General features: G+C 71.5%; 51 protein-coding genes. 32 read left to right on the top strand and 19 right to left on the bottom strand.

Annotated features, from left to right (window positions below; translation table 11 throughout):
• Nucleotides 1-223: 223 nt before the first annotated feature.
• Together ABZT02_RS37990 and ABZT02_RS37985 are read right to left on the bottom strand one after the other, a co-directional pair.
• Nucleotides 224-997 carry a hypothetical protein gene (locus ABZT02_RS37990; RefSeq protein ID WP_356026132.1) on the bottom strand — a complete coding sequence of 258 codons (774 nt, stop codon included), beginning with the start codon at nt 995-997 and terminating at the stop codon, nt 224-226.
• A 127-nt stretch (nt 998-1,124) separates the two neighbouring features.
• On the bottom strand, nt 1,125-2,798 hold the full coding sequence (locus ABZT02_RS37985) for a PucR family transcriptional regulator ligand-binding domain-containing protein (RefSeq protein WP_356026129.1): 1,674 nt from the start codon (nt 2,796-2,798) through the stop codon (nt 1,125-1,127).
• A 344-nt stretch (nt 2,799-3,142) separates the two neighbouring features.
• On the opposite strand from ABZT02_RS37985, the gene ABZT02_RS37980 reads away from it, so the two are divergent.
• The 5 genes from ABZT02_RS37980 (at nt 3,143) to ABZT02_RS37960 (ending at nt 9,797) form a co-directional block, all read left to right on the top strand.
• Nucleotides 3,143-4,033, top strand: a complete 891-nt coding sequence (locus tag ABZT02_RS37980) for an FAD binding domain-containing protein (RefSeq protein WP_356026127.1) — start codon at nt 3,143-3,145, stop codon at nt 4,031-4,033.
• Complete coding sequence (locus tag ABZT02_RS37975; RefSeq protein ID WP_356026125.1) at nt 4,033-4,575, top strand: (2Fe-2S)-binding protein; 543 nt, start codon at nt 4,033-4,035, stop codon at nt 4,573-4,575. The genes ABZT02_RS37980 and ABZT02_RS37975 overlap by 1 nt, the downstream gene beginning before the upstream one ends.
• A 1-nt stretch (nt 4,576) precedes the next feature.
• Nucleotides 4,577-6,967: a molybdopterin cofactor-binding domain-containing protein gene (locus ABZT02_RS37970; RefSeq protein WP_356026122.1), complete on the top strand. Its 2,391-nt coding sequence runs from the start codon at nt 4,577-4,579 to the stop codon at nt 6,965-6,967.
• Between the two features lie 171 nt (nt 6,968-7,138).
• A complete protein-coding gene (locus ABZT02_RS37965) occupies nt 7,139-8,596 on the top strand; it encodes an NCS2 family permease (protein WP_356026120.1) in 1,458 nt (485 codons plus the stop codon).
• Between the two features lie 46 nt (nt 8,597-8,642).
• On the top strand, nt 8,643-9,797 hold the full coding sequence (locus ABZT02_RS37960) for an XdhC/CoxI family protein (RefSeq protein WP_356026118.1): 1,155 nt from the start codon (nt 8,643-8,645) through the stop codon (nt 9,795-9,797).
• On the opposite strand, the gene ABZT02_RS37955 is transcribed toward ABZT02_RS37960, so the two are convergent.
• Together ABZT02_RS37955 and ABZT02_RS37950 are read right to left on the bottom strand one after the other, a co-directional pair.
• The gene (locus ABZT02_RS37955) at nt 9,749-11,062 is read right to left on the bottom strand and encodes a lanthionine synthetase LanC family protein (RefSeq protein ID WP_356026115.1); all 1,314 of its coding nucleotides are present in this window, start codon (nt 11,060-11,062) and stop codon (nt 9,749-9,751) included. The two genes, ABZT02_RS37960 and ABZT02_RS37955, sit on opposite strands and share 49 nt — an antisense overlap.
• 22 nt (nt 11,063-11,084) lie before the next feature.
• Nucleotides 11,085-11,516 carry an SRPBCC family protein gene (locus ABZT02_RS37950; RefSeq protein WP_356026113.1) on the bottom strand — a complete coding sequence of 144 codons (432 nt, stop codon included), beginning with the start codon at nt 11,514-11,516 and terminating at the stop codon, nt 11,085-11,087.
• 272 nt (nt 11,517-11,788) lie between these two features.
• Between ABZT02_RS37950 and ABZT02_RS37945 the strand changes: the two genes are divergently transcribed.
• Complete coding sequence (locus ABZT02_RS37945; protein WP_356026110.1) at nt 11,789-12,361, top strand: HAD-IIIA family hydrolase; 573 nt, start codon at nt 11,789-11,791, stop codon at nt 12,359-12,361.
• 3 nt (nt 12,362-12,364) lie between these two features.
• Here ABZT02_RS37945 and ABZT02_RS37940 read toward each other — a convergent pair whose 3' ends face one another.
• From ABZT02_RS37940 to ABZT02_RS37930, 3 genes are all read right to left on the bottom strand, one after another.
• Nucleotides 12,365-12,673, bottom strand: a complete 309-nt coding sequence (locus ABZT02_RS37940; protein ID WP_356026108.1) for a DUF3040 domain-containing protein — start codon at nt 12,671-12,673, stop codon at nt 12,365-12,367.
• A 424-nt stretch (nt 12,674-13,097) separates the two neighbouring features.
• The gene (locus ABZT02_RS37935) at nt 13,098-13,709 is read right to left on the bottom strand and encodes a DUF305 domain-containing protein (RefSeq protein ID WP_356026105.1); all 612 of its coding nucleotides are present in this window, start codon (nt 13,707-13,709) and stop codon (nt 13,098-13,100) included.
• A 53-nt stretch (nt 13,710-13,762) separates the two neighbouring features.
• A complete protein-coding gene (locus ABZT02_RS37930) occupies nt 13,763-14,149 on the bottom strand; it encodes a DUF6153 family protein (RefSeq protein WP_356026102.1) in 387 nt (128 codons plus the stop codon).
• A 429-nt stretch (nt 14,150-14,578) separates the two neighbouring features.
• Here ABZT02_RS37930 and ABZT02_RS37925 point away from each other — a divergent pair, with 429 nt between their 5' ends.
• Complete coding sequence (locus tag ABZT02_RS37925) at nt 14,579-15,442, top strand: isocitrate lyase/phosphoenolpyruvate mutase family protein (RefSeq protein ID WP_356026099.1); 864 nt, start codon at nt 14,579-14,581, stop codon at nt 15,440-15,442.
• On the opposite strand, the gene ABZT02_RS37920 is transcribed toward ABZT02_RS37925, so the two are convergent.
• From ABZT02_RS37920 to ABZT02_RS37905, 4 genes are all read right to left on the bottom strand, one after another.
• A complete protein-coding gene (locus ABZT02_RS37920) occupies nt 15,405-16,043 on the bottom strand; it encodes a hypothetical protein (RefSeq protein ID WP_356026097.1) in 639 nt (212 codons plus the stop codon). The genes ABZT02_RS37925 and ABZT02_RS37920 overlap by 38 nt on opposite strands.
• Before the next feature lie 92 nt (nt 16,044-16,135).
• Nucleotides 16,136-16,831 carry a DUF1775 domain-containing protein gene (locus ABZT02_RS37915; RefSeq protein ID WP_356026094.1) on the bottom strand — a complete coding sequence of 232 codons (696 nt, stop codon included), beginning with the start codon at nt 16,829-16,831 and terminating at the stop codon, nt 16,136-16,138.
• Between the two features lie 68 nt (nt 16,832-16,899).
• Entirely contained in the window at nt 16,900-17,526 is a 627-nt protein-coding gene (locus ABZT02_RS37910) for a hypothetical protein (protein ID WP_356026092.1), read from the bottom strand.
• Between the two features lie 73 nt (nt 17,527-17,599).
• On the bottom strand, nt 17,600-17,824 hold the full coding sequence (locus ABZT02_RS37905; RefSeq protein WP_356026090.1) for a twin-arginine translocase TatA/TatE family subunit: 225 nt from the start codon (nt 17,822-17,824) through the stop codon (nt 17,600-17,602).
• 226 nt (nt 17,825-18,050) lie between these two features.
• Here ABZT02_RS37905 and ABZT02_RS37900 point away from each other — a divergent pair, with 226 nt between their 5' ends.
• From ABZT02_RS37900 to rox, 5 genes are all read left to right on the top strand, one after another.
• Complete coding sequence (locus ABZT02_RS37900) at nt 18,051-19,367, top strand: hemolysin family protein (protein ID WP_356026088.1); 1,317 nt, start codon at nt 18,051-18,053, stop codon at nt 19,365-19,367.
• A complete protein-coding gene (locus tag ABZT02_RS37895) occupies nt 19,364-20,386 on the top strand; it encodes a hemolysin family protein (protein ID WP_356026085.1) in 1,023 nt (340 codons plus the stop codon). The genes ABZT02_RS37900 and ABZT02_RS37895 overlap by 4 nt, the downstream gene beginning before the upstream one ends.
• A 145-nt stretch (nt 20,387-20,531) precedes the next feature.
• Complete coding sequence (locus ABZT02_RS37890; protein ID WP_356026083.1) at nt 20,532-21,863, top strand: hemolysin family protein; 1,332 nt, start codon at nt 20,532-20,534, stop codon at nt 21,861-21,863.
• Entirely contained in the window at nt 21,860-22,876 is a 1,017-nt protein-coding gene (locus tag ABZT02_RS37885; protein ID WP_356026080.1) for a hemolysin family protein, read from the top strand. Before ABZT02_RS37890 ends, ABZT02_RS37885 begins: the two co-directional genes overlap by 4 nt.
• A 187-nt stretch (nt 22,877-23,063) precedes the next feature.
• On the top strand, nt 23,064-24,503 hold the full coding sequence (rox, locus tag ABZT02_RS37880; RefSeq protein ID WP_356026078.1) for a rifampin monooxygenase: 1,440 nt from the start codon (nt 23,064-23,066) through the stop codon (nt 24,501-24,503).
• A gap of 438 nt (nt 24,504-24,941) precedes the next feature.
• Here rox and ABZT02_RS37875 read toward each other — a convergent pair whose 3' ends face one another.
• Nucleotides 24,942-26,588 carry an allantoin permease gene (locus ABZT02_RS37875; RefSeq protein WP_356026075.1) on the bottom strand — a complete coding sequence of 549 codons (1,647 nt, stop codon included), beginning with the start codon at nt 26,586-26,588 and terminating at the stop codon, nt 24,942-24,944.
• Between the two features lie 289 nt (nt 26,589-26,877).
• Nucleotides 26,878-27,228, bottom strand: a complete 351-nt coding sequence (locus ABZT02_RS37870; RefSeq protein WP_356026072.1) for a helix-turn-helix domain-containing protein — start codon at nt 27,226-27,228, stop codon at nt 26,878-26,880.
• A 126-nt stretch (nt 27,229-27,354) separates the two neighbouring features.
• Between ABZT02_RS37870 and ABZT02_RS37865 the strand changes: the two genes are divergently transcribed.
• Complete coding sequence (locus ABZT02_RS37865; RefSeq protein ID WP_356026070.1) at nt 27,355-28,074, top strand: ANTAR domain-containing protein; 720 nt, start codon at nt 27,355-27,357, stop codon at nt 28,072-28,074.
• A gap of 108 nt (nt 28,075-28,182) precedes the next feature.
• Here the strand turns inward: ABZT02_RS37865 and meaB are convergent, their stop codons facing one another.
• From meaB to ABZT02_RS37850, 3 genes are read right to left on the bottom strand one after another with little or no spacing between them, the layout of a single operon-like run.
• Entirely contained in the window at nt 28,183-29,169 is a 987-nt protein-coding gene (gene meaB, locus ABZT02_RS37860; RefSeq protein WP_356026067.1) for a methylmalonyl Co-A mutase-associated GTPase MeaB, read from the bottom strand.
• Nucleotides 29,166-31,358 carry a methylmalonyl-CoA mutase gene (gene scpA, locus ABZT02_RS37855; protein ID WP_356026065.1) on the bottom strand — a complete coding sequence of 731 codons (2,193 nt, stop codon included), beginning with the start codon at nt 31,356-31,358 and terminating at the stop codon, nt 29,166-29,168. The genes meaB and scpA overlap by 4 nt, the downstream gene beginning before the upstream one ends.
• On the bottom strand, nt 31,358-33,166 hold the full coding sequence (locus ABZT02_RS37850) for a methylmalonyl-CoA mutase subunit beta (protein WP_356026063.1): 1,809 nt from the start codon (nt 33,164-33,166) through the stop codon (nt 31,358-31,360). Before ABZT02_RS37850 ends, scpA begins: the two co-directional genes overlap by 1 nt.
• Before the next feature lie 104 nt (nt 33,167-33,270).
• Between ABZT02_RS37850 and ABZT02_RS37845 the strand changes: the two genes are divergently transcribed.
• The gene (locus tag ABZT02_RS37845; protein WP_356026060.1) at nt 33,271-33,621 is read left to right on the top strand and encodes a DUF1801 domain-containing protein; all 351 of its coding nucleotides are present in this window, start codon (nt 33,271-33,273) and stop codon (nt 33,619-33,621) included.
• Here ABZT02_RS37845 and ABZT02_RS37840 read toward each other — a convergent pair.
• Nucleotides 33,618-34,997, bottom strand: a complete 1,380-nt coding sequence (locus ABZT02_RS37840; RefSeq protein WP_356026058.1) for a glutamate decarboxylase — start codon at nt 34,995-34,997, stop codon at nt 33,618-33,620. The two genes, ABZT02_RS37845 and ABZT02_RS37840, sit on opposite strands and share 4 nt — an antisense overlap.
• Before the next feature lie 243 nt (nt 34,998-35,240).
• Here ABZT02_RS37840 and ABZT02_RS37835 point away from each other — a divergent pair, with 243 nt between their 5' ends.
• Nucleotides 35,241-35,684 carry a hypothetical protein gene (locus ABZT02_RS37835; RefSeq protein ID WP_356026056.1) on the top strand — a complete coding sequence of 148 codons (444 nt, stop codon included), beginning with the start codon at nt 35,241-35,243 and terminating at the stop codon, nt 35,682-35,684.
• Between the two features lie 83 nt (nt 35,685-35,767).
• Here the strand turns inward: ABZT02_RS37835 and ABZT02_RS37830 are convergent, their stop codons facing one another.
• Nucleotides 35,768-36,163, bottom strand: a complete 396-nt coding sequence (locus ABZT02_RS37830) for a RidA family protein (protein WP_356026148.1) — start codon at nt 36,161-36,163, stop codon at nt 35,768-35,770.
• A gap of 145 nt (nt 36,164-36,308) precedes the next feature.
• Between ABZT02_RS37830 and ABZT02_RS37825 the strand changes: the two genes are divergently transcribed.
• The 17 genes from ABZT02_RS37825 (at nt 36,309) to hypE (ending at nt 53,238) form a co-directional block, all read left to right on the top strand.
• A complete protein-coding gene (locus ABZT02_RS37825) occupies nt 36,309-37,280 on the top strand; it encodes a WYL domain-containing protein (protein WP_356026053.1) in 972 nt (323 codons plus the stop codon).
• Between the two features lie 259 nt (nt 37,281-37,539).
• Nucleotides 37,540-37,854: a DUF6400 family protein gene (locus ABZT02_RS37820; protein ID WP_356026051.1), complete on the top strand. Its 315-nt coding sequence runs from the start codon at nt 37,540-37,542 to the stop codon at nt 37,852-37,854.
• Nucleotides 37,841-38,098 carry a hypothetical protein gene (locus tag ABZT02_RS37815; RefSeq protein WP_125189208.1) on the top strand — a complete coding sequence of 86 codons (258 nt, stop codon included), beginning with the start codon at nt 37,841-37,843 and terminating at the stop codon, nt 38,096-38,098. The genes ABZT02_RS37820 and ABZT02_RS37815 overlap by 14 nt, the downstream gene beginning before the upstream one ends.
• A gap of 194 nt (nt 38,099-38,292) precedes the next feature.
• Nucleotides 38,293-40,074: a hydrogenase maturation protein gene (locus tag ABZT02_RS37810; protein ID WP_356026048.1), complete on the top strand. Its 1,782-nt coding sequence runs from the start codon at nt 38,293-38,295 to the stop codon at nt 40,072-40,074.
• Nucleotides 40,075-40,137: 63 nt separating this feature from the next.
• Nucleotides 40,138-41,226: a hydrogenase expression protein HypE gene (locus tag ABZT02_RS37805; protein ID WP_356026045.1), complete on the top strand. Its 1,089-nt coding sequence runs from the start codon at nt 40,138-40,140 to the stop codon at nt 41,224-41,226.
• Between the two features lie 85 nt (nt 41,227-41,311).
• Nucleotides 41,312-43,096, top strand: a complete 1,785-nt coding sequence (locus tag ABZT02_RS37800; RefSeq protein WP_356026043.1) for a nickel-dependent hydrogenase large subunit — start codon at nt 41,312-41,314, stop codon at nt 43,094-43,096.
• Nucleotides 43,093-43,611 (top strand): hypothetical protein, encoded by a 519-nt coding sequence (locus ABZT02_RS37795; RefSeq protein WP_356026041.1) that lies wholly within the window; start codon nt 43,093-43,095, stop codon nt 43,609-43,611. Before ABZT02_RS37800 ends, ABZT02_RS37795 begins: the two co-directional genes overlap by 4 nt.
• Nucleotides 43,608-44,249, top strand: coding sequence for a DUF5947 family protein (locus ABZT02_RS37790; RefSeq protein ID WP_356026039.1), 642 nt, complete (start codon nt 43,608-43,610; stop codon nt 44,247-44,249). Before ABZT02_RS37795 ends, ABZT02_RS37790 begins: the two co-directional genes overlap by 4 nt.
• Nucleotides 44,246-44,929, top strand: coding sequence for a DUF6084 family protein (locus ABZT02_RS37785; RefSeq protein WP_356026037.1), 684 nt, complete (start codon nt 44,246-44,248; stop codon nt 44,927-44,929). The genes ABZT02_RS37790 and ABZT02_RS37785 overlap by 4 nt, the downstream gene beginning before the upstream one ends.
• Nucleotides 44,926-46,356, top strand: a complete 1,431-nt coding sequence (locus tag ABZT02_RS37780) for a hypothetical protein (RefSeq protein WP_356026034.1) — start codon at nt 44,926-44,928, stop codon at nt 46,354-46,356. Before ABZT02_RS37785 ends, ABZT02_RS37780 begins: the two co-directional genes overlap by 4 nt.
• Nucleotides 46,353-46,901: a hydrogenase maturation protease gene (locus ABZT02_RS37775; protein ID WP_356026032.1), complete on the top strand. Its 549-nt coding sequence runs from the start codon at nt 46,353-46,355 to the stop codon at nt 46,899-46,901. Before ABZT02_RS37780 ends, ABZT02_RS37775 begins: the two co-directional genes overlap by 4 nt.
• Nucleotides 46,902-47,162: 261 nt before the next feature.
• Nucleotides 47,163-47,564 (top strand): hydrogenase maturation nickel metallochaperone HypA, encoded by a 402-nt coding sequence (locus tag ABZT02_RS37770; RefSeq protein ID WP_356026029.1) that lies wholly within the window; start codon nt 47,163-47,165, stop codon nt 47,562-47,564.
• A gap of 3 nt (nt 47,565-47,567) precedes the next feature.
• A complete protein-coding gene (gene hypB, locus ABZT02_RS37765; RefSeq protein WP_356026027.1) occupies nt 47,568-48,317 on the top strand; it encodes a hydrogenase nickel incorporation protein HypB in 750 nt (249 codons plus the stop codon).
• Nucleotides 48,314-50,701 (top strand): carbamoyltransferase HypF, encoded by a 2,388-nt coding sequence (hypF, locus tag ABZT02_RS37760; RefSeq protein ID WP_356026025.1) that lies wholly within the window; start codon nt 48,314-48,316, stop codon nt 50,699-50,701. Before hypB ends, hypF begins: the two co-directional genes overlap by 4 nt.
• A 32-nt stretch (nt 50,702-50,733) precedes the next feature.
• Entirely contained in the window at nt 50,734-51,042 is a 309-nt protein-coding gene (locus ABZT02_RS37755) for a HypC/HybG/HupF family hydrogenase formation chaperone (protein WP_079072410.1), read from the top strand.
• Nucleotides 51,039-52,166, top strand: a complete 1,128-nt coding sequence (gene hypD, locus ABZT02_RS37750) for a hydrogenase formation protein HypD (protein ID WP_356026022.1) — start codon at nt 51,039-51,041, stop codon at nt 52,164-52,166. The genes ABZT02_RS37755 and hypD overlap by 4 nt, the downstream gene beginning before the upstream one ends.
• Entirely contained in the window at nt 52,159-53,238 is a 1,080-nt protein-coding gene (gene hypE / locus ABZT02_RS37745; RefSeq protein WP_356026020.1) for a hydrogenase expression/formation protein HypE, read from the top strand. The genes hypD and hypE overlap by 8 nt, the downstream gene beginning before the upstream one ends.
• Nucleotides 53,239-53,296: 58 nt before the next feature.
• Here the strand turns inward: hypE and ABZT02_RS37740 are convergent, their stop codons facing one another.
• Nucleotides 53,297-53,671 (bottom strand): hypothetical protein, encoded by a 375-nt coding sequence (locus ABZT02_RS37740; RefSeq protein ID WP_356026018.1) that lies wholly within the window; start codon nt 53,669-53,671, stop codon nt 53,297-53,299.
• Nucleotides 53,672-54,091 lie beyond the last annotated feature (420 nt).

Below are 54,091 nucleotides of genomic sequence, written 5' to 3'. Positions count from 1 at the left end.
GTCCGTCCTCGGTCCGGCGGCTCGGTCATTTGAGCAGGGCCCTGTAACGGACGCCGGCCGCTGCGGGCGGACACCCCCCACCCCGTCCCCTTCCCGCCGTACGCGGCCAACGGTCCGTCCTGGCGCAGGGTGACTGCGGCCCTGAGGGGCGCGGGGAACTGCGCGACCAGCCCCCACGCGCCCGCAGCCCGACCCGGCACCCCCTGAGCGCGCCCCCGTCACCTCACGCCGAAGCCGCCGGCGGCGCCAACTGCCGTGCCAGCCACGTAGGTACTCCGCCCAGCAACCGGTACAACCGCCGCGCCTCCTCGCGCAGTCGGGACGCCTCCGGCTCCACCTCCGCGTCCGCCAGTGAGGCGAGCGCCGGTGCCGTGCCCACCAGGTAGCCCAACTCCTCACGGATCCGGAGCGATTCGGCGAACCCGTGCCGCGCCTCGGCCAACTCGCCCTCCCGTAGGGCCAGTCCGGCGAGGTGGCGCCAGGTGAAGGACAGCAGCAGGGAGTCGGACTGGGCCGTGGCGCCCGCGTGGGCGCGGCGGTAGGCCGCTCGGGCCGCCTGGGGGGAGTGGGTCAGGTTCTCCGCCAGCAGACCCCGGCGGAAGTCCAACAGGGCCCTGCCCTGCGCCCCCGGAGGGATCAGCGCCGCCGCGCGGCCCAGCGCCGCCCGCGCTTCGTCCGCGCGGTCCCGGACCCCGTGAAGCGTCGAGGCGTACGCAAGCTGCCCCCGTTCACAAGCGGCGGCCCCCCGTTCGTCGTCGCTGTGGGCCAGCGCCTCGGCGGTGCGCAGCGCGTCCTCCGCCTCCGGCCAGCCCTGCTCCGTGTACAGGCAGCGTTCCACCAGCAGTGCCGCTCTCTGCAGGGCCGCCTCTGCGGTGACCGGTTGGAGCAGGGCGGCCGCGTCGGCCCAGCAGGCCCGTGAGCGCAGCCGCCATACCGCGGTCTGGAGTGGATCGTCACCGGCGGTCGTTCCGTTACCAGACATGGCGGTATGCGCCACGTTGCCCTCCCCGAGCGCGCCGTCGAGCTTTGAGTGGTGGCGGCATCTCAGCACGAAACGACGGGCCCGGCCAAGGGGGTGGGTGAAGGAATTCACAAAGTCGTGGGAGTCGGGGGGCTCACAGGTTTCAGCTCATCCGCAGTGCCAGGAAGAAATCCAGCTTGTCCTCGAGGCGCGAGAGGTCACGGCTCGTCAACTGCTCGATGCGTCCGACGCGGTAGCGCAGCGTGTTGACGTGCAAGTGGAGACGGGTCGCGCAGCGGGTCCAGGAGCCGTCGCAGTCCAGGAAGGCCTCCAGGGTGGGGATCAACTCGGCCCGGTGGCGGCGGTCGTAGTCCCTGAGCGGGTCGAGGAGGCGGGCTGTGAAGGCTCGGCGGACGTCGTCGGGCACGAAGGGCAGCAGCAGGACGTGCGAGGCCAGCTCCTGGTGGCCTGCCGCGCAGACTCTGCCCGCGCGGGCCGCCGCCACCCTGCGGGCGTGCCGGGCCTCCTCCAGCGCGCCTCGCAGGCCCTCCGCCGAGTGGACCGACGCGCTGACGCCCAGGGTGACCCTGCCGTCGTCGTCGAGGCCGGCCGTCAGGGGGTCCCGGACCGCTTCGAGCAGGGCGTCCGCGAGGATGCCCGACTCCGAGCCGTCGTGTTCGGTCGAGACCGCGGGGAGGGGGACGAGCGCGATCGCCTCGTCGCCGGTGTGGGCCACCGCTATGCGGTCGGAGGGCTCGGGGCCGGTCGCGAGGGGGTCCACCAGGATCTCCTCCAGGAGGGACTGCGCCATCGGGCCGCCCTCCAGCTCCGTGTCCTGCCATTCGACCCTGGCCACCACGACCTGCCAGTGCGGCGCCGCCCCCAGACCGGGCAGGAGGACCGGCGCGGCGACTCGCAGACGGGCGGCGATCTCGGCCGGTGCCGCTCCTGTCTGGACCAGTTCCAGGACCTCCTGGGCCAGGCGGCGGCGGACCGTGCGGGCCGCGTCTCTGCGGTCCCGCTCGACCGCGATCAGCTGGGCGACGCCCTGGAGGAGGTCCAGGCGCTCCTCCGGCCAGTCGCCGGCGTCCGCCTCCACCGCCAGCAGCCAGTCGGACAGGACCGTCTCGCGTACGTCTCTGGAGGCCTGGGGGGACCGGCCGCTGCTGCGGATCGGGAAGAGGGAGTAGGCCGACGAGCCGAGCGTGACCCGGTGGGGGCCTCGGCGGCCTGTGCGGGCCGCAGCAAGGTGTTCGGCCGCGAGCTTCGCGCAGGTGTCCGCGGGGAGGCCGGGGCCCGCCACCTTCGGGCCCGCGATCAGGCGGCCGGTCGGGGAGAGGACCCACGCGCGCAGGTCCAGGTCCGAACCCAGGAGGTCGAGGACCACGTCCGGGCCGCCGCCCGCCGGGCCCGACGTCATCATGCGACGGTGGCGGTCCACCACGGCCGCCAGGTCGCCCGCGCGCTCGCCGGAGACCTGCCGTACGACATGCTCGGTGATCGTCGCGAAGGCCACCGACTCGTGCACCGCGAACAGGGGGAGGCGGTGCCGGGCGCAGGCGACGACCAGGTCCTCCGGGACGTCGCCCAGCTCCGCCTCGCCGGCTGCCAGCGCCGCCACCTGGGCCTGCACGAGGAGTCGTACGAACGGCTCCGAGTCGGCGGCGTCCCGGCGCCAGGCGAGGCCCGTCAGGACCAGTTCCCCGCCCGAGAGGTAGCGGCTGGGGTCGCGCAGGTCCGTGGTCATCACACCGCGTACGGTGCGGTCCAGTTCGTCCTCGCCGCCGAGCAGCCGCAGGCCCAGCGCATCGGTGTCCAGCAGTGCGCGCAGCCGCATTCTCGTCGCCGCCGTTCTTTGTCTCGAAATCTACGATGGAGAAGGGGTCCGGTGGGGTCGGGAGCGGCTTCCGCCATCTCCGGGGCTGTGTCCCAGGTCACGTGGGCTGTCTCGGATGTTTCCCGGGGAAAACATGGAGGTTACTGAGCACCTCCGTTCATACGAATCTACAAGATGAGGGCCCCGACCAGCCAACTCCTTCATGGTTTCCGTGACTGACCCCGTTGGAGTACACCGCTGTGTACTGGCTCCACTCCACGTGAACAGCACATGAACGAGCCGGGCCCGCCGCACACGATCTGGCTCGATCCGTACGACCCCCAAGACGAAGAAGAGAGCCGGTCATGGACTTCCTTCGCCCCGCCAGCTGGGAGGAGGCGCTCGCCGCCAAGGCCGAGCACCCCACCGCTGTGCCCATCGCGGGCGGCACCGATGTGATGGTCGAGATCAACTTCGACCATCGGCGGCCCGAGTACCTGCTCGACCTGAACCGCGTCACCGACCTCACCGAGTGGGAGGTCGGCGAGGACACCGTGCGGCTCGGCGCCTCCGTGCCGTACACCCACATCATGGAGAACCTGCGCGGCGAGCTCCCGGGCCTGGCCCTCGCCTCGCACACCGTGGCCTCCCCGCAGATCCGCAACCGCGGCGGCGTCGGCGGCAACCTCGGCACCGCCTCCCCGGCCGGTGACGCCCACCCCGCCCTCCTCGCGGCCGGCGCCGAGGTCGAGGTCGAGTCGGTGCGCGGATCGCGTCTCATCCCGATCGACGCGTTCTACACCGGCGTGAAGCGCAACGCGCTGGCCGCCGACGAGCTCATTCGCGCCGTGCACATCAAGAAGGCCGACGGGCCCCAGCAGTACTCCAAGGTCGGCACGCGCAATGCCATGGTCATCGCCGTGTGCGCCTTCGGGCTCGCCCTGCACCCCGCGACGCGGACCGTGCGCACCGGGATCGGTTCGGCCGCTCCCACGCCCGTTCGGGCCAAGGCCGCCGAGGAGTTCCTGAACGCCGCTCTGGAAGAGGGCGGGTTCTGGGACAACGGCAAGATCATCACGCCTTCGGTCGCCAAGCAGTTCGCGGACCTGTGCGCCGCCTCCTGCAACCCGATCGACGACGTCCGGGGCACGGCGAGCTATCGCCGCCACGCGGTCGGCATCATGGCCCGCCGCACGCTGACCTGGACGTGGGAGTCGTACCGCGGCACCGCCGCCCGCACGGAGGGAGTCGCGTGATGCGCGTCAATTTCACGGTCAACGGACGTCCGCAGGAAGCCGACGACGTGTGGGAGGGCGAGTCCCTGCTGTACGTGCTGCGCGAGCGGCTCGGGCTGCCCGGTTCGAAGAACGCCTGCGAGCAGGGGGAGTGCGGCTCCTGCACGGTCCGCCTCGACGGCGTCCCGGTGTGTTCCTGTCTGGTCGCCGCCGGGCAGGTCGAGGGACGCGAGGTCGTCACCGTCGAGGGGCTCGCGGACTACGCGAAGCAGCGGTCCTGCCCGACCGGCGCCTGCGGTACGTCCCCGCAGGACTCCCACACCGGCGAGGGCACCGAACTCGCCCCGATCCAGCAGGCGTTCATCGACGCCGGTGCCGTCCAGTGCGGCTTCTGCACGCCGGGGCTGCTGGTCGCCGCCGACGAGATGCTGGAGCGCAACCCGAACCCGAGCGACGCGGACATCCGCGAGGCGCTGTCGGGCAACCTGTGCCGCTGCACCGGCTACGAGAAGATCATGGACGCGGTCCGCCTCGCGGCCGCCCGGCAGGGAGAGGCGGTCTGAGATGTCCACTCCCAACGGCACTCCCACCAAGATCACCCAGGGTTCGAAGACCAAGGGCGGCATCGGCGAGTCGACGCTCCGCCCGGACGGCACCCTCAAGGTCACCGGCGAGTTCGCGTACTCGTCCGACATGTGGCACGAGGACATGCTCTGGGGGCAGATCCTCCGCTCGACCGTCGCGCACGCCGAGATCGTGTCCATCGACACGAGCGAGGCCCTCGCCCTGCCGGGCGTGTACGCCGTCATGACGCACGACGATCTGCCGACCGAGGTGAAGAACTACGGTCTGGAGATCCAGGACACCCCGGTCCTCGCCCACGGCAAGGTCCGTCACCACGGTGAGCCGGTCGCGATCGTCGCCGCCGACCACCCGGAGACGGCCCGCCGCGCCGCCGCGAAGATCAAGGTCGAGTACCGCGAGCTGCCCGTCGTCACCGACGAGGCCTCCGCGACCGCCCCCGACGCGATCCTCGTCCACGAGGGCCGCGACGACCACCACATCGGGCACGTCCCGCACCCCAACATCGTCCACCGGCAGCCGATCATCCGCGGTGACGTCGAAGAGGCCTCGCAGCAGGCCGACTTCGTCGTCCGGGGCGAGTACACCTTCGGCATGCAGGACCAGGCCTTCCTCGGCCCCGAGTCGGGTCTCGCCGTGCCGGACGAGGACGGTGGCGTCCACCTCTACGTCGCCACCCAGTGGCTGCACTCCGACCTGCGGCAGATCGCGCCCGTCCTCGGCCTGCCCGAGCGCAAGGTGCGCATGACGCTGTCCGGTGTGGGCGGGGCCTTCGGAGGCCGCGAGGACCTGTCGATGCAGATCCACGCCTGTCTGCTGGCACTGCGCACCGGCAAGCCCGTCAAGATCGTCTACAACCGCTTCGAGTCCTTCTTCGGGCATGTCCACCGCCACCCGGCCAAGCTCCACTACGAGCACGGGGCCACGCGCGAGGGCAAGTTGACCCACGTCAAGTGCCGGATCGTCCTCGACGGCGGCGCGTACGCCTCCGCCTCCCCGGCCGTCGTCGGCAACGCCGCTTCGCTCGGCATCGGGCCGTACGTCGTCGACGACGTCGAGATCGAGGCCATCGCGCTCTACACCAACAACCCGCCCTGCGGCGCGATGCGCGGCTTCGGCGCGGTCCAGGCGTGCTTCGCCTACGAGGCGCAGATGGACAAGCTCGCCGACGCGGTGGGCATGGACCGGGTGGAGTTCCGGCAGCTGAACGCCATGGAACAGGGCACGATCATGCCGACCGGCCAGCCCGTCGACTCGCCCGCCCCCGTCGCCGAACTCCTGCGCCGCGTCAAGGCGATGCCGCTCCCGCCGGAGCAGCAGTGGCGCTCCGCCGGCGAGGAGGCCGACGTACGGCAGCTGCCGGGCGGTCTGTCGAACACCACCCACGGCGAAGGCGTCGTACGGGGGGTCGGCTACGCGGTCGGCATCAAGAACGTCGGCTTCTCCGAGGGTTTCGACGACTACTCGACCGCCCGCGTGCGCATGGAGGTCGTCGGCGGTGAGCCCGTCGCCACCGTGCACACGGCCATGGCGGAGGTCGGCCAGGGCGGAGTCACCGTCCACGCGCAGATCGCCCGCACCGAACTCGGCGTCACGCAGGTGACCATCCAGCCGGCGGACACTCAGGTGGGCTCGGCGGGTTCGACCTCGGCCTCGCGTCAGACGTACGTCACCGGCGGCGCCGTCAAGAACTCCTGCGAGCTCGTCCGGGAGAAGGTCCTGGAGCTCGGGCGCCGCAAGTTCGGCTCCTACCACCCCGCCTGGGCCACCGCCGAACTGCTCCTGGAGGGCGGCAAGGTCGTCACCGACGGGGGTGAGGTCCTCGCGGACCTGGTCGACGTGCTGGAAGAGGAGTCCGTGGAGGTCGAGGCCGAGTGGCGGCACCGGCCGACCGAGGCCTTCGACCTGCGTACCGGGCAGGGCTTCGGACACGTCCAGTACTCCTTCGCCGCCCACCGCGCGGTCGTCGAGGTCGACACCGAGCTCGGCCTGGTCAAGGTGATCGAGCTGGCCTGCGCGCAGGACGTCGGCAAGGCGCTGAACCCGCTGTCCGTCATCGGCCAGATCCAGGGCGGCACGACCCAGGGCCTGGGCATCGCGGTGATGGAGGAGATCATCGTCGACCCGAAGACGGCGAAGGTCAGGAACCCGTCCTTCACGGACTACCTGATCCCCACGATCCTCGACACGCCGACCATCCCCGTCGACGTGCTCGAACTCGCCGACGACCACGCGCCGTACGGGCTGCGTGGCATCGGCGAGGCACCCACCCTGTCCTCGACCCCGGCCGTGCTCGCGGCGATCCGCAACGCGACCGGGCTGGAGCTCAACAGGACGCCGGTACGCCCCGAACACCTCACGGGCATGGCGTAGTCAGTCCCTCCGGGCGGCGCCGGGAACGTCACACTTCGCCGCGCCGCCCGGAGTACCCAGTTCGTTCGTCTCGGGCCGTCCCCCGGGTCGTGCGGCCGAACCACCTTCCCAAATCCCGCAGCCGCACAGGCGGTTGACGGGTGCCCCTGTGAACCTTGGGAGTAGGCCCACATGACCCAGCAGTCACTGGAGCCGGCGACCGTCGCCGACGACGCGGGAGAAGGCACCCGCGTCCCGGCCGGCAGGTCCTGGCTCGACCGGTACTTCCACATATCCCGGCGAGGATCCACGGTCGCGCGTGAACTCCGCGGCGGCGTCACCACCTTCATGGCGATGGCGTACATCCTCCTGCTCAACCCCCTGATCCTGTCCGGCAAGGACGCGGCGGGGGACACGCTCGGCCAGAAGGCACTCATCACCGCGACCGCGTTCGCGGCGGCCCTCACCACGCTGCTGATGGGCTTCTTCGGCAAGGTACCGCTCGCGCTCGCCGCCGGCCTCTCCGTCTCCGGCGTGCTGTCCTCGCAGGTCGTACCCGTGATGACCTGGCCGCAGGCCATGGGCATGTGCGTGATGTACGGCGTGGTCATCATGCTGCTGGTCGTCACCGGCCTGCGCGAGATGATCATGAACGCGATCCCGTTGGCCCTCAAGCACGCGATCACCATGGGCATCGGTCTGTTCGTCGCCCTGATCGGCTTCTACAAGGCCGGCTTCGTCCACCAGGGCAAGGCGACCCCGGTCACGCTCGGCCCCACGGGCGAACTCGCGGGCTGGCCGGTCCTGTTGTTCGCCGTCACCCTCCTCGCCATCTTCATGCTCCAGGCGCGCGGCGTCCCCGGCGCGATCCTGATCGGCATTCTCGGCGGGACCGTACTCGCCGTGGTCCTCAACGCGGTCGGGGCCGTCGCCCCCGAGCAGTGGGCGAGCGGCGCCCCCGAACTGCACGGCGGCGCGGTCTCCATGCCGGACTTCTCGATCTTCGGGAAGGTCGAGTTCGGCGGCTGGGGCGAGGTCGGCGCGATGACGGTCGGCATGATCGTGTTCACGCTGGTGCTCGCCGGGTTCTTCGACGCGATGGCCACCATCATCGGCGTCGGCACCGAGGCCGGACTCGCCGACGAGCAGGGCCGGATGCCGGGCCTGTCCAAGGCGCTGTTCATCGACGGCGCGGGCGGTGCCATCGGCGGGGTGGCGGGTGCCTCCGGGCAGACCGTCTTCGTCGAGTCGGCCACGGGGGTCGGCGAAGGCGCCCGTACCGGCCTGTCCTCCGTCGTCACCGGCCTGTTCTTCGCGGCCTGCCTCTTCTTCACCCCGCTCACCGCGATCGTGCCGGGCGAGGTCGCGGCCGCCGCCCTGGTGGTGATCGGCGCCATGATGATGATGAACGCCCGCCACGTCGACTGGGCCGACCGCGCCACCGCGATCCCGGTCTTCCTGACCGTCGTGATCATGCCGTTCACCTACTCGATCACGGCGGGCGTCGCCGCGGGCGTCATCTCGTACGTGGCCATCAAGGTCGCGCAGGGCAAGGCGCGCGAGATCGGCGCCTTCATGTGGGGACTGACGGCGATCTTCCTGGTCTACTACGCCCTCAACCCGATCGAGATCTGGATGGGCGTGCACTAGCCGCTCGAACCCGCCCGTACGCAACCGCTGTGAAGGAGACCGAGACATGCTGGACATCGCCGACGAGCTGCACCGGTGGGTCGAGCAGGAACGTGACTTCGCCGTGGCCACCGTGGTGGCCGTCGGCGGCAGCGCGCCCCGCCGGCCCGGCGCCGCCCTCGCGGTGGACGCCGACGGCACGGCGATCGGCTCGGTCTCCGGCGGCTGCGTGGAAGGAGCGGTCTATGAGCTGTGCCAACAGGCCCTCGCGGACGGTGAGTCGGTCCTCGAGCGCTTCGGCTACAGCGACGAGGACGCCTTCGCCGTCGGCCTGACCTGCGGCGGCGTCATCGACATCCTCGTCACCCCGGTCCGGGTCGGCGACCCCGTCCGCACCGTGATCACGGCCGCGCTCGCAGCCGCCGCGAAGGGACAGGCGGCGGCCCTGGCACGAATCGTCTCCGGGCCTCGGGAACTCGTCGGCCGTGCGCTCGTCGTAGGGCCCGAAAACGTCTCCGGGTACGGCGGTTTCGGCGCCCATCCCGAGCTGGACCGCACGATCGCCGCCGAGGCCGGCGCCTTCCTGGACGCGGGCCGCACCGGCACCCTGGAGATCGGCGAACAGGGCTCGCGCTGCGGCGCCCCGCTCACCGTGCTCGTCGAGTCCTCCGTGCCACCGCCCCGGATGATCGTCTTCGGCGCGATCGACTTCGCGTCGGCGCTGGTGCGGATCGGCAAGTTCCTCGGCTACCGGGTCACCGTGTGCGACGCGCGCCCCGTCTTCGCGACCGAGGCGCGCTTCCCGGAGGCCGACGAGGTGGTCGTCGAGTGGCCGCACCGGTACCTGGAGCGCACGGAGGTCGACGCCCGGACGGTGCTGTGCGTCCTCACCCACGACGCCAAGTTCGACATACCCCTGCTGCGACTGGCCCTCAGGCTCCCGGTCGCCTACGTGGGCGCCATGGGCTCCCGCCGAACCCACCTCGACCGCACCGAACGCCTCCGCGAAGTCGGCGTGACCGAACTGGAGTTGGCGCGGCTGCGGTCACCCATCGGCCTGGACCTCGGCGCTCGTACGCCCGAGGAGACAGCCCTGTCGATCGCGGCGGAGATCGTGGCCAACCGGCGGGGCGGCAGCGGGACTCCACTCACCGGCGCGCACACGCCGATCCATCACGACGGGACGTCGGCACCGGCCCGCCGGATCGGTTCGGTGGCCTGAGCGGACACCTGGGGCTGGTCCGGCCACGCGAAGGCGTACCGCGGATCGCCGCCCCGGCTCAGCCGGACGAACCGCAGCAGTTCACGCACGATGCCCGCGCCGCCCTGCGCCCAGCTGGTGCCTGGTTCGAGGTCGCTGGGGGTGGCCCGGTGCTCGACGTTGGACCAGCGGGCGCCGTCGGTGTCCCGCACCGCGCGGGCGGCGAGGTCGGCGACGAGGATCCGCGCGAAGTCGTGGGCCTCCTGCCCTTCGGCACGCTCGGCGATCCGGTCGCCGGCCAGGGCGAGGACACCCGCCGTGCCGCAGCAACGGCCGTTGTTGTCCCAGAACCCCGGCCGCAGCCGCTGGGGGATGCCGGAGTGGGTGACCGTGTGCCAGCAGCGGTCGGCGAGCGCGGCCCAGGCCGGGTCGCCGTGGGTGTCGCGCAGCAGCCGGAACATGTGGGCATCACCGGCCGGGCCGTGGCACCAGCCGTAGCTGACCGGCTCGATCAGGTCCGGCAGGAACTGCGGGGTGGAGTGCGGGACCAGAAACCCGTCCGGGCCGCCCTCGTCGCGGGCGACGACGTCCGCGACCCCGGCCAGCGCCAGGTCGACCAGGTCGGTGCGGCCGGTCGCGTGGCCGATCCGGGCGAGGGCGTAGGCGAAGCCCAGCGTGCCGTGGGACATGTGGTGCAGACGGGAGTCCGTGCCCGGGCGGTGCGGCCAGGTGACGCCCCACGGGGTCTTCTCCGCGGCCCGCAGGTAGGGCTCCACCGCGAGGACGGCGAACTCGGGGTCGCCGACCGTCAGGGCGGCCAGGCCGATCCCGCCGTTGCCGCCCATCAGCTCGAACAGCTCGCCCCAGCGCTCCCCGTCGAAGCGCGCGCGCACGAGAGCCATCGCGCGGTCGGCCGCCGTACCGCAGGCGGTGTCGTCGAGTTCGTCGCGCAGGGTGTGCAGGACCAGGGCCATGCCGGACCGGCCGAAGTACAGGGAGTCGTCCTCGTGGCCGTCGACGGCGGCGGCCAGACCGCGGCCCGCGCGGAGTGCGAGATCGGCGTAGGAGTCGTCGCCCAGGTGCCGCCACGCCTCCAGGAGCACGGGGACGATCCCTGCCGTGCCGCTGTAGAGGGTCGGGTCGGTCTTCTCCTGCGAGGGCGCGGTCGGCCAGGCGAGTCCGCCGTCCGCGGTCTCCCGCCCGGCGGCCACCAACCAGCGCAGCCCGTCCACCGCGAGCGCCTCGACCTCGTCCACCCGTACGGTCGTACCGTCAACTGCCGTCATGGCAGCCACTGTTGCATGTCCTTCAGGTCCCCCGCAGCAGCCGGTTCAGCGCCCGCCCGAACACCGACCGGGCCACGACACGCAGCAAGGACTGGGGGAGCAGGGGAACCCGCAGCTTCTCACGCCAGATCACGCGCGCCCTGCCGCCCGGGCCCGGATGAACCTCCAGTTCGGCCCAGCCCCGCACCACCCGGCCGCGCTTCTCCAGACGGCACAGGCCGGAGACGCCCTCCGCCGGCGGGCGCCAGACCGTGACCTCCATGGGGTCGTCGAAGCCGAGCGGGCCGATCCCCGAACGGGCGACGACGAGCGTTCCCTCGGCCGTCGGCCCCGGCGGCACGACGGTGACGCGCGTCAGGGGGACGACCTCGCCGTGGCGGGGCCACTCGGTGAGGCGGCGCCAGGCCTCGTCCGGGGAGAGCGGGGCCGTTCGTTCGAGGAGGAAGGTGACCACGAGCCGATCTTAGGGAATCCGTCCTGCTCAGCGGGGATTTCATAGGGGTCTCGCATACTTGGCGCAGCGGGGTGTGGGCGGGAAGGCGTATGCGCGTGTACACCACGCCTCTGCCAGGGCCACAGGAGCTCTGACGCACCTCGCCGGGCTCGATGCCGGGCCGGCACCCACCGCCTCACCCTGACCTGTAGATCGCGCCCGGCCGCATGGACCGGCCGTACGCGGTTACTCGCGGAGAGGAAGAAGTGCACGCGAGAGCCGGGAGGTGGCCCATGACGCACGTGCGTACGGTGCTGTTCGACCGTGACAGCATCCTCGCCGAAGACACCTCCGACCCCGGCCGGGTGCGCCCGGCGCCCGGTGCCCGTGAGGCGCTCGGCATGTTGCGCCTGCACGGCGTTCGCACCGGGTTCGTCGCCCTGCAACCGGGCATCGGGCACGGGCGGCTCAGCGACGCCGACGTGCGCGCCGTCAACCACCGCGTCGACGAACTGCTCGGCCCCTTCGACATCTGGGGAGTGTGCCCCCACGGCCCCGGTGACGGCTGCCACTGCCGTCCACCCGAACCGGGCCTGATCCTCTGGGCGGCGGGCCGGGTGTGCACCGCGCCGACCGACTGCGCGGTCGTCGGCACCGCGGCGGACGCGGAGGCCGCGGCCCGGGTGGGCGCCCACGGGATCCTCGTACCGGACGAGCGGACCCGGCCCGAGGAGACGGCGAGGGCCGATCATGTGGCGCCGGACGTCCTGACCGCCGTACGGGCGCTGCTCGCAGGGCCGCCGCAGGGGCGGGTCCTGGTCGACGAGCGGCCGATCGAGGCGGCCTTCGAGGAGGGCGAGGCGTGACGCTCAGGGTTCCGACCAGCGGCACAGCAGCCGGAACACGGCGAACAGGGCCAGTGGCCAGACGGCCGCGAAGGCCCAGATCACCGCGGGGCGCGAGGTGACGATGCCCGTCACCATGAGCGTGCTCGCGACCGCGAGCAGCAGGCCCACGGTCAGGACGTGCGGCCGGTAGTGCGCGACCCGGGACAGGTCCGGCCGTCGGCGCAGCCGCCCTGTACGCATCCGGCGGTCCAGCCGGCGGTCGCGGCGCAGGGCGCGTTCCATCTCGTTGAGAAGGCGCTGTTCGTGATCGGGGAGTCGCCCTGTCGTCACTGTCGCTCCTCGTGGTTCCGGAGAGTCCTTCTACGGGTGCCCGCAGAAGGACCCGCGAACCGTCCGGTCACTCGGCGTGGAAGGTCGCGTCCCCCTGGTCGCCCGTCCTGCTCCTGAGCAGCCGAACTGCGGTGCGTCTCAAGGGAGTTCCCCGGAGTTCACGTCGAGGCACGTGCCGCTGTTGCGGTTGACCAGCGTGTACGGCGTCGGCGTGGCCCCGGTCTCGCCGGACATGCCGTCCCAGTAGTCCAGCCAGGGATCGGTGCCCTTCGACGACTTGAGCGGATTGGTGTAGGGGCGGCCGTCGGCCCGCGGAGGCCGACGGGGTCGCCGACACCGGACCCTGCGGAGGCCCGGGGGAGCCGGTGACGGCCACGGTGCCCGCGCCGAGCGGCACGGGCACCCTGGCCGTCACGCGGGCGCGTCAGTTCTCGCCGAGGAGCTTCTTCATCTCGCTGATCTCGGCGTTCTGCGTCGTGATGATGTCACCGGCCATGGCTGTCGCGGCCGGGTAACCACCCTTGGCCTTCTCGGTGGTGGCCATCTCGACGGCGCCCTCGTGGTGCTCGACCATCATGGTCAGGAACATGGAGTCGAAGTCCTTGCCGGACATCTTCTTCAGCTTCTCCATGTCGGCGCCGTCCATCATCCCGGCCATGCCGGAGTGCGCCGAGTGGTCCATGCCGGGCATCGCCTCGGGGACCTTCTCGTCCCAGGTCTTCAGCCAGCCGGTCATGGTCTCGATCTCCGGGCCCTGTGCCTTCTCGATCCGGGCGGCGAGGTCCTTGACCTCGGCGGCGGAGGCCCGGCCGTCGGCCAGTGCGGCCATCTCCACGGCCTGCTGGTGGTGCGGGATCATGCCCTGCGCGAAGGAGACGTCCTGGGCGTTGTGGGCGTCGGCCGAGGTCTCGGCGGACGCCGAGGGCGAGGAGGCGGCCGAGCCGCTGTCGCCGCCACACGCCGTGAGGGTGAGGGCGGCGCTCACGGCGACCGCCGCGAGACAGGCACGGCGGATCGGGGTACGGGTGGTGCGCATGCTGGAACTCCAGTGCTGTGAAAGGGATCTGGACGCGGCGGAACACGCCGTGTCTAGATCCGCAAAAGCTGGAGTTCCGCGAGGGAGGGCGGTGCGCGGGCGCCTTCCTGGGCCGCGGTCGTCTGAGCGCACAGAGGAGTCGTGCCCGGGGCGCCTCCCGACGGGTCGGGAACGAGCGCGGGCAACGCGGGCCCGCCGCTCACGGCCCCCGACGCACAGGTCGCGTCGGCGTGGTGGAGATGACCCGAGCCGCAGCCGTCGTGACAGGTTGTGTCGACGGTGACGGCGGCCGTCGCCACGTGCGCGGACCTGCTCTCGTGCCCGCCCATGCCGCCACCGGGCGCCAGGGCGTGCATGCCCAGCACCCCCACGAGCAGCCCGAGCACGAGCAGCGCCCGCCACAACGGCGGGCGCGCGGTGGGCTGCTCGGAGCTGGTCATCGGGCTCATCCTAGAGGGGGCTGTGTCACGGCTGTGCCTCCACGCCGTCCGCCCTACGTACGGCCCGGCGCCGCCCCTCGTTCAGAGCACGCCCTCCGGCTCGGGCCCCGTCGCTTCCCACGCCCCGTCCCGACTGCGGGCCCGGCCGTGGCAGAGGTACGGCGAACCCGCCCGGCGTCCCTGAGAGAGTTCACGCGGGCTGTCGGGCCCGATTTCCCCGGAACCGGCCGAGGAGCGAGGCGGGGAGCGCCGAGTCGATGCGCGGGCGGTTCTCGCGACGACGAGGCCGTCCGCCCGACCTGCTCCGACGGCCCCCGGTCCCCCCACGGCGGCCGCCGAGGACCACGCCGTAAAAGGAGTCCGCCCGCGCGTCCTCCGGCGTACGTTCTCCGGGAGCCCGCCGAGGGGCGGCGGGCCGGGAAGGACCGTGTGGACACCGACAGCCGAGCCAAGGCACAGCGCTTCGCCGATCTGCACCGGGAGGGGTGCTTTCTGCTCCCCAACGCCTGGGACGTGGGCAGCGCCCGGATCCTGGAGGCGGCCGGGTTCCCGGCCGTGGCGACGACGAGCGCGGGCGTCGCGTTCTCCCTCGGACGGCCCGACCACGACTTCTTCGCCGAACAACCGCCGGAGGACCGCGTCGACCGCGCGACCATGCTGCGCCGGGTCGGCGAGATCGCGAGCGGGATCGCCGTGCCGTTGAGCGCGGACCTGGAGGACGGCTACGGCGAGTCGCCCGAGACCGTCGCCACCACCGTCGCGAAGACCCTCGCCGCCGGAGCCGCGGGCGGCAACATCGAGGACTTCACCGGCGACCGCACCCGTCCCCTCTACGACGAGAAGCTCTCCGCCGACCGCATCCGCGCCGCCCGCGAGGCTTTGGCGGCCGAGGGTGAGCCCTTCGTCCTGGTGGGCCGGACCGACGCGCTGCTGGTCGGTGGCACGCTCGACGAGGCCGTACGGAGGGCCAACGCCTACCTGGAGGCGGGTGCCGACTGCGCGTTCGTCCCCGGCGCTGCCGACGCCGAGACCATCGGCACGCTGGCCCGCGAGATCGACGGCCCGCTCAACGTGGTCATGGGCCTGACCGGCAACGCGCTCTCCCTCGACGACCTGCGCGCCCTCGGCGTCCGGCGGGTGACGGTCGGCGGCAGCATCGCCCGTGCGATGTACCGCCATCTGCTCGACGCCGCACGGGAGTTGGCCGACCTGGGCACCTTCTCCTACGCGGCCGACCAGCTCTCCCAGACGGAACTCAACGACCTCTTCCGGCAGGGCTGGGCGCAGGGCTAGCGGCGGGGCCGTAGGACGGCACCACACAGCTCGGCGCCTCGGGGGCGTCCTCGGCGTGCCGCGTCAGTGCGCAGACCGTGCGCAGGGCGACCTTCCAGCCGTCGTCCTGGAGTACGGCCGCCCCCGGACCGCCGGAGTCCAGCCGGCGCCCCTCGCGCGTGAGGTCGTAGGCCACCTCGGCGTGCACGTCCGAGGTGTACGACACGGAGGTCACCTCCGCGCGCAGCTTGCTGCCGCTCGGGTCGCGGAAGAGGTTGTCGATCATCAGGGCGTTCTCGTCGCCGTCCTCGACGACGTCACTGCGCTGGTCCAGGGAGGACTTCGGGTCGAAGAGGACCGTCCAGGCCTCCCGGATGTCCTGTTCCGTCTGCTCCGGATCCGAGGGCGCGGTCGCGGTCGGTGACGGGGAGGCGGAGAGCGACGGGGAGCCGCCGGCCGTGGTCGGGCCCGGCGATCCGGCGGCGGAGGACCGGGCCGTCCGGGAGGCCCCGCCGTCTCCGCCGCCGTCGCTGTCGTCGCAGGCTCCGGTGAGGACGAGGGCGGTGACGGTCAGGGCCACCGCCCAGGTCCCGTGCCGTGCAGGGGAGTTCGCGCAGGTCATGGCACTCCATCTCCGGGTACGCCGTGTGGCTGGCCTACCCGGAGGCGGGGGATTCATCCGGAGCCCGCGGGAAAACCCCCGACCGGGTGCGGTTACTCCTCCGCGCCGCCCCGCCGCCGTACCGCGAAGACCACCGCGGCCACCGCCACGAGGATGCCCGCGCCGATCCCGGTCCAGGCCCCCGCGGACAGCCCGCCCTCGTCGTCCTTCTCGCTGTCGGCGGCCTGCGGGGAGGCCGCGGGCGTCGTTTCCGCGACTGTCGGGGACAGGCTCTCGGAGACGCCGGGCGAGGGGCTGACCGGCTTCGAGCCCGGTGCGGCCGCCTTCAGCTTCAGTGTCGGCGCCGGGTTGTCCCCGTTCTCGTCCAGCTCGATCCAGCGGTCGACGTGCCCGTCGCCGTAGGTCTGGAGGGTCTTGAAGGGCACCTCCTCGGCGTCGGGCAACTGGCGTACGACGACGGAGTACTCGGCGCTCTCGCCGGTCCTCAGTTCCGCGCCCTTGACGCTGTAGCCGTCGTCGGTCGCGCTGAACTTCCAGCCCTCGGGGCCCTTGCCGTACGTCACGTCTGCGGGGGCGATGCCCTCGGGCAGGACCACCCGTACCTCCTTGATGCCGGAGGTGTCGGACTCGGCCTCGGCGTGGAAGGAGACGGTGACGTTCTCGGCGAGTGCCTGCGCCTTGTCGGCCTCGACCTCGGTATGGGCGGCGGCCGGAACGGCGGTCAGGAGCACGGCGGTTGCGGCTCCGGCGGCCGCAACGGACAGACGGGACAGGGGGATACGGGACATGGAGGTCTCCAGGCAGGGTGGCACGGCGGGGCGGCCGTCCGGCGTGGGCCGTACCGGCGTCCCCGGGGTCAGTTGGCGAGAGCTGCGCTCGTCGCCGGAGGACCCCGCCGTACCACCGCGTGCGCCAGCAACGGCTGTGCGGTGAGCGGCCGTTCGTCGTACGTCGGCACCACGACCGCCGCGCTCGTCGGTGCGGGTGACGTCGGCCGGCTGAACAGCAACCGGGCGGCGGCCAGTCGGTCCCGTACCGCGTCGAGTGCCGCCGTCACCCCGCGGGCCACCGTCCAGCAGGCCGCGTCCGCGCGGTGCAGCAGGACGGCGACGAGCGCGGCGACCAGCGAGTGGGCGGCCGTCATGGCGAGGGAGCCGTGGAGCCGCTCGTGCCGCACCGCGTGGGCGTCGTGCACATGGCCGCCGGGGCGATGCGGGGCCGCGGTGAGCGTCAGCCACAGATGCAGCCCGGACTGTCCCGCGACACTGCACGCGACGACCGTCGCCAGGCTTCTGGGCCGCTGCACACCGATGAGGCCCACCGCGAAGAGCACCGCCGTCGCGGCGACACCGTGCCTCCAGGGCACCGGGCCCTCGGCGAGCAGATGGTGGGCGCTGACCCCGAGCACCGTGCCGACGACGGCGAACACCGCGGCCCGCAGAACGGGCAGCGGCGCGCGAGTCGTCGTGGCGGGCGGGTGCATGACCCGCTCATCATGGATCATCGCGGGGCCGGTCGGCGGGGAAACAGCGGACCGCCCAAGGATGCCGGGTGCCTCAGCGGGCGCCGTGCCCCGGCTCGCTCTCCCCGGTGGTCCCGGGCCGGAGGACCTCTCCCGGGACGACCCGGGATTCGGGGCGGCCCGCCTTCGCCGCGCGGGCCTCCGCCTTGAGGATGCGCGCCGACCTGCCCGCCGTACGCGTCAGCTCCGGGCCCTTTTTGACGGCGATGACCGCTATGACGACGATCAGGATGATCGCGAGCTCGCTCAGTCCGAACATGGAGAAGGCCTCCGTCAGGGTGACACCGAAGTCGGACGAGATGCCCGCCGGACCGGCAGGGTACCCCGCACCGCCACGGACCAGCGACGGTCTTTACTTTGCTCATCCTTTACTCTTGAGTGGAACGTCCCCGACCGACGAGAAGGAGCCACAGTCCCGCAATGGGTGAGCCTCCCAGTACCAGCCGTGCCGTCCACCGCCCGACCAGGGGAGCGGGGGTGGCCCGGTGACCGAGATCCTGCTGCTCCTGCTGGCCCTCCTCCTCACCCTGGCCTGCGCCGTGTTCGTCGCCGCCGAGTTCTCCCTGACCACCGTCGAGCGCGGTGACCTGGAGCGGGCCGCCGAGGCCGGTGAGCGGGGCGCCGACGGCGCGCTGAAGGCCGTACGCCGGCTGACCTTCCAGCTCTCCGGCGCCCAGCTCGGCATCACGGTCACCTCGCTGGTGATCGGCATGCTCGCCGAGCCCTCCCTCGCGGCGCTCCTCAAGGGCCCGCTGAAGGCCGTCGGCCTGGGTGGGGCCGCCGCTCCGGTGGCGACCGCGCTGGGCGTGGCCCTGTCCACCGTCGTGCTGATGGTGGTCGGTGAGCTGGTGCCGAAGAACTGGGCGATCTCGCGCCCGCTGGCCGTCGCCAAGGTCGTCGCCGGACCCCAGAGCGCTTTCACCGCCCTGTTCGGCCCGTTCATCCGCCATCTCAACGGCACCGCGAACCGTTTCGTACGACGCTTCGGTCTGGAGCCCGCCGAGGAACTGGTCTCCGCCCGCAGCCCCGAGGAGCTCGTCGCGCTGGCCGAGCACTCCGCCGCCGAGGGCGCCCTGGAGGCCGACAGCGCCGAACTGTTCGTACGCACCCTGCACCTGGGCGAGCTGACCGCCGAGAACGTCATGACACCGCGCGTCGACGTCAAGGCCCTCGAAGCCCACGCCACGGCCGCCGACGCCGCGAACCTCACCCACGCCACCGGCCTGTCCCGCTTCCCGGTCTACCGCGACAGCCTGGACGAGGTCATCGGCACCGTGCACATCCGTGACGTGCTCGCCCTGGAACCCGAGAAGCGGGCCGCCACCCCGGTCACCGACCTGGCCACCGCGCCCCTCCTGGTCCCGGACAGCCTCACCGCCGACCGGCTCCTGGAGCGGCTGCGGACCACCCGCACCATGGCCGTCGTCATCGACGAGTACGGCGGCACGGCGGGCGTGGCGACGGTCGAGGACATCGTCGAGGAGGTCGTCGGCGAGGTCCGCGACGAGCACGACCCCGTCGAGACACCTGATCTGCGGCCCGCCGGTGACGGGGTGTGGGAGGCCGAGGGATCCGTCCGCGTCGACCAGCTCGGCGAGACGGGGCTCACGGCACCCGAGGGGCCGTACGAGACCGTGGCCGGACTGGTCGCCACCCGCCTCGCACGCATCCCCGCCAAGGGCGACGACATCGAGGTGCAGGGCGGCTGGCGTATCGAGGTCCTGGAGGTCGACCATCACCGGGCCGACCGTGTTCGGATCACCGCACCGGCCCTGGTCCGGACCGGGGAGGAGGTCCGATGACCACCGTCCAGCTGCTCGTCGGCGCCCTGACCCTGCTGACCAACGCCTTCTTCGTGGGCGGCGAGTTCGCCCTGATCTCCGTGCGCCGCAGCCAGATCGAGCCACGCGCGCGCGACGGCCACAAGCGGGCCCGGATGACCCTGTGGGGTCTCGAACACCTCTCCGCGATGATGGCCACCGCCCAGCTCGGCATCACCGTCTCCTCGCTGGTGCTCGGCGCGGTCGCCGAACCGGCCATCGCCCACCTGCTGGAGCCCGGCTTCGCGGCGGCCCGCATCCCGGACGGCCTGGTCCACCCGATCGCGTTCGTGATCGCCCTGTCGCTCGCCACCTATCTGCACATGCTGATCGGCGAGATGGTGCCGAAGAACATCGCGCTCGCGGCCCCCGTGCCGACCGCGCTGCTCCTCGGACCGCCGCTGGTCGCCCTCACGCGCGCGCTCAAGCCCTTCGTGTTCGGCATCAACGCCTTCGCCAACGCGCTGCTGAAGCTGCTGCGCGTCGAACCCAAGGACGAGGTCGAGTCGGTGTTCACCGACGACCAGCTGGCCCGCATGGTCGTCGACGCGCGTGAGGCGGGGCTGCTCTCGCCCGCCGACGGCGAACGGCTGCGGGACGCGCTGGAGCTCGGCACCCGGCCGGTCGGCGAGATCCTGGTCCCGGTGCCGAAGATGCGGACCGTCGACGCCTCGGTGACCCCGGCCCGCCTGGAGCGGGTCGCCGCCGAGGCGGGCTACTCCCGCTTCCCGGTCACCGGCCCGGACGGCACCCTGCTGGGCTATCTGCACATCAAGGACACCCTCGGCGTCACCGACCGCGACCGGCCCTTCCCGCGCGGCACCCTGCACCCGGTCACCCGGGTCCGCATCGACACCCCGCTGGACGACACCCTCACCGCGCTGCGCGCCGACGGAAGTCATCTGGCGGCGGTGACGGGGGAGACGGGGACCGTCCTCGGCTTCGTGACCATGGAGGACGTCCTCAGCGAACTGGTCGGGCCGACGCCGGCCGCCGCGTGACCGCCGGGCGGTGACGCCGCCCGGCCGGTAGAACGGGGGAACGCCGCCTTCGCCCCGGTCGTTCACACAGCACACATCACTACCGAAGGAGCAAGCCCGTGTCCGCCACACCGACGGACTCCCGCCCGACGCGATCGACCCGCCGTTGAGTACCACGAGTGCCCTGCTGGGCCTGCTGGCCGTGTTCCTGCTGACCGCCGGCACCGGCTACTTCGTCGCCCAGGAGTTCGCGTACGTCTCCGCGGACCGGCTCGCCCTCTCCCGCGAGGCGGACGCCGGCGACAGGAAGGCCGCCAGCGCGCTGACGGTGCTGGAGCGGCTGTCCTTCATGCTCTCCGGCGCCCAGCTGGGCATCACCGTCACCGGTCTGGTCGTCGGCTTCATCGCCGAACCGTCGGTCTCCGCCCTGCTCGAACCCGCCCTGACCGGCCTGGGCGTCCCCGAGGGGGCCGTCGGCGGGATCTCCGTCGTGCTGGCCTTCGTCCTGGCCACCGTCGTTCAGATGGTCCTGGGCGAGCTGGCCCCGAAGAACCTCGCGATCGCCGTCCCGGAGCGGCTCGCGAAGGCTCTCGCCCCCTCCACGCTCGGCTACCTCAAGGTCGTCGGCCCGCTGGTGCACGTCTTCGACGGGGCGGCCAACCGCCTGCTCCGCAAGGCCGGCATCGAACCCGTCGAGGAACTCCACCACGGCGCCACCCTGGAGGAGCTCGGCCACCTCATCGGCGAGTCCCACGAACAGGGCGAACTGCCCAGGGACACCGCCGAACTCCTCGACCACGCCCTGGACTTCTCCGAGCGCACCCTCGACGAGGTGATGGTGCCGCGCGTCGACGCCGTCTTCGTGCGCAAGGACGCCACCGCCGCCGAGGCCGTCGACCTGATCGCCAAGCACGGCCACTCCACCTACCCCGTCCTCGGTGACCACCCCGACGACATCCCGGGCGTCCTGGGCGTACGGGAGCTGACGCGCCTGCCGGCCGGCGAACTGACCCGGGCCACCGCGGGCGCCCTCGCCCGCACCCCGCTCCTGCTGCCCGACACCCTCCCGCTGCCGGAGGCCGTCGAGCAGATGCGGGAGCGCGACGACGAGTTCGCGGTCGTCCTGGACGAGCACGGCGGCGTCGCCGGCATCGTCACCTACGAGGACATCGCCGAGGAACTGGTCGGCGACATCGCCGACGAGACCGACACCGTCACCGAACCCGCCGTGCCCGACGGGGACGGCTGGCTGGTCGACGCCGGCCGGCGGCTCGACGAGATCGCCGACGCCACCGGCGTCGAACTGCCCGAGGAGGAGGACTACGACACCGTCGCAGGACTGGTCGTGGACCGCCTCGGCCGCTTCCCGGCGATCGGGGACCGGGTCACCGTGGACCTGCTCGACGGGGGCCGCGCGGTGATCGACGTACGGACACTGGACCGGCACGTGCCGGAACGCGTCCGCGTGGAGAGGGTGGAGAGGGTGGAGCCGACATGAGTTTCCCGATGGCGCTCTTCGTCACCGTCCTGCTGCTGATCGGCAGCGGCTTCTTCGTCGCCGCCGAGTTCGCCCTGGTCGCCGCCAAGCGGCACCGCATGGAGAAGGCCGCGGCCGAGGGGCGGCGCGGGGCGAAGGCGGCCCTGGCCGGGATGCGCGAGCTGTCGCTGATGCTGGCCGGTGCCCAACTGGGCATCACCGTCTGCACGCTGGGCCTCGGTTCGGTCTCCAAGCCCGCGATCTCCCACGAACTCGACCCGCTGCTGCACGACGTGGGCCTGCCCAACACGCTCAGCTACGGCGTGGCCTTCGTGTTCGCGATGGTCGTCGTGGTGTTCCTGCACATGGTGCTCGGCGAGATGGCCCCCAAGTCCTGGGCCATCGCCCACCCCGAGCGCTCCGCGATGCTGCTCTCACCGCCCTTCCGGGGTGTCGTCAAGGTGGTCCGGCCGCTGATCTCGGTGCTGAACAGGATGAGCAACGCGCTGGTACGGCTGTGCCGGGTCACCCCGCGCGACGAGCTGGCCGCCGTGCACAACCGCGAGCAACTCACCCATCTCGTCGAGGAGTCGGAGCGTCTCGGACTGATCAGCGAGGCCGACTCGGAGCTGCTCACCCGTTCGCTCACCGAGCCGGAGACCCCGGTCGGCGAGCTCCGCATCCCGGCCGCGGAGATCACCTCGGTGCCCGGCACCGCCGACCTCGGCGCCGTCCTGCGCACGGCCGCCGAGCACGACCGCACCCGCATGCTGGTCCGCGAGGGCGACCTCGTGCTCGGCTCGCTCCACGCCCGCGACGCCCTGGTCGCCCGTGCCCAGGGCCGCACCGCCACCGCCCGTACCCTCGCCCGTCCGGTCCCGGAGCTGACGGAGGACACCAAGGTCGCCGACGCGATCGACCTCCTGCGCCGCAACCGGGCCTCCCTGGCGGTCGTACGGGACGGCGCCGGCACCCTCACGGGCATGGTGACGCTGGACGACCTGCTGGCGCGGTACCTGCAACCGCAGTCCTGATCCGGATTCCGCGCACACATGAGGAAAGGCAAGGAGGTCACCACCTCCCTGCCCTCTTCAACGTATAGCTCACGGGGGGCCTTGCGACAAGGCCCCGGTGGTGCCGCACAATCTCCGTCCGAGGCCGGCACCTGCGGAAACAGGTGATTCGCGGAGTGCGTGGCGCTCGCTCATGGAGGGGGAACTCGTGTTCGACGTGATCATCGTGGGTGGCGGGCCGACCGGCCTGATGCTGGCCGCCGAACTGCGGCTGCACGGTGTGCGGGTGGTCGTGCTGGAGAAGGCGGCGGAACCGACCGGGATCGTCCGCTCGCTCGGGCTGCACGCGCGGAGCATCGAGGTGCTGGACCAGCGCGGGCTGCTGGAGCGGTTCCTCGCGCACGGAAAGCAGTTCACGGCAGGCGGTTACTTCGCCGGCATCGACAGGCCGTGGCCGGACGGGCTGGACAGCGCGCATGCCTACGTCCTCGCCATCCCGCAGACCGTCACCGACCGCCTGCTGGCCGAGCGCGCCGTCGAGCTCGGCACCGAGGTCCGGCGCGGCTGCGAGCTGGTCGGGCTGAGCCAGTACGACGACGACGGGGCCGGGGCCGGGGTGAGCGCCGAACTCGCCGACGGTACGCGGCTGCGCGCGCGCTTTCTCGTCGGCTGCGACGGCGGCCGCAGTACCGTGCGCAAGCTGCTCGGGGTCGGCTTCCCCGGCGCACCCGCCAGGACCGAGACGCTGCTCGGCGCGATGGAGGTGGGTGTGGAGCCGGAGACGGTCACCGCCGTGGTCACCGAGATCCGCCGGACCCAGCGGCTGTTCGGCCTCGGACCCTTGGGGGACGGGCTGTACCGGGTCGTCGTACCCGCCGAGGGGGTGAGCGGGGACCGCTCGGTCGCGCCGACCCTCGACGAGTTCAAGCGCCGGCTCCGGGCGGTCGCCGGGACCGACTTCGGTGTGCACTCACCGCGCTGGCTCTCCCGCTTCGGCGACGCCACCCGGCAGGCCGAGCGCTACCGGGTCGGCCGGGTACTGCTGGCCGGCGACGCGGCCCACGTCCACCCGCCGGTCGGCGGACAGGGACTCAACCTGGGCCTCCAGGACGCGTTCAACCTGGGCTGGAAACTGGCCGCCGAGGTGGCCGGATGGGCGCCCGAAGACCTGCTGGACAGCTACCACGCAGAACGGCATCCGGTCGCCGCCGACGTCCTGAACAACACCCGCGCGCAGATGGAGCTGCTGTCCACCGAGCCCGGGCCGCAGGCGGTGCGTCGGCTGCTGGCCGAGCTGATGGACTTCGACGAGGTGAACCGGTACCTGATCGAGAAGATCACCGCGATCGGCGTCCGTTACGACTTCGGCGAGGGCCATCAGTTGCTCGGCCGACGCCTGCGGGACCTCGAGTTGCAGAGCGGCCGCCTCTACGAGCTGATGCACGCCGGCCGGGGACTGCTGCTCGACCGGACCGGGCGCCTCTCGGTGGCGGGCTGGGCGGACCGGGTCGACCACGTCATCGACACCGGCGAGGAACTGGAGGCCCCCGCGGTACTGCTGCGGCCGGACGGCCATGTGGCCTGGGCCGGCGAGGACCAGCGGGAACTGCTGGACCGGCTGCCCAGGTGGTTCGGCGCGGCCGCCTGAGCGTGCCGTCGATTCGACAGGGCGACTCCGACCCGACGGGCGGGGTGTCCGCGGCGGCGGAGCCTCGTACGGGTCGTACGGCGAACAGGGCAGGCTGGCGGCCGAGTTCGAGCCGGTCCTCGGGTCGGCCGTGCGGCTGGACCCACCGCGGATGCCGATCCGGCCGGGCGCGACGGGGACAGGGCGACCGTCTCCAAGAACCGGGCGCCGGGGCGGGAATCGAGCGCGTCCACCAGTTCGGCCGCGGCACCCTCACCGGCTGCTCGACGAGGTCGGGCGGGCATACCGACGGCCCCGCTTTCTCATGGTGGTCCGGAGCCACCCGTCTGGACAGGGGCCTCGACGTGCTCCTGGAGTTCGTGTGCGAGAACGTACGCACCCGCGAGGCCCGGACTCGCCGGGCGCTCGCGGGTGTGGTCCGGTGCCTACCGGCTGGGGTCAGGCGGTGGCGGGCAGGACGTGGTCGCCGGTCTTGTCCGTGCTCAGGCACAGCGAGCAGACCACCGCGTCGTGCGTGGCACAGGCGGCCAGGTCGGGGCGCTCGTAGGGCTGGCGGCAGACGTGGCAGTCGTAGGTGACCGCGCTCGGGTTGCCGTCCGGGTCCAGCATCGGCTCGTCGATGCCGTCGTCGGTGCGGCGCAGGTAGTACCTGCCCTTGGTGACGATCGCCATCAGCGGGGTGAGGACGAAGGCGATCACGGCGGCGGCGACGGGGGAGTACGGCTGGAGGGCGTCGCCGAGGGCGTGGAAGTACATGGCGATGGACAGACCGGACGCGGCGACGAAGGCCACGACACCCACCGGGTTGACCGCGTAGAGCAGGCCGCGGCGGAACTCGGGGGCGTGCGGGGAGAGTTTGAGCAGGTACTTGTTGATGCCGATGTCGGTGGCCACGGTGACGACCCAGGCGATGGCGCAGTTCGAGTAGAAGCCGAGGATGTCGTTGAGGAAGCTGAACATGTCGGCCTCCATCAGGACCAGCGCGAAGCCCAGGTTGACCAGGACGAAGACCATGCGGCCGGGATAGTGCTTGGTGAGCCGGGTGAAGGAGTTCGTCCAGGCGAGCGAGCCGGAGTACGCGTTCGTCACGTTGATCTTGATCTGGCTGATCACGACGAGGGCCACGGCCAGCGGGACCACCAGCCAGGACGGCATCATCGCGTCGAAGGCGCCCTTGAACTGCTGGATCGGCTCGGGAGCCACGTCCGGACCGACCTCGGCGAGGATGTACACGGCGAGGAAGACACCGATGGCCTGCTTCAGCGCGCCGAGCACCACCCAGCCGGGTCCGGCCATGATGACCGCGGTCCACCAACTGCGCTTGTTCGCCTCGGTCTTGGGCGGCATGAAGCGCAGGTAGTCGATCTGCTCACCGATCTGCGCGATGAGCGAGAGACACACGCCCGCGCCGAGCAGCACGGACGCGGTGTTGACGCCGCCGTCGCCGTCGGTGCCCGCGTAGGCGAGGAAGCGGTCGACGGTGCCCGGGTCGGTGGAGACGAGGTAGACCAGCGGGCCGACCATCAGCAGCAGCCAGATCGGCGTCGTCCACACCTGGAGCTTGCTCAGCGCCTTCATGCCGTAGATCACCAGGGGGATGACCATGAGGGTGGAGACCAGGTAGCCCAGCCACAGAGGCAGTCCGAGGCCGAGCTTGAGGCCCTGGGCCATGATCGAGCCTTCGAGGGCGAAGAAGATGAAGGTGAAACTGGCGAAGATGACGCTGGTGAGGACCGAGCCGTAGTAGCCGAAACCGGAGCCGCGGGTGATCAGGTCGAGGTCGATGTTGTAGCGGGCGCCGTAGTAGGCGAGGGGGAAGCCGGTGACGAAGATGACGACGGCGGCGACCGCGATCGCCACGAGCGCGTTGCCGGTGCCGTGGGCCAGGCCGATTCCGGCGCCGATGGAGAAGTCGGCCATGTAGGCGATGCCGCCGAGGGCCGTGGTGGCCACGACCATGGGGGTCCAGCGGCGGTAACTGCGGGGTGCGAAGCGGAGGGTGTAGTCCTCCAGGGTCTCCTTGACCGCCTGGTCGGCGGATGTCGAAGGGTCTGCCGTTGCCGGCCGTGACTCTGTGGTGCTCATGTCACGCCTCCCAGTGGTGCTCGTCATGCGGGCGGTGGGGGATGCGTGGGAGCCCCGCGTGGCGTCGTCGGCAGGCCGGGGAGTCGACGGGCCGGCGTGAGCGGTTCTTGGCCCTGTATACGACTCGGGTCCCACGGCCCGTCACGCTAGAAAGCGGTTGTTACCGACGCGGGCGGAGTGTCATGTCCGCGATGTTTCTGGAATCTCACCGCCGCTGATCGGCGTCACGGGGTGGTGGAGCGGGGGCGCGACGCTGCGCGGGCCGGGGAGGTTCCGTTCGCTGCGCGTGTCAGGCCCGGGTGGGCCGCCGGCTGTCGGGAAGCGGGAGCGGGGTGCGGTCGGCCTCGTCCTGGACGAGCAGGGACAGCAGCGACGCCACCGTCAGGCCGGCCTCGGCGGGATGACGTAGCACCTTGCCCGGGTCGATGCGGTAGGTGTTGGTGCGCCCCGCCCGCACGTGCGAGAGGTAGCCGTCCTGCTCCAGGTCCGCAATGATCTTCTGCACGGCGCGTTCGGTGAGCCGGCAGTGCGCGGCGATGTCACGGATCCGGGTGCTGGGGTTGTCGGCGATCGCGGCCAGCACCCTCGCATGGTTCGTGACGAACGTCCATCCGGTGTGAGACTCGGGCACTCCATCCATGGCAGCAGTCTAGCGACCACGTATTCACGCATTCAAAAACCTGAACTTCATTTCGTGTATTGGTTGACGTATGTTGGCGGGGACGGGGAATCTGAGGGAGAGGCCGAGCACATGAGGGAGAGGGCCATGCCGAAACCTGCGCACTCGGCGCAGCCCCTCGTCACCCTGGACGGGCGCCCGCCGTGTCTGGCCACGATCGAAGCCGTGGTGACCGGGGAACGGGCTGTCGTCACCTGCCGCGGTGAGTTCGACATGGGAGCCCAGGAGCTCTGGTCCGAGCTCTACGCCGTCCTTGACCGCTCGGCCACCGGGGTGGACCTGGATCTCGACGAGGTCAGGTTCTGTGACTGCGCCGGCCTCAACGTCCTGCTCGCCCTGCGCCGGGAGGCCCTCGACCAGGGCAAGACGGTCACTGTCCGGGCCTGCAGTCCGACCGTCGCCCGCCTGCTCGACCTGACCGGGGCCCGGGAGTTGTTCGTGACCGAGCATGCTGGAAGTCCCGCCGGTTCGCAGACCCCGGGCGCCGAGCCCGTCCCCGTCGAGGAGGAACTGCCCGAGCCCGTGGACGTCGACCAGGAGCTGCGCCTGGAGGTCGACCAGCTGCGCCGGGCGATGCGGACCCGGCCGGCCATCGACGTGGCCCGCGGGATCGTCATGGCCTCCTTCGGACTGAGCGCGGAGGACGCCTGGACGGTGCTCGTCACCGCCTCCCAGAACACCAACACCAAACTGCACCACCTCGCCCAGGACCTGATGGGCGCCGTCCACGGAACCCCGGTGCCGCAGGAGGTGCAACAGCAGATGGCGGCGGCGGTCGCCAAGGTGCGGGAGGCGGGGCCGGAGTAGCGGGACCTGGCCTTCGCCGGCCGCGTGCACTCCGGTGGCCCTGCCGTGCTTCGGCGAGAGCTTCTTCGGCCGTCGCCGTCGCCCGTCTCGTCGCGTACCCGCGGTCGGTCAGTCGCTCGCCGTGCCGCCGAACGCCTCGAGGATCCGCTCGGCGGCCAGCGTGGCCGTCAACCGGCCGTCCCTGACCTGCTGTTCGAGCTCCGGGGCCAGGGACTGGACGGCCGGGCTGGCGTGCAGCCGGCCGAGCAGCTCGTCCCGGACCATCGCCCACGCCCAACCGACCTGCTGGTCCCGCCGTTTGGCGGTGAGCCGCCCCGTGGAGTCGAGAAGCGTCCGGTGTTGTTCCAGGCGCTCCCAGACCACGTCCAGGCCGGTCGCCTCGCGGGCGCTGCAACTGAGCACCGGCGGAGTCCAGAAGGCGTCCTTGCCGTGCATGAGCCGCAGGGCGCCCGCCAGTTCACGGGCGGCCGCGCGGGCGTCGCGCTCGTGCGGGCCGTCCGCCTTGTTGACCGCGATCACGTCGGCGAGTTCCAGGACACCCTTCTTGATGCCCTGGAGCTGGTCGCCGGTTCGGGCCAGGCTCAGCAGCAGGAAGGAGTCGACCATGTCGGCGACCGCGGTCTCCGACTGCCCGACGCCGACGGTCTCGACCAGGATCACGTCGTAGCCGGCGGCCTCCATCACGACCATCGACTCCCGGGTCGCCTTGGCCACCCCGCCGAGCGTGCCCGCGCTGGGGGAGGGCCGTACGAAGGCGGCCGGGTCGACCGCCAGGCGTTCCATGCGGGTCTTGTCGCCGAGGATCGAGCCCCCGGTACGCGTGGAGGACGGGTCCACCGCGAGCACCGCCACCCGGTGCCCCAGCGAGGTCAGCATCGTGCCGAACGCGTCGATGAACGTCGACTTCCCCACGCCCGGCACCCCGCTGACCCCGATCCGTCGCGCCCGGCCGCTGTGCGGGAGCAGCTCGGTGAGCAACTCCTGGGCCAGTGACCGGTGTCGCGGGTGGGTGGACTCGACGAGGGTGATGGCGCGGGCGACGATCGCCCGCTTGCCGTCGAGGACACCCTTCACATACGCGTCGAGATCGATCACTGCCCGTGCCCGAGGTCGGCCGACAGACGCTCCACCAGGTCGTGGGCCGCGTCCGGGATCACCGTCCCCGGCGGGAACACGGCGGCCGCGCCCATCTCCAGCAGGGTCGGTACGTCCTGTGGCGGGATCACCCCGCCCACCACGATCATGATGTCCTCCCGGCCCTCCTCGGCCAGCGCCTCGCGCAGCGCCGGTACGAGGGTGAGGTGACCGGCCGCCAGGGACGAGACGCCGACGATGTGCACGTCCGCCTCCACGGCCTGACGGGCCACCTCGCCCGGGGTCTGGAACAGCGGGCCGACGTCGACGTCGAAGCCCAGGTCGGCGAAGGCGGTGGCGATCACCTTCTGGCCGCGGTCGTGGCCGTCCTGGCCCATCTTGGCGACCAGGATGCGCGGCCGGCGGCCCTCGGCCCCCTCGAAGGTGTCCACCAGCGCGCGGGTGCGGTCCACGTTCTCGGACTCCCCTGCCTCGTTGCGGTACACGCCGGAGATCGTACGGATCTGGCTCGCGTGCCGGCCGTAGACCTTCTCCAGGGCGTCGGAGATCTCGCCGACGGTGGCCTTCGCGCGGGCCGCGTGCACGGCCAGCTCCAGGAGGTTGCCGTCGCCGTCCGCGGCCCGGGTCAGCGCGTCCAGCGCGTCCCGGCACGCGGTCTCGTCCCGCTCCGCCCGCAGCCGCCGCAGCTTCTCGATCTGCTGGGTGCGCACGGAGGAGTTGTCGACCTTGAGGACGTCGATCGCCTCGTCGGTCTCGACCCGGTACTTGTTGACGCCGATCACCGGCTGGCGTCCGGAGTCGATGCGGGCCTGCGTGCGGGCCGCGGCCTCCTCGATGCGCAACTTGGGGATGCCGGCGTCGATCGCCTTGGCCATGCCGCCCGCCGCCTCCACCTCCTGGATGTGCTGCCAGGCCCTGCGGGCGAGGTCGTACGTCAGCTTCTCCACGTACGCGCTGCCGCCCCACGGGTCGATGACCCGGGTCGTGCCCGACTCCTGCTGGATCAGCAGCTGGGTGTTGCGGGCGATACGCGCCGAGAAATCGGTGGGCAACGCCAGTGCCTCGTCCAGGGCGTTGGTGTGCAGCGACTGGGTGTGGCCCTGCGTCGCCGCCATCGCCTCGACACACGTGCGCGTGACGTTGTTGAACACGTCCTGCGCCGTCAGCGACCAGCCGGAGGTCTGCGAATGGGTGCGCAGGGAAAGGGACTTGGCGTTCTGCGGGTCGAACTGCCGGACCAGCTTGGCCCACAGCAGACGCGCCGCCCGCAGCTTGGCGATCTCCATGAAGAAGTTCATGCCGATCGCCCAGAAGAAGGACAGCCGGGGCGCGAACGCGTCCACGTCCAGACCGACTTCGCGTCCCGCGCGGATGTACTCGACACCGTCCGCGAGCGTGTACGCCAGCTCCAGGTCGGCCGTCGCACCCGCCTCCTGGATGTGGTAGCCGGAGATGGAAATCGAGTTGTAGCGGGGCATCCGCTGCGAGGTGAAGGCGAAGATGTCGGAGATGATCCGCATCGACGGCTTCGGCGGATAGATGTAGGTGTTGCGGACCATGAACTCCTTGAGGATGTCGTTCTGAATGGTCCCGGCCAACTTCTCGGGCGGTACGCCCTGTTCCTCCGCCGCCACGATGTAGAGCGCCAGCACCGGCAGCACGGCGCCGTTCATCGTCATCGACACCGACATCTTGTCCAGCGGGATGCCGTCGAACAGCTGCCGCATGTCGTAGATCGAGTCGATCGCCACGCCCGCCATGCCGACGTCACCGGTCACGCGCGGGTGGTCGCTGTCGTAACCGCGGTGGGTGGGCAGGTCGAAGGCGACCGACAGACCCTTCTGGCCGGCCGCGAGGTTGCGGCGGTAGAAGGCGTTGGACTCCTCGGCGGTGGAGAAACCCGCGTACTGGCGGATCGTCCAGGGCTGGTTGACGTACATCGTCGGGTACGGCCCGCGCAGGTACGGGGCCACCCCCGGGTACGTCTCCAGGAAGTCCAGGCCCTCCAGGTCGGCGCCGGTGTAGAGCGGCTTGACGTCGATGCCCTCCGGCGTCTCCCAGACCGGCTCGGCGCCCTGCGTGGCCTGCTTCACGGCCGTACGCCACTCGTCGGCGCCGCCGTCCGTGGCCGGGGTCCCCAGCTCGATCCCGGTGAAGTCGGGGACGGAAGGGCCGGCGGAGGCGGTCATCAGGACACTCCCATGCGGTCGAGGGTGGCGGTGAGCACGGCGACGGCGTCGCAGCCCGCGAAGACGTAGGAGTCCACACCGGAGTACTCGCCGGGCCGCCCCGCGAGGAACACGTGCCGCGCACCTGCCGACTTGAGGGCCTGTACGACGTCGTCGGCCCGCTCCTCGTACAGCGCGTCGCTGGAGCACAGGCAGACCTCGGTGGCGCCGCTCTCCTCGAAGGTGCCCTCGGTGACCGGCTCGATGCCGCCGGCCTGGAAGAGGTTCGCGGCGAACGTCAGGCGCGCGGTGTGGGCGGCGGCGGGGCCGAGCGCGGCCAGGAAGACCCGCGGCCGGGATCCGGTCGCCGCGAGGTGGGCGTCGGAGCGGGCGCGCAGCTCCTCGTACGCCTCGTCGCGCCGCACGCGCGGCAGACCGCCGGTACGGGGCTCGGGCGCGGGGGCGCGCTCCACGGGCTTCTCGCCGAGGTGCGGGAACTCGCTGACACCGGTGATGGGCTCGCGTCGGGTGGCGAGCTTCTTGGAGCGCTGCGCCCACGTCGTCGCCAGGTCGGTGCGGAGCCGGCCGGAGCGCAGGACGGCCGCCTGGCCGCCGTCGCGTTCGATCGTCCGGAAGAACCGCCAGGCGGCCTCGGCGAGTTCGTCGGTCAGCCGCTCCACGTACCAGGAGCCGCCCGCCGGGTCGATCACCCGGGACAGGTGCGACTCCTCGACCAGGATCGTCGAGGTGTTGCGCGCGACGCGGCGCGCGAACGCGTCCGGCAGGCCGAGCGCGTGGTCGAAGGGCAGCACGGTGACGGCCTCGGCGCCGCCGACCCCGGCGGCCAGGGTGGCGATCGTCGCGCGCAGCATGTTCACCCACGGGTCACGGCGGGTCATCATCATCGGCGACACCACGGCGTGCTGCGCCTGCGCACCGGCACCGGGCGCCCCGCACACCTCGGCGACCCGCGCCCACAGCCGGCGCGCGGCCCGCAGCTTGGCGATCGTCAGGAACTGGTCGGCGGTCGCCGCGTACCGGAACTCCAGTTGCGCACAGGCCTGTTCGACGCTCAGCCCGGCCTCGGTCAGCCCACGCAGATAGGCGACACCGGTGGCGATCGAGGCGCCCAGCTCCTGCGCGGCCGAACCGCCCGCCTCGTGGTACGGCAGCGCGTCCACGGTCAGCGCCCGCAGCCCCGGGTACTCCTCGGCGCACCTCTGCGCGAGCGGGACGACCGGCGCGAAGTCCAACGCCTCGCCGGTACGGGCCTCGTGGCCCAGCGGGTCGGCGCCGAGGTTGCCGCGCGCGGCCGTGCCGTCGATGCCGCGCTCGGCGTACAGCCGCAGCAACTCCTGTGCGGCCGGGACGACTTGGCTGCCCGCGTCGAGAACGATCGGCGCGAGGTCGAGGTAGACACCGTCGAGGACCCTGCCGAGCGACGCGACCGGGATGCCGCCGTCGCCCGCGACGAGCCACAGCGAGGTGACGCCGTTCTCCAGGTCCGTGAGCACCGCGGCGTTGTCGGCCACCGCGTGGCGCTGCCGTACGTCCCAGCCGCCGGTGGTGTTCCCCTCGGCGCGGGCGCCGCGCACAAAGGGCGCGAAGCCGGGGAATCCGGGGTCGGGCGCGGCATCGTGCGCGGTGTACAGAGGGCGGGTGCGCAGCCCGTCCTCGAGCGCGGTGGACAGGGCGTCCTCCGCTGCCGCGCCGGAGACTTCCTTGCCCGACTTGCGCAGGACACCCGCCACCAGGCTGTGCCACTGATCAAGGTTCGCGTCAGGGAACTCGGCGGCCAGCGAGAGCCCGTCGTCAGGCAGGACCGTCATGCTCGGATGCTAGGCCAGATGGCCAAAGGAGCAGCAGAGGGCACGGCTGTGACCTTGCCCGCAACGACACTGTGACGCCGGTCTCCCCTGTACAAATAGGGCGTATGAACGCCGAAGCGCAGACCTACATCGACGCGATCGCCCCCGAGCACCGTCCGCTCTTCGACCGGGTGCACCGGCTGATCCTGGCGGCGTACCCCGAGGCGGACGTCGTGCTGGCCTACGGGATGCCGACCTACCGCGTCGGTGCCCGCGGGCTGCACGTGGGCGTGTGGCGGCACGGCGTCTCGCTGTACGGCTGGGACCAGGACGCGGGCGCGGACCTCCTCGCCCGGCACCCGGAGCTCCTCAGCGGAAGGGGCACCATCCGGCTGCGGTCCCAGGAGGCGCTGGACGTCACCGACGAGGAGCTGGGCGCTCTCGTCCGTGCCTCGCTGGGACCGGAGGGGTCCTAGCGGGGCGGAGACGACAGGCGGTCGGTGTGCAGGCGCCTGGTGACCTCGGTCAGGTCGGCGATGAACATGCCGGCGAGTTCGGCGGTGAAACCGGTGCGGACCACCAGACGCAGGACGGAGACGTCCTGGCAGGGCGCCGGGAAGGTGTACGCCGGCAGGTGCCAGCCGCGGGCGCGCATGGCCTGGGAGACGTCGAACACCGTGAGCCCCTCGGTGCCGGGCGTGAGGCGGAAGGCGAACGCGGGCAGGTCGGAGCCGTCCGTGACCAGCTCGTAGGGGCCGATCGCCCGGATCCGCGCGGCGAGCGCACGGGCCGTCGTACGGTTGCGGGCCGCCAGGTTGCGCAGTCCCTCGAAGCCGTACCGCAGGAAGCTGTAGTACTGCGCGACGACGTGCGCGCCCGGACGGGAGAAGTTGAGGGTGAAGCTGGGGGAACTGCCGCCGAGGTAGTCCACCTCGAAGACCAGGTCGTCGGGGAGGGCCTCGGCGTCACGCCACAGGGCCCAGCCGAGCCCGGGGAAGACGTGCCCGTACTTGTGGCCCGAGGTGTTGATGGACGCGACGCGTTCGAGCTGGAAGTCCCACATCAGACCCGGGTCGAGGAACGGGGCCACCATGGCGCCGGACGCGCCGTCGACATGCACGGGGATGTCGGTGCCGGTGGCCGCCTGATAGCCGTCCAGGGCCAGGCAGATGTCCGCCACGGGTTCGTAGGAGCCGTCGAACGTGGAGCCGAGGACGGTGACGACACCGATGGTGTTGTCGTCGCAGTGGGCGGTGAGCGTGTCGGGCGTGAGGTGGTAGCGGCCCGACTCCATCGGGACGTGACGCGGCTCCACCTCGAAGTAGTTGGCGAACTTCTTCCAGCACACCTGGACGTTCGAGCCCATCACCAGGTTCGGGCGCGCGGTGTCCTTGCCCTGGGCGCGCCGGCGGGCCTGCCAGCGCCGCTTGAGCGCGAGCCCGCCGAGCATCGCCGCCTCGCTGGAACCGGTGGTCGAACAGCCGCGGACCTGCTCGGGGCGGGGCGCGTGCCAGAGCCGGGCGAGCATCCGCACACAGCGCTCCTCCATCGCGGTGATCTGCGGGTACTCCGCCCGGTCCGCGAGGTTCTTCTCCGCCGTCTCCGCCATCAACTCCCGCGCCTGCGGCTCCATCCACGTGGTCACGAAGGTGGCGAGGTTGAGCCGGGCGTTGCCGTCGAGCATCAGCTCGTCACGCACCCGACGGCAGACCGCGTCGGGCTCCGACATCGACGCGGGCAACTCGTCGACCGGAAGCAGGAGGGGATCGGCGGGCGGGTGGCCGGGGCCGGGTGCGGAGGTCGGGGTGTCGAACTCGATGGCGGGCATGACGTCGGTGTGCGGGATGGGCATGAGTGACTCGATGCCTTTCTGGCTCGTGCGGCCCCGTGCACTCCGACGCTAGATCCCCGCAGGGACCGGCATTTGTGCCGATTACACCGATCCAGCGACGCGTTTGCGCACTGATGAACCGGATTTTCCCTTGTACATACTGACGCCCCGACAGGACGCCCTCCCGGGCGAACCCGCCCTCCCGTGAGCCGTCGCGCCATGGAACGCTTAGTGGGCGGGCCGTCCGCCGGAAGGAGTCGAACCGTGGTCGAGTGGGTGTCCCTGCGTGCCGGTGCGCGGCCCGTACCCGAGCCGGCGTCCACGGCGCTGGTCTGGTTCGCGGCCTTCGGCGGCGCGCTTCTGCTCGTGGCTTCGGTGAACGCGGTCATCGGCCCGGGCCGGCCCGCGCTCGCTCTCGCCGTCCTGTCCGTTCTCGCCTCCCTGCTCGGGTGGTGCGCCCGCTTCACGGCGGCTCCCGGTACGGCGGTGCTGTGCTGGCTCTTCCTCAACGGCTTCGCCATCCCGCCCGCCGGCACCCTCAGCTGGTCCGTGCGGCGCGACGCCTTCTGGCTCTCCTGTCTGCTCGCCGCCGCTCTCGCCGGTACGGCCCTGGCCCGCCTCGGCCACGCACGCGCCGCCTACCGACGCCTTCCCGTCACGAGCACCACGGCACCCACCGACCGCGGCGGCGACGCGCACCGCGGATGACCGGCGCCCGGTGAAACGGTCCGGGAACGTACCGCTGCCCGTGCCGGTCCGACCGGCACGGGCAGCTCAGGCGGCGAGTCGCCTCACGCGACGGCGGTCCCCTCGAGCTCGACCATCTGGCCGGGAATCGCCAGCCGTGTCACTTGGAGCATCGTGGTCGCCGGTGCCACCCCGGCCGCGGCCAACCGTGACGCCAGCACGCCGTAGTGCGGGAACAGCAGATCGACGTCCGTGGTGTAGACGTTGAGCCGGACGAGGTGCGCGAGGGACATGCCCGCCTCGCCGAGCACGGCCTCCAGGTTGTCGAGGCTCAGCGCCAACTGCGCGGCCATGTCACCTTCATGCCGGGGTCTGCCGTCGTCGCCCATCGCGGTCTGTCCGGAGCAGTACAGCGTCCGGGTGTGCCCGGAGACGATCTCACCCTGGTTGAAGCCCATCTCCAGCGACCATGTCACCGGGTTGACCGCCGTTCGTTCCACTGCCACATCAGTTCCATTCGATTCGTCGGGAGTGCGTAGGTCCGTGCGTACGTCCATCGGCGCGGTGGCCGCCGCCGATGTCCGTGCCGACCACCCTTCCGGCACATCACGACACCCTCGGTCATGTATTCGATAGGGTCTCCGGGTGCGCGCCGATCGGTTGGTCTCGCTGGTGCTGCTGCTGCGTCAGCGCGGTCGGCTGACCGCGGCCACGCTGGCCCGCGAGCTGGAGGTGTCCACCCGTACGGTGCTGCGCGACATCGAGGCGCTGTCCGCGGCCGGTGTCCCGGTCTATGCCGAACGCGGCCGACACGGCGGGTTCGCCCTGTTGCCCGGTTTCCGGACCGAGCTCACGGGACTGAACCACGACGAGACCCTGGCCCTGCTGACCGCTGGATTGGGGCGCGGTGAGCAGGCGTTCGGCCTCGGCCCGGCGCTCGCCTCGGCCCTGCGCAAGGTGGTCGACGCGCTGCCCGAGAGCCATCTGGCCACCGCGAGCGACGCGGCCCGGCGGTTCCTCGTCGAGCCGGAGACCGACCTGCTCTCCCGTCGACCGGTCACCGAGAAGGTGCCCGGCACCACGATGAGCGAGATCCGGCGCGCGGTGCTCGCCGGGCACCGGCTGCGCATCCACTACGCGGCCACCGACCAGACGCCGCGGTGGCGCACCGTGGACCCGATCGGCCTGGTCACCGTACGCGAGCGTGGCTACTTACTGGCCACGAGATCGGGCGCGGACCGTACGTACCGGCTGTCGCGGGTGCTGGCCGCCGAGGGACTCCCCGAACCGGCCCAGCGGCCCGACCGGGTCGACCTGGACCGGGTCTGGTGGGAACGCTGCGCGCGGTTCCTGTCCGAGGACCACATCGCCGTGCAGGTACGGGTGAACCCGGAGCGGCGAGAGGACCTGCTGACCAGCGCCGTGGCCCTTCGCACCGCCGAACCCGACGCGGACGGTTGGCTACGGCTGGAGGTGACGTTCCAGGACCTGCGACACGCCGAGTGGGCGCTGTGGCAGCTCGGCACGGACGCGGAAGCCCTGACACCGCAAGCGTTGCGCACGTCCCTGCACGACCGCGCCACCGCGTTTGCCGCCCGCTACGGGAAGTCGTTCTGAGAGTCGGCCGGGCGCGGGCTCCGGAGCCGGTGGCAGCCGGGGCCGCGTCGGCTCAGGCCGGTGATGTGTGAGGGATCAGCCGAGATCCTCGTGAAGTCGTGTCCGGATCTTGATCTCGAACCCGATATAGGGGGCCTCAGCAAAGTGTTGACGTGTTCCGGCGGGATCGGGCCGACCTCCGCAGCGGGGGCGCGGGCCTGCTGTGACTTCTCCCACCTGCTCTTGCCGGGGCGAGAAGCGCTTGCCTACGTTCGGTCCCATGTCCTCCCATGGCCGCGCCCTTCCAGGCGAACCGGACGAAACCGCCGCGGAAAGCATGCCCGCGACGGACCGACCCGACTCGCTCCCGACGGTCGACCTGGACGTCGACCTGAGCTCACATGAACTGCTCCGGCGCGCTCATGTCCTGGACGCTCTCGGCCCCGACTGGGACCCCGTCGCCGTGCTGCGCGGTGAGGAAGCGGCGTATGAGCTGCTGTATTCCGGCCTCAGCGCGGAGCAACAGCGCGTGTACGACGAGCTGGTCTCGGCCGGTGTGCTGCCTCGGAGAGGGGGCAGCGATGCTGCCGCTTGACCCGCAGGCGGACATCGGGCGGCGCGCCTGGGTGGCCTGCCCGAACTGCGACGACCATCGCGGGTGCGCCACCTGCGAGCAGGGGCGCACCTGTTCCGAGCACTGGCGCTACCTGCTTTCCCACGTCGGCAGCCTGCTTCACCTGCAGTGCCGGTCCTGCACCCACATCTGGGCACACGAGACCCACTTCGGTGCCACCCGCTCCCGGTGGGAGCGCATGACCAGCGGCCTGCGACGCATGTGAGCACTTACCGCGGCCGGCTCGGTGAGCCGGACCGTCGGTGCGGCCGTCGGCCGTGGCCAGTGAGGCCGGACGGCGGATCGGCGCCCGCTTTCGGATGATCCGACCGCCTGTCGTCGGGAACGGCAGGCCGCCTTGCCCGAGGATCGCGTCCGGCGGCCATCCCTGCCTGCCGTTCGTCCGTCCCGGAGGCAGCCGTGCACATCCTGCTACTGGCCAGTGCGTTCAACAGCCTCACCCAGCGTGTCCACGCGGAGCTGCGCGACCGTGGCCACACCGTGGCGGTGGAACTCGCCCTGCCCGGCAGCCCGTTGCCCGAAACCGTGCGGCGGCATGCACCGCAGCTCATCGTGGCGCCGATGCTGAAGACGGCGATTCCCGAGGAGGTATGGGCGGCGCACACCTGCCTCATCGTCCATCCGGGGCCCGTGGGCGACCGCGGTCCCTCCTCCCTGGACTGGGCGATTCACGAGGGCGTCGACCAGTGGGGCGTCACCGTCCTGCAGGCCGACGGGGAGATGGACGCCGGTGACGTGTGGGCCTGTGTACCGTGCCGGGTCCCTCCGGTTCCCAAGAGCGAGCTGTACCGGGGCGAGATCGCCGACGCCGCGCTCGAGGCCGTCATGCTCGCGGTGGAGCGCTTCGCGGAGGGAACCCACGTACCACGCAAGCAGGACGTGGCACGCACGGCCGACGCCCGTCTGCGCCCCCGCCCCTACCTCGACCAGAGCGTCCGGCGGATCGACTGGGCCGAGGACTCCACACAGGACGTCCTGCGCAAGCTGAGAGCGGCGGACTCGCAGCCCGGTGTGCTGGACGTCCTGCTCGGCCGTGAGTGGTATCTGCACGGCGGTCATCCCGAGAGCGTGCTGCGCGGTCGCCCGGGCGAGCTGCTGGCCACCAGGGCCGGGGCGGTGTGCCGGGCCACCAAGGACGGCGCCGTGTGGATCCCCGAGCTGCGCCCCCGGCGCGTGCCCGGGCAGCCGCCCACGTTCAAACTGCCTGCCGTGCGGGCACTGGGCGACCTGCTGCCGCCCTTGCCCGATCAGGCCCTGCCCCTGCTGCCCGAGGTACGGCACCGTACCTGGACGGACATCCGATACCGGGAGCACGGGAACGTCGGGTTCCTCTCGTTCTCCTTCCCCGGCGGCGCCATGAGCGCGGGGCAGTGCCGACGTTTGCTGGACGCCTACCGGGAAGCGTGCGAGCGGCCCACGTCCGTACTGGTGCTGGGCGGCGAACGGGACTTCTTCTCCAACGGGATCCACCTGGGCGTCATCGAGGCCGCGGACGACCCCGCTGCCGAGTCCTGGGCGAACATCAACGCCATCGACGATCTGGTCGAGGCTGTCCTGACGACGACGGACCGACTGGTGGTCGCGGCGGTCGCGGGCAACGCCGCTGCGGGCGGGGTGATGCTCGCTCTGGCGGCAGACGAGGTGTGGTGCCGCTCGGGCACCGTGCTGAACCCTCACTACCGCCTGATGGGCTTGTACGGCTCCGAGTACTGGACGTACACCCTGCCCCGCAGGGTGGGGCCCGCGACGGCGGAACGGCTCATGCGTGAGGCTCTGCCGGTGAGCTCGGCGGGCGCACTGCGCCTCGGGCTCGTCGACCGGGTGGTCGACTGTGCTCCTGAGGAGTTCGCGCAGGAGGTCGGTGGCCTGGCGGCGCGTCTGGCGGCACTGCCGGCGACGGCGTCACGGGTCACCGCGAAGAAGACGGAGCTGGACCGGCTGGAGAGCGTGACCCCGCTGGCCGGCTTCCGCGAGCAGGAGCTGGCCCGCATGCGCCGGACCTTCGACGACCCGGACGCCCCGTACCACTCGCTGCGTCGTTCCTTCGTCCACAAGGAGCGGCCGGCGTGCACCCCGCCGCATCTCGGTCCCGCCCAGGTTGCGCAAACCAGTCCGACCCCCTCCGCCCCGGATGTCACCGGAACGGCCCTCAATGGCGTCTCATCACGACCGAACGGCTGATACGAAGAGACGGAATGGTAGAAATCTGGGCTTTCATCCCTTACCTCCCCAGGAGGCGGTCCCATGACTGAGGCGACGCCGGACACGGTCGGCGCTACGGACGCAAGCGGCGCGCCCGCCGACGAGACACCCACGATCCATATTCTCTGGATCAACGCGGGCCTGAGCTGCGACGGTGACTCGGTCGCGTTGACCGCGGCCATGCAGCCCAGCATCGAGGAGATCGTGCTCGGTGTGCTGCCGGGCCTTCCGAAGATCGCCGTCCACTGGCCGCTCATCGACTTCGAGTGCGGTCCGGTCGGCGGCTCGGACACGTTCATCGAGTGGTTCTTCAAGGGGGAGCGGGGCGAGATCGACCCGTTCGTCCTGGTGGTCGAGGGCTCCATCCCCAACGAGGCGATCAAGCCGGAGGGCTATTGGTGCGGCTTCGGCGACAACCCGGAGACCGGCCAGCCGATCACCACCAGCGAGTGGATCGACCGGCTCGCCCCGAAGGCACTGGCGGTCGTCGCCATCGGCACCTGCGCCACCTACGGCGGCATCCACGCCATGGCGGGCAACCCGACCGGCGCGATGGGCGTGCCCGACTACCTCGGCTGGGACTGGAAGTCCCACGCGGGCATCCCCATCGTGTGCGTCCCCGGCTGTCCGATCCAGCCCGACAACTTCTCCGAGACGCTCACCTACCTGCTCTACCAGGCGACCGGCGCCGCCCCGATGATCCCGCTGGACGACAAGCTGCGCCCGACCTGGCTGTTCGGGGCCACCGTGCACGAGGGCTGCGACCGCGCGGGCTACTACGAGCAGGGCCAGTTCGCCCTGTCGTACGACTCGCCGACGTGCCTGGTCAAGCTCGGCTGCTGGGGCCCGGTCGTCAAGTGCAACGTGCCCAAGCGCGGCTGGATGAACGGGATCGGCGGCTGCCCCAACGTCGGTGGCATCTGCATCGCCTGCACCATGCCCGGCTTCCCCGACAAGTTCATGCCGTTCATGGACGAACCCCCCGGCGCCAAGGTGTCGAGCAACGCCAGCGGAGCGTACGGCGCCGTGGTCCGCAAGCTGCGGTCGATCACGGCCAAGACGGTGGACAAGGAACCCAAGTGGCGCCGTACCGGAGACAGGATCACCACCGGATACCGACCCCCGTGGTGAGCGTCCGCCGCAGAGATCCGCTCCCCGTTCTCGTGCATGCACCCCCCACCCGAACCTCCCGCGCAACGAAGGGCACGGCACACAGATGGCACCGACGACGAAGGCGGCCGACGACGGCAGCGGCCTGGTGGAGATGGCCTGGGACCCGATCACCCGGATCGTGGGCAGCCTGGGCATCCACACGAAGATCGACTTCAAGCAGAAGCGAGTCGCCGAGTGCTACAGCACCTCGTCGGTCTTCCGCGGCTACAGCGTCTTCATGCGCGGCAAGGACCCCCGCGACGCCCACTTCATCACCAGCCGCATCTGCGGCATCTGCGGTGACAACCACGCCACCTGCTCGGTGTACGCCCAGAACATGGCGTACGGCGTGAAGCCCCCGCACCTCGCCGAGTGGATCATCAACCTCGGCGAGTCCGCGGAGTACATGTTCGACCACAACATCTTCCAGGAGAACCTGGTCGGGGTCGACTACTGCGAGAAGATGGTCAAGGAGACCAACCCCGGCGTCCTCGAACTCGCCGAGCGCACCGAGGCCCCGCACGCCGCGGAGCACGGCTACCGCACGATCGCCGACATCATGCGCTCGCTCAACCCCCTGGAGGGCGAGTTCTACCGCGAGGCCCTCCAGGTCAGCCGCTACACGCGCGAGATGTTCTGCCTGATGGAGGGCCGCCATGTGCACCCCTCCACGCTCTATCCGGGCGGCGTCGGAACCATCGCCTCCGTGCAGCTCTTCACCGACTACCTCAGTCGGCTGATGCGCTACGTGGAGTTCATGAAGCGCGTCGTGCCCCTTCACGACGACCTGTTCGACTTCTTCTACGAGGCGCTGCCCGGGTACGAGGAAGTGGGCCGCCGACGTGTCCTGCTCGGCTGCTGGGGCGCGCTCAACGACCCCGAGTACTGCGACTTCACCTACGCCAACATGACCGACTGGGGCCGGCGCATGTTCGTCACCCCCGGCATCATCGTGGACGGCAAGCTCGTCACCAACGACCTCACCGAGATCAACCTCGGCATCCGCATCCTGCTGGGCAGCTCCTACTACGAGGACTGGCAGGGCCAGGAACAGTTCGTCACCCACGACCCGCTCGGCAACCCGGTGGACCCGCGCCACCCGTGGAACCAGCACACCATCCCCACCCCGCAGAAGCGGAACTTCGACGACAAGTACAGCTGGGTCATGTCCCCGCGCTGGTTCGACGGCAAGGACCACCTCGCCCTGGACACCGGTGGCGGCCCCATCGCCCGCCTGTGGTCGACCGCCCTGTCCGGTCTCGTCGACATCGGGTACGTCAAGGCCACCGGCCACAGCGTGGTCATCAACCTGCCCCGCACCATGACCAAGCCGGAGACCACCTTCGAGTGGAAGATCCCGAAGTGGTCCAACGCGCTGGAGCGCAACCGCGCCCGCACGTACTTCCAGGCGTACGCCGCCGCCGTCGCCCTGCACTGCGCGGAGAAGGGACTGGCGGAGGTCCGCGCCGGACGCACCCAGACCTGGGAGAAGTTCGAGGTTCCGGACGAGAGCATCGGCGTCGGCTTCACCGAGGCGGTCCGCGGTGTCCTCTCCCACCACATGGTGATCCGGGACGGCAAGATCGCCAACTACCACCCGTACCCGCCGACCCCCTGGAACGCCAGCGTCCGGGATACCTACGGCACGCCCGGCCCGTACGAGGACGCCGTGCAGAACACGCCCATCTTCGAGGAGAACACGCCGGAGAACTTCAAGGGCATCGACATCATGCGCGCCGTCCGCAGCTTCGACCCCTGTCTGCCCTGTGGCGTCCACATGTACGTAGGCGGCGGCAAGACGGTGAAGTCGATGCACGTGCCCACCGGCCTGAGCGGACTGGGCGGATGAGCGCGGTCAGCTCCACGGAGCAGACCGGGCGCCGGGTCGAGGAGGTCCTCGACAGGCTGGCCGAGAGCGGCGACCCGGCCGCCGCCGCGGCGGCGGAGGAACTCGTCCGGTCCCTCATGGACTTCTACGGTGCCGGCCTGGCCCGCATGCTCCACCTGCTGTCCGCCGCTCCCGGCGAACTCCCGGCGGGACTGCTCGGTGACGAACTGGTCGCGAGCCTGCTCGTCCTGCACGACCTGCACCCCGAGGACCGCGACACCCGCATCGCCCGCGCCCTCGACGGTGTCCCGGAACACACCCTGGAGGTGGTGGGCTTCGACGAGGAGAGCGGCACCCTGACGGTGCGGGCCCGGGAGGCCGGCGGCTGCGGTTGCGGCTCCGGCACGGGTGCCCGGGAGGCCGCGGAGGCAGCGCTCGCCTGCTTCGCACCGGAGGTCAGAGCGGTCGACGTACAGACCGCCCCGGCGGGGCCGACGCTCCTCCAGATCGGCACGGCACCGACGGGGGCCCGATGACAGCGTCCCCGGCGACGCGCCCGCCCGGCCTGCGGAGGTTCCTCACCGAGAAGCCTCCGCAGCCCGAACGGTGTGAGCTGTGCGCCGTGGCGGTGGAGGCGGGCCACCGTCATCTCGTCGACACCGAGAAACGCGCCCTCGTCTGCGCCTGCCCACCGTGCGCGCTGCTGATGGAGCAGCCGGGCGCCGCCGCTGGCCGCTTCCGTACAGTCCCGGCCCGCTACCTCACCGACCCCGGACACCGCCTCGACGAGAGCGCGTGGGAGGCGCTGCAGATCCCGGTCGGCGTCGCCTTCCTCTTCCGCAACGCGGCGCTCGACCGGCTGGTCGCCCTCTACCCGAGCCCGGCCGGAGCCACCGAGAGCGAACTCGACCCGGCCACGTGGACGGACATCCTCGGCGGCAGCCGCCTCGCCGAACTGCTCGAACCCGACGTGGAGGCGCTGCTGCTGCGCCGCACCGACGGCCGCTTCGAGTGCCACCTCGTACCCATCGACATCTGCTACGAACTCGTCGGCCGTATGCGCCTGTTGTGGCAGGGCTTCGACGGTGGAGCCGAAGCCCGCGCCGCGCTGGACGCGTTCTTCGCAAACGTCGCGCGACGCGTCCGGCCCCTGGGCGAGGTGGGTCACCCGTGACCGCGTTCTCCTTCGCCTGCACCGGCGTTCGCGCCGACCGGTACGCCGCCGGACCGACCCTCGTCTTCCGGCTGCGCGTCACCGCCGCCGACAACGCGCGCGTGCACGCCCTCGCGTTGCGCTGTCAGATCCGCATCGAGCCCGCCCGCCGCGGTTACGCGCCCGCCGAGGCGGACGGTCTCGCGGACCTCTTCGGCGAGCGCTCACGCTGGGGCAGCACCCTCCAGCCGGTGCAGTTCGCCCAGGTCTCGGTCATGGTCCCGAGCTTCACCGGAGAGATCGAGACCGACCTCGTCGTTCCCTGCACCTACGACATGGAGATCGCCGCCACCCGCTACCTCACCGCCCTCACCGACGGCGAGGTCCCCCTGCTGATGCTCTTCTCCGGTACGGCGTTCACCGGAACCGGCGGCTTCCAGGTGGAGCCCGTCCCGTGGGACCGCGAGGCGGCCTTCCGGATGCCCGTCACCGCCTGGCGGGAGATGGTCGAGCAGCACTTCCCCGGCTGCGGCTGGATCAGGCTGCCCCGCGACACCATGGACGCCCTCCTCGCCTACCGCTCCCGGCACGCCCTTCCCTCCTGGGAGGCGACCGTCGCGGCGCTGCTGGAGGGTGCCGACCCGCCCGCGCACGACCCGCTGCGCGCCCTCACCGCCACCACCGGAAGGACCGAGCCGTGACCGTGACCGCGTTCGCCCCCGAGACCGAGGAGCGCTTCGCTCTCGCCCGGCAGGTGGCCGACGCCGTCCTCTTCGAGGGCTATGTGCTCTACCCGTACCGCGCCTCGGCGGCCAAGAACCGGCTGCGCTGGCAGTTCGGGGTGCTCGTGCCACCCGGCTGGGGCACCGAGTGCGAGGAGCACGACTTCCAGCACACCGAATGCCTGATGGAACCGAAGGCGGGGGCGACCCTCTCGGTCGAGGTGCGCTTCCTGCACGCCCGAAGGCGCACGGTGCAGCGGGCCCGTCCGGACGGCGGCTTCGACACGGTGCCCGAACTCCGCCTCGACGACCGGGTGTTGGTGCCCTGGGACGAGGGAAGCGAGGAGCGCGTCGAGGTGGTCGCGTCGGTCGACGACCTCCTCGGCGACGGCGTCACGTACCCCTTCCGACTCCCCGCCCGCGAGGACACCGAGCCGGTCCTGGACGAGGCCGGCCGCACCGTCGGCCGACTGGTCCGGCGCTGCGAAGAGATCAGCGGGACGGTACGGCTCTCCGCCCTCGACCTCGACGGTCCTTACCAGGCCATGCGGCTGACCGCCGTCATCGAGAACACCAGCGACTGGACACCCTCCGAGGGCCGCGGAGTGGACCGGGAGGCGGCGTTGCCGCACTCCCTGGTGGCCACCCACCTCCTCATGGCCCTCAGCTCCGGCTCCTTCCTGTCGATGACCGATCCCCCTGAGTGGGCGAAGGGCGCGGTGGCTGGCTGCCGCAACCTGCACACCTGGCCCGTACTCGCGGGCGAAGCCGGCCGTGCGGACCTCGTGCTGTCCTCGCCGATCATCCTGGAGGACCATCCGGCCATCGCGCCGGAGAGTCCCGGCGCGCTCTACGACGCCACGGAGATCGACGAGATCCTCGCGCTGCGCACCGCGGCCCTCACCGACGAGGAGAAACGCGAGGCCCGGGGCACCGACGAGCGGGCGGCCGCCGTGATCGAACTGGCGGACTCGATGCCGGCCGAGGTTCTGGAGCGGTTGCACGGGGCGGTGCGGAGCCTGCGCGAGGTGACCGGTCCCGGCCCCGCCGCCCCGGACGGCGGCTTCCCCGACGAATACGGGGTGATGCGGCAGGACACCCCCTGGTGGGACCCCGCGAGCGACGCGGGCTTCGACCCCGAGCGGGACCGGGTGGTCGTGGACGGCCGGTCGGTGGGCAAGGGCAGCCGCGTCGAGTTGCGTCCGGGGGCGCGGCGCACCGACGCGCAGGACATCTTCCTGCGGGGCCGCACCGCGAAGGTCGAAGGGGTGCTGCACGACGTGGACGGCGGGGTGCACCTGGCGGTCACCGTCGAGGGCGACCCGGGCGCCGACGTCCGCCGCGAGCAGGGACGGTTCCTGTACTTCCAGCCCGACGAGGTCACACCGCTGGAGGACGACGTATGAACCTTCCCCCACCGCCTGGTCCAAGGACGCTCGTGGCGGGCATCGGCAATGTCTTCCTCGGAGACGACGGCTTCGGTGTGGAGACCGCCCGCCGGCTCGCCGAGCACGACCTGCCCGGACACATCGAGGTCGTGGACATCGGGGTGCGCGGGGTGCACCTCGCCTATCAGCTGCTGGACGGCTACGACACCCTCGTTCTCGTGGACGCCACGGCACGCGGCGAAGCCCCCGGCACGCTGTACGTGATCGAACACGACATCGGCGGCAGCCCTTCGCCCCCCGCGGCCACACTGGACGGCCACCGGATGACCCCCGACGCCGTCCTGGCGCTGCTGGGCACCCTGTGCGCCGGGACCGGCGGCGAGCCACCACGCCGCGTCCTGGTCGTGGGATGCGAACCGGCCTCGGTGGACGAGGGCATCGGTCTCAGCCCGCCGGTGTCCGACGCCGTACCCGAGGCCGTCCGGCTGATCGAAAGGCTGCTGAGGCACGGGGAGCCGGGAGAGTCCGCGCCGCGGGCCACGGCCGGTGGGATCTCGACATGAGGAGAGACGGGATGAAGAAGATCGTCATCGGCGGAGCGGCCCTCGCCGCCCTGATCGCTGTCGTCGCCGAGGTGCTTCCCGACGTCCGGCGCTACCTACGGATCCGACGGATGTGAACCGTGGGAGCCACCGGTGTGCCGCGCGGTTGCGTCGAACGGCGTACCCGCCGGCCGGCCACGGCGTGCCGGGCCGTGCGACCCGGCCGCGCGCGCCTCTAATGAAGGCCGACCGGAGGCAGCCGCGGACGGAAGGACGGCAACCATGCACGAGATGTCCATCGCGCTGGCCGTCGTCGACCAGGTGGAAGAGGCCGCCGCACGGGCCAAAGGCGTCACGGTGGTGCGATCGGTACGGCTCCAGGTGGGCGAACTGGCCGGCGTCGTACCCGACGCACTCGCCTTCTCCTTCGAACTGGCCTGCGCCGGAACCCTGCTGGAAGGCGCCGAACTGATCACGGAAGCGGTGCCGGGGTGGGCCCGCTGCACCCCCTGCGTACACGAATGGGCCGTCGGCATGCCGCCCCGGCTGACCTGCCCCGCGTGCGGCGGTACGCAGACCGACCTGCTCGCGGGCCGGGAACTGCAGATCCTCGACGTGCACTGGGAGGACGGCCTCGGCCCCGCGCACACGCCCACCCGCGAACCGATCCCCGAGGAGCGCTGAACCATGTGTCGTGTCGTCGACCTGCGGCAGGCCGTACTCGCGAAGAACGACGCGAGCGCCCACGAACTGCGCGCCCACCTCGCGGCTCGAGGCATCGCGGTCGTCAACCTGCTGTCGAGTCCGGGCAGCGGCAAGACCGCGCTGCTGGAGCGCGAACTGCTGCGGGCACGGGAGCGAGGCGTTCCCGTCGCGGCACTGAGCGCCGATCTGGCCACCGAGAACGACGCGGCCCGGCTGGCGCGTTCGGGGGTTCCCGTCAAGCAGGTACTCACCGACGGGCTGTGCCATCTGGAGGCGGGGATGCTCGCCGGGCACCTGGACGGGTGGCTGCCCGACGACACCCGGTTGCTGTTCGTGGAGAACGTCGGCAACCTGGTCTGCCCGGCCTCCTACGACCTGGGGGAGACCCTGAGGGTCACCCTCGCCTCCGTGACGGAGGGCGAGGACAAGCCACTCAAGTATCCCACCGCCTTCGGCCTCGCCCACCTCGTGGTGGTCACCAAGACCGACATCGCGGAGGCCGTCGAGTTCGACGAGGCGGCGTTCCGCGCGAATGTGCAGCAGGTCAACCCCGGAGTCGAGGTGGTCCTGACTTCGGCACGTCGGGGACAGGGAGTCGGCGCGCTGCTCGACCGGGCGCTGGCCGCCATCGACGGCACACCTGTCCACTCGCCGGTCATGACCCGGCAGCCTCATCACCACACTCACCCGCACCCGGAGGCCACCGGCACCATGGCCCGCACCCACTCGTGAGCGGTCCGCAGGTTCCGACCGCCGTCGCCGAGAAGACTCCACGACGTCGCCGGGTCACCGTCCGGGGAGTGGTACAGGGCGTTGGCTTCAGGCCCTACCTCTACGGCCTTGCCACCGAACTCGCCCTGGCCGGACACGTGACCAACACCCCGGAGGGCGTCGTCGCGGAGGTCGAGGGCAACGCCTCGGCCGTGGCCCGGTTCTGCGACCTGATCGCCGCCCAGGCGCCGCCGCTGGCCCGCGTGGAGTCCGTCCACCACCGGGAGATGCCTCCCGTCGGCGGCACCGCGTTCACCATCCTCACCTCGCGCACCGGCGGACCGGCCCGCACCCTGGTCTCCCCCGACTCCGCCACCTGCGCCGACTGCCTCGCCGAGTTGGCCGACCCGGCGGACCGGCGCCACCGGCACCCGTTCGTCAACTGCACGCACTGCGGCCCGCGCTTCACGATCGTCACCGGCGTGCCGTACGACCGGGCGAACACCACCATGGCCGGCTTCACGATGTGCGCCGACTGCGCCCGGGAGTACGCGGATCCGGCCGACCGCCGGTTCCACGCGCAGCCGGTCGCCTGCCCGGCCTGCGGGCCCCGCCTGCGGCTGGTCCTCGCCCAGGAGGCACGGATCGGGAATGTCGAGGGGGCGGACCCGCTCACCGACGCCCGCGCGCTGCTGACGCGGGGCGCGATCCTCGCCGTGAAGGGCCTGGGCGGCTACCACCTGGCCTGCGATGCCTCGAACCAGGATGCGGTCGCCCTGCTGCGCCGGCGAAAGGCGCGCGGGGACAAGCCGTTCGCCGTCATGGCCAAGACCGCGGACGACGTCCGTCACCTCGTCCGGCTGAGCCCGGCGGAGCGGCGCCTGCTCGAAGGCCGTGCCAGGCCGGTCGTCCTGGTGAGGAGGCGTCCGCACGCCGGCGGGGATCCCCGGCCCGCCGAGGCCGTGGCACCCGGCAGTCCCGACCTCGGCCTGATGCTGCCCTACACGCCCGTGCACCATCTGCTGCTCGGTCTGCCCGGCGACCCGGACGGCCCCAGGCTGCTCGTCATGACCAGCGGCAACCTGTCCGGTGAGCCCATCGTCACCGACGACGACGAGGCGCTGGAGCGACTCGGGCACCTGGCCGACGCCTGGCTCACGCACGACCGGCCGATCCACGTCCCGTGCGACGACTCCGTGGTCCGCGTCTGCGACGGGGAGCCACTGGTGGTCCGCCGCTCGCGTGGCTACGCCCCGTTGCCGGTCTCCCTCCCACTGCCCGTGCGTCCGGCCCTCGCCGTCGGCGGCGACCTGAAGAACGCCTTCTGTCTCGGGACGGACCGGCAGGCCTGGCTGTCGGCGCACATCGGCGACATGGACGACGTAGGCACACAGAGGGTCTTCGAGCGCGCGGTGGCGCAGTTGGAGTCCATTACCGGGGTGCGCCCCGAGACCCTGGTCTCCGACCGGCATCCTGGCTACCGCTCCGCCGGATGGGCCGACCGGAACGCGGCGCACCGGCCCGTCGTACGCGTCCAGCACCATCACGCGCACATCGCCGCCGCCATGGCCGAGCACGGACTGGACGGCACCCGGCCGGTGATCGGCGTCGCCTTCGACGGCACCGGCCATGGCGATGACGGCGCCGTGTGGGGCGGGGAGTTCCTGGTCGCGGACTACGACCGCTTCACCCGGTTCGGACATCTCGCGTATGTTCCACTGCCCGGTGGTGACGCCGCGGTGCGCCGGCCGTACCGCATGGCGCTGGCCCATCTGAGGGCGGCCGGGATCGACTGGTCCGACGACCTCGCCTGTACGACCGCCTGCCCGCCCGACGAACTCCAGGTCCTGGAACGGCAGTTGGACCGCGGCCTGAACTGTGTCCCCACGTCGAGCATGGGCCGGCTCTTCGACGCGGTGTCTTCTCTCGCCGGGGTGTGCCACCTGGCCGGGTACGAGGCACAGGCCGCCGTCGAACTGGAGGGGGCGGCCCTGCACGCACCGGCTGACGACACCACCGCGTACGCCTTCGCGCTGCACGCGTCGGAGGAGAACCGGGACGGCGTCGTACGGGCCGATGCGGCACCCGTACTCGCGGCGATCGTCGGCGACCTGCGCGTGGGTGTCGAGCCGGCCCTGGTCGCCGCGCGCTTCCACCGGGGCGTGACCGGCCTGGTGCACCGGATGTGCGCGCGGGCGCGAGAGCGGCACGGGCTGGACTCTGTCGTCCTGACGGGAGGCGTGTTCGCCAACACGCTGCTCTCCTCGGCCTGTGCCGCCACCCTGCGCGAGGACGGCTTCACGGTCCTGCGGCACCACCTGGTGCCGCCCAACGACGGTGGCCTGGCGCTGGGCCAACTGATGGTGGCCGCCCGCGCCACTCCCACACTCACTCCCACCGACTGAGCAAACGCGCGACCCACAGCGAGGAGAGGCTCATGTGCCTGGCGGTACCCGGCAGAGTGCTGGACATCGAGGAACGGGACGGCACCCGGATGGCCACCGTCGACTTCGGCGGCGTGGTCAAGGAGGTGTGCCTGGAGTATCTGCCCGACCTCCAGGTCGGCGAGTACGCCATCGTCCACGTCGGGTTCGCCCTGCAGCGGCTGGACGAGGAGTCGGCGCGGCAGACGCTCGAACTCTTCGCCGAACTCGGCTTGTTGCAGGAGGAGTTCGGTGATCCCTGGGAAACGGCGGCGGCGGAGGCGGCGGGCTCGGAACCGGTGGAAGAGGTGCGTAACAAGTGAAGTACATCGACGAGTTCCAGGACCCGGAGCTGGCACGCCGGCTCCTCGACGACATTCACGCCACGGTGACCAGGCCGTGGGCCCTGATGGAGGTGTGCGGAGGGCAGACGCACAGCATCATCCGCCACGGCATCGACCAACTCCTGCCGGAAAAGGTCGAGTTGATTCACGGACCCGGCTGTCCGGTGTGTGTGACTCCGCTGGAGGTCATCGACAAGGCTCTGGAGATCGCCTCCCGACCGGAGGTGATCTTTTGTTCCTTCGGTGACATGCTGCGCGTGCCTGGCACCGGACGTGACCTGTTCCAGGTCCGCGGAGAGGGCGGTGACGTGCGCGTCGTCTACTCACCGCTCGACGCGCTGCGGATCGCCCAGCAGAACCCGGACCGCGAGGTGGTGTTCTTCGGCATCGGCTTCGAGACGACCGCACCTCCCAACGCCATGACGGTTCATCAGGCCCGGAAGCTGGGCATTCCGAACTTCAGCATGCTGGTGTCCCATGTCCGCGTACCGCCCGCCATCGAGGCCATCATGTCGTCGCCGAGCTGCCGGGTGCAGGGCTTCCTCGCGGCCGGCCATGTCTGCAGCGTGATGGGCATGGGGGAGTACCCGGAACTGGCGGAGCGCTTCCGGGTGCCGATCGTCGTGACGGGCTTCGAGCCACTGGACATCCTCGAAGGCGTGCGCCGGACCGTCCGGCAGCTGGAACGCGGTGAGCACACCGTCGACAACGCCTACGCCCGTGCCGTTCGCTCGGAGGGCAACCCGGCTGCCCGGGCCATGCTGGAGGACGTCTTCGAGGTCACCGACCGCGCCTGGCGCGGCATCGGGGTGATCCCGCAGAGCGGCTGGCGGCTGGCGCCGAAGTACCGCGCCTACGACGCCGAGCACCGCTTCTCCGTCGAGGGCATCCGCACCCAGGAGCCGGCCGAGTGCCGCAGCGGAGAGGTCCTGCAGGGGCTGCTCAAGCCGCACGAGTGCGAGGCCTTCGGCACGCTGTGCACGCCTCGTACACCGCTGGGGGCCACCATGGTCTCCAGCGAGGGAGCCTGCGCCGCGTACTACCTCTACCGGCGGCTGGACATGCCCGCCACCAAGGCCCAGGAGGCGACCCCAGTTGTCTGACACCACCGATCTCCCCGTCCCCGCCCTGGACGTCGAGGCGTGGACGTGTCCGGCGCCGCTGCGGGACCGGCCGCGGGTCGTCATGGGCCACGGCGGCGGCGGAGTGCTCTCCGCCGAACTGGTCCAGCAGATCTTCGCTCCCGCTTTCGGGGGCGAGGTGCTCGCCCAGATGGGTGACGCCGCCGTCCTCTCCCTGGGCAGTGCCCGGCTGGCGTTCTCGACCGACTCCTACGTGGTGCGGCCGCTGTTCTTCCCCGGCGGCAGCATCGGCGACCTGGCGGTCAACGGCACCGTCAACGATCTCGCCATGAGCGGCGCCCGCGCCGCCTACCTCTCCTGCGGATTCATCCTGGAAGAGGGCGTCGAGCTCGACGTGGTCACGCGCGTGTCCGAGGCGCTGGGCGTGGCCGCGCGCACCGCCGGTGTGGAGGTGGCCACCGGCGACACCAAGGTGGTGGAGGCCGGCCACGGCGACGGGATCTACATCAACACCGCGGGCATCGGCCTCGTCCCGGCGGGCGTCGATCTGCGCCCTCAGCGGGTCGTCCCCGGCGACGTCGTGATCGTCAGCGGCGCCATCGGCGTCCACGGGGTGGCGGTCATGAGCGTGCGCGAGGGACTGGAATTCGGAGTGGAGATCAAGAGCGACTGCGCGGCGCTCGGTGGCCTGGTCGACGCCATGCTCGCCGTCACCTCTGATCTGCACGTCCTGCGCGACCCCACCCGAGGCGGCCTGGCCGCCTCGCTCAATGAGATCGCGCAGGCCTCCGGGACCGGGGTGGTCATCCAGGAGCGCGACGTCCCGGTCCCGCCGGCTGTGGCCAACGCCTGCGCCATTCTCGGACTGGACCCCATGTACATCGCCAACGAGGGCAAGCTGGTGGCCTTCGTCCCGCGCGAGCACGCCGACGCCGTCCTCGGGGCGATGCGCGCCCATCCGCTGGGCGCGGACTCCGTGATCATCGGTGAGGCCGTGGAGGACCATCCCGGCATGGTCGTGGCACAGACCGGCCTGGGCGGGACGCGGGTGGTCGATCTGCCGATCGGGGAGCAGCTGCCGCGGATCTGCTGACAGGGGTGTCGCTGGACGAGGAGCCTGCCGTCCTGGCCCGATCGGAGGGGTGATCCGGTCAGCGCCCGGACGGCGGATCCTGTGGGTCCACGCCGGTCTTGGCGGCAGCGTCCTTCGTGCCGCTGGGGCGCTGGGAGCGGCCCTTGTGTCCGGTGTCGCGCCTGCCCTTCTCGTCCGCGTCGCCGTACTGCTCGCCGCTCGCGTTCGGGCTCTCGACCGTGTCACCGGGGACGGACTTCATCTCCTCGGCGGACTTCGTCCGGCCCGGACCGGGCTTGCCGGCATGCTCGGCACGGAAGGAGCGTTCGGCGCTCGGGTTGTCCTGCTGGCGCGTCTCGTCCACATCGGGCGACCAGCCGTGCTGTCCGGTGCCCTGGTGACGGCTGGGACCCTTTCCGTGCGGTGGCTCGGACGAACGTGGTTTCTTCGACATGGTCGGATCCGCCTTTTCGCGGTCGGTGGGGGGACACCGGTGACGGCGTTCCCAAGTTAAGTCGATTATTCCACCTTGCAATATTTTGGGCATTTCATGACCCATTCCGGCGCTGCCGCGGAAGTCGGGCTGCCCGACCAAAAGGGGCCCGGGCCTGGTCCGGATCTTGGTCGTGCCGGTGCAGTGCGGCAGCACGCCGGATGCGCGGTCTCGGCATCGGAAGGGCGGTCAGGTAGACCGTACGGGGGTATGAGGTGAAGGACCGCCCGGGCTGCCCGCGGCGAGTTGGCGAAGACTCACGGGCACGACGTTGCCGACATTCCTGCTGGGCTGGTCGGCGACCTCCGCCGTCCGGAGCTGGCGCTGGCGTGCCATCGCGGCCCGCCCGCCATGGCACCGCACAGCCTGCCCGCCTTCATC

The sequence above is a fragment of the Streptomyces sp. NPDC005402 genome (assembly GCF_040606575.1).
Classification (GTDB): Bacteria; Actinomycetota; Actinomycetes; order Streptomycetales; family Streptomycetaceae; genus Streptomyces.
The sequence above is the reverse complement of the archived record's forward strand: the minus strand, read 5'-3'. Positions and strand labels throughout refer to the sequence as shown.

Coding starts and splice junctions, on each gene's coding strand:
- ABZT02_RS37985 (WP_356026129.1), bottom strand. CDS start 2,798: ATGCGGCTGCGCGCACTGCTGGACACCGATGCGCTGGGCCTGCGGCTG.
- ABZT02_RS37980 (WP_356026127.1), top strand. CDS start 3,143: ATGGACTTCCTTCGCCCCGCCAGCTGGGAGGAGGCGCTCGCCGCCAAG.
- ABZT02_RS37975 (WP_356026125.1), top strand. CDS start 4,033: ATGCGCGTCAATTTCACGGTCAACGGACGTCCGCAGGAAGCCGACGAC.
- ABZT02_RS37970 (WP_356026122.1), top strand. CDS start 4,577: ATGTCCACTCCCAACGGCACTCCCACCAAGATCACCCAGGGTTCGAAG.
- ABZT02_RS37965 (WP_356026120.1), top strand. CDS start 7,139: ATGACCCAGCAGTCACTGGAGCCGGCGACCGTCGCCGACGACGCGGGA.
- ABZT02_RS37960 (WP_356026118.1), top strand. CDS start 8,643: ATGCTGGACATCGCCGACGAGCTGCACCGGTGGGTCGAGCAGGAACGT.
- ABZT02_RS37955 (WP_356026115.1), bottom strand. CDS start 11,062: ATGACGGCAGTTGACGGTACGACCGTACGGGTGGACGAGGTCGAGGCG.
- ABZT02_RS37945 (WP_356026110.1), top strand. CDS start 11,789: ATGACGCACGTGCGTACGGTGCTGTTCGACCGTGACAGCATCCTCGCC.
- ABZT02_RS37935 (WP_356026105.1), bottom strand. CDS start 13,709: ATGCGCACCACCCGTACCCCGATCCGCCGTGCCTGTCTCGCGGCGGTC.
- ABZT02_RS37930 (WP_356026102.1), bottom strand. CDS start 14,149: ATGACCAGCTCCGAGCAGCCCACCGCGCGCCCGCCGTTGTGGCGGGCG.
- ABZT02_RS37920 (WP_356026097.1), bottom strand. CDS start 16,043: ATGACCTGCGCGAACTCCCCTGCACGGCACGGGACCTGGGCGGTGGCC.
- ABZT02_RS37915 (WP_356026094.1), bottom strand. CDS start 16,831: ATGTCCCGTATCCCCCTGTCCCGTCTGTCCGTTGCGGCCGCCGGAGCC.
- ABZT02_RS37910 (WP_356026092.1), bottom strand. CDS start 17,526: ATGCACCCGCCCGCCACGACGACTCGCGCGCCGCTGCCCGTTCTGCGG.
- ABZT02_RS37905 (WP_356026090.1), bottom strand. CDS start 17,824: ATGTTCGGACTGAGCGAGCTCGCGATCATCCTGATCGTCGTCATAGCG.
- ABZT02_RS37895 (WP_356026085.1), top strand. CDS start 19,364: ATGACCACCGTCCAGCTGCTCGTCGGCGCCCTGACCCTGCTGACCAAC.
- ABZT02_RS37885 (WP_356026080.1), top strand. CDS start 21,860: ATGAGTTTCCCGATGGCGCTCTTCGTCACCGTCCTGCTGCTGATCGGC.
- ABZT02_RS37875 (WP_356026075.1), bottom strand. CDS start 26,588: ATGAGCACCACAGAGTCACGGCCGGCAACGGCAGACCCTTCGACATCC.
- ABZT02_RS37870 (WP_356026072.1), bottom strand. CDS start 27,228: ATGGATGGAGTGCCCGAGTCTCACACCGGATGGACGTTCGTCACGAAC.
- ABZT02_RS37865 (WP_356026070.1), top strand. CDS start 27,355: ATGCCGAAACCTGCGCACTCGGCGCAGCCCCTCGTCACCCTGGACGGG.
- scpA (WP_356026065.1), bottom strand. CDS start 31,358: ATGACCGCCTCCGCCGGCCCTTCCGTCCCCGACTTCACCGGGATCGAG.
- ABZT02_RS37850 (WP_356026063.1), bottom strand. CDS start 33,166: ATGACGGTCCTGCCTGACGACGGGCTCTCGCTGGCCGCCGAGTTCCCT.
- ABZT02_RS37845 (WP_356026060.1), top strand. CDS start 33,271: ATGAACGCCGAAGCGCAGACCTACATCGACGCGATCGCCCCCGAGCAC.
- ABZT02_RS37840 (WP_356026058.1), bottom strand. CDS start 34,997: ATGCCCATCCCGCACACCGACGTCATGCCCGCCATCGAGTTCGACACC.
- ABZT02_RS37820 (WP_356026051.1), top strand. CDS start 37,540: ATGTCCTCCCATGGCCGCGCCCTTCCAGGCGAACCGGACGAAACCGCC.
- ABZT02_RS37815 (WP_125189208.1), top strand. CDS start 37,841: ATGCTGCCGCTTGACCCGCAGGCGGACATCGGGCGGCGCGCCTGGGTG.
- ABZT02_RS37805 (WP_356026045.1), top strand. CDS start 40,138: ATGACTGAGGCGACGCCGGACACGGTCGGCGCTACGGACGCAAGCGGC.
- ABZT02_RS37800 (WP_356026043.1), top strand. CDS start 41,312: ATGGCACCGACGACGAAGGCGGCCGACGACGGCAGCGGCCTGGTGGAG.
- ABZT02_RS37795 (WP_356026041.1), top strand. CDS start 43,093: ATGAGCGCGGTCAGCTCCACGGAGCAGACCGGGCGCCGGGTCGAGGAG.
- ABZT02_RS37790 (WP_356026039.1), top strand. CDS start 43,608: ATGACAGCGTCCCCGGCGACGCGCCCGCCCGGCCTGCGGAGGTTCCTC.
- ABZT02_RS37775 (WP_356026032.1), top strand. CDS start 46,353: ATGAACCTTCCCCCACCGCCTGGTCCAAGGACGCTCGTGGCGGGCATC.
- ABZT02_RS37770 (WP_356026029.1), top strand. CDS start 47,163: ATGCACGAGATGTCCATCGCGCTGGCCGTCGTCGACCAGGTGGAAGAG.
- hypB (WP_356026027.1), top strand. CDS start 47,568: ATGTGTCGTGTCGTCGACCTGCGGCAGGCCGTACTCGCGAAGAACGAC.
- ABZT02_RS37755 (WP_079072410.1), top strand. CDS start 50,734: ATGTGCCTGGCGGTACCCGGCAGAGTGCTGGACATCGAGGAACGGGAC.
- ABZT02_RS37740 (WP_356026018.1), bottom strand. CDS start 53,671: ATGTCGAAGAAACCACGTTCGTCCGAGCCACCGCACGGAAAGGGTCCC.